48 protein-coding genes, 1 tRNA gene and 1 pseudogene (2 of these 50 running past the window's edge) are annotated in these 57,081 nt (G+C 70.2%); 31 read left to right on the top strand and 19 right to left on the bottom strand.

Going from position 1 to position 57,081, the window contains the following annotated elements; all coding sequences use genetic code 11:
- The 4 genes in view from ACFCXS_RS15120 to ACFCXS_RS15105 are tightly spaced (each overlapping or abutting the next) and all read left to right on the top strand, a layout consistent with a single transcriptional unit that may run on beyond the window.
- Window positions 1-1,469, top strand: partial view of a tyrosine-type recombinase/integrase gene (locus ACFCXS_RS15120; RefSeq protein ID WP_376643839.1) — the 3' portion only. It extends 16 nt beyond the left edge of the window; the window shows 1,469 of its 1,485 coding nt (coding positions 17-1,485); its start codon lies off the left edge, out of view; its stop codon occupies window positions 1,467-1,469.
- Complete coding sequence (locus ACFCXS_RS15115; protein WP_376643682.1) at window positions 1,466-3,277, top strand: hypothetical protein; 1,812 nt, start codon at window positions 1,466-1,468, stop codon at window positions 3,275-3,277. Before ACFCXS_RS15120 ends, ACFCXS_RS15115 begins: the two co-directional genes overlap by 4 nt.
- On the top strand, window positions 3,274-5,418 hold the full coding sequence (locus ACFCXS_RS15110) for a hypothetical protein (protein WP_376643681.1): 2,145 nt from the start codon (window positions 3,274-3,276) through the stop codon (window positions 5,416-5,418). Before ACFCXS_RS15115 ends, ACFCXS_RS15110 begins: the two co-directional genes overlap by 4 nt.
- On the top strand, window positions 5,415-5,930 hold the full coding sequence (locus ACFCXS_RS15105; protein WP_376643680.1) for a hypothetical protein: 516 nt from the start codon (window positions 5,415-5,417) through the stop codon (window positions 5,928-5,930). The genes ACFCXS_RS15110 and ACFCXS_RS15105 overlap by 4 nt, the downstream gene beginning before the upstream one ends.
- 34 nt (window positions 5,931-5,964) lie before the next feature.
- On the opposite strand, the gene ACFCXS_RS15100 is transcribed toward ACFCXS_RS15105, so the two are convergent.
- Entirely contained in the window at window positions 5,965-7,095 is a 1,131-nt protein-coding gene (locus ACFCXS_RS15100) for a DUF6183 family protein (protein ID WP_376643679.1), read from the bottom strand.
- Between the two features lie 67 nt (window positions 7,096-7,162).
- Window positions 7,163-7,585 (bottom strand): annotated as a pseudogene (locus tag ACFCXS_RS15095) (HNH endonuclease family protein); the annotation flags it as partial.
- 122 nt (window positions 7,586-7,707) lie between these two features.
- Here ACFCXS_RS15095 and ACFCXS_RS15090 point away from each other — a divergent pair.
- From ACFCXS_RS15090 to ACFCXS_RS15080, 3 genes are all read left to right on the top strand, one after another.
- A complete protein-coding gene (locus tag ACFCXS_RS15090; protein ID WP_376643678.1) occupies window positions 7,708-8,838 on the top strand; it encodes a tyrosine-type recombinase/integrase in 1,131 nt (376 codons plus the stop codon).
- 326 nt (window positions 8,839-9,164) lie between these two features.
- Window positions 9,165-11,039, top strand: a complete 1,875-nt coding sequence (locus ACFCXS_RS15085; RefSeq protein WP_376643677.1) for a tyrosine-type recombinase/integrase — start codon at window positions 9,165-9,167, stop codon at window positions 11,037-11,039.
- Complete coding sequence (locus tag ACFCXS_RS15080) at window positions 11,036-11,635, top strand: DUF6262 family protein (protein WP_376643676.1); 600 nt, start codon at window positions 11,036-11,038, stop codon at window positions 11,633-11,635. Before ACFCXS_RS15085 ends, ACFCXS_RS15080 begins: the two co-directional genes overlap by 4 nt.
- 115 nt (window positions 11,636-11,750) lie before the next feature.
- Here ACFCXS_RS15080 and ACFCXS_RS15075 read toward each other — a convergent pair whose 3' ends face one another.
- The 3 genes from ACFCXS_RS15075 to ACFCXS_RS15065 form a co-directional block, all read right to left on the bottom strand.
- A complete protein-coding gene (locus ACFCXS_RS15075) occupies window positions 11,751-12,881 on the bottom strand; it encodes a DUF6183 family protein (RefSeq protein ID WP_376643675.1) in 1,131 nt (376 codons plus the stop codon).
- Between the two features lie 64 nt (window positions 12,882-12,945).
- Window positions 12,946-13,716, bottom strand: coding sequence for an HNH endonuclease family protein (locus ACFCXS_RS15070; RefSeq protein ID WP_376643674.1), 771 nt, complete (start codon window positions 13,714-13,716; stop codon window positions 12,946-12,948).
- A gap of 10 nt (window positions 13,717-13,726) precedes the next feature.
- Complete coding sequence (locus ACFCXS_RS15065; RefSeq protein ID WP_376643673.1) at window positions 13,727-14,158, bottom strand: hypothetical protein; 432 nt, start codon at window positions 14,156-14,158, stop codon at window positions 13,727-13,729.
- 162 nt (window positions 14,159-14,320) lie between these two features.
- On the opposite strand from ACFCXS_RS15065, the gene ACFCXS_RS15060 reads away from it, so the two are divergent.
- The 3 genes from ACFCXS_RS15060 (at window position 14,321) to ACFCXS_RS15050 (ending at window position 15,874) form a co-directional block, all read left to right on the top strand.
- Complete coding sequence (locus ACFCXS_RS15060) at window positions 14,321-14,506, top strand: antitoxin (protein ID WP_053675779.1); 186 nt, start codon at window positions 14,321-14,323, stop codon at window positions 14,504-14,506.
- Window positions 14,507-14,648: 142 nt separating this feature from the next.
- A complete protein-coding gene (locus ACFCXS_RS15055) occupies window positions 14,649-15,431 on the top strand; it encodes an SDR family NAD(P)-dependent oxidoreductase (RefSeq protein ID WP_376643672.1) in 783 nt (260 codons plus the stop codon).
- 26 nt (window positions 15,432-15,457) lie between these two features.
- The gene (locus ACFCXS_RS15050; protein WP_376643838.1) at window positions 15,458-15,874 is read left to right on the top strand and encodes a MerR family transcriptional regulator; all 417 of its coding nucleotides are present in this window, start codon (window positions 15,458-15,460) and stop codon (window positions 15,872-15,874) included.
- A 50-nt stretch (window positions 15,875-15,924) separates the two neighbouring features.
- Here the strand turns inward: ACFCXS_RS15050 and mfd are convergent, their stop codons facing one another.
- The 3 genes from mfd to ACFCXS_RS15035 all read right to left on the bottom strand — a co-directional run bounded on the left by mfd (window position 15,925) and on the right by ACFCXS_RS15035 (window position 23,179).
- Window positions 15,925-19,482, bottom strand: a complete 3,558-nt coding sequence (gene mfd, locus ACFCXS_RS15045) for a transcription-repair coupling factor (protein WP_376643671.1) — start codon at window positions 19,480-19,482, stop codon at window positions 15,925-15,927.
- Between the two features lie 332 nt (window positions 19,483-19,814).
- Window positions 19,815-22,394, bottom strand: coding sequence for an ABC transporter permease (locus ACFCXS_RS15040; protein ID WP_376643670.1), 2,580 nt, complete (start codon window positions 22,392-22,394; stop codon window positions 19,815-19,817).
- Window positions 22,391-23,179, bottom strand: coding sequence for an ABC transporter ATP-binding protein (locus ACFCXS_RS15035; protein WP_376643669.1), 789 nt, complete (start codon window positions 23,177-23,179; stop codon window positions 22,391-22,393). The genes ACFCXS_RS15040 and ACFCXS_RS15035 overlap by 4 nt, the downstream gene beginning before the upstream one ends.
- A gap of 467 nt (window positions 23,180-23,646) precedes the next feature.
- On the opposite strand from ACFCXS_RS15035, the gene ACFCXS_RS15030 reads away from it, so the two are divergent.
- The 4 genes from ACFCXS_RS15030 (at window position 23,647) to ACFCXS_RS15015 (ending at window position 28,024) form a co-directional block, all read left to right on the top strand.
- Window positions 23,647-25,140, top strand: a complete 1,494-nt coding sequence (locus ACFCXS_RS15030) for an MFS transporter (protein WP_376643668.1) — start codon at window positions 23,647-23,649, stop codon at window positions 25,138-25,140.
- A 21-nt stretch (window positions 25,141-25,161) separates the two neighbouring features.
- The gene (locus tag ACFCXS_RS15025; protein WP_376643667.1) at window positions 25,162-25,692 is read left to right on the top strand and encodes a GNAT family N-acetyltransferase; all 531 of its coding nucleotides are present in this window, start codon (window positions 25,162-25,164) and stop codon (window positions 25,690-25,692) included.
- A 272-nt stretch (window positions 25,693-25,964) separates the two neighbouring features.
- Entirely contained in the window at window positions 25,965-26,414 is a 450-nt protein-coding gene (locus tag ACFCXS_RS15020) for a DUF485 domain-containing protein (RefSeq protein ID WP_376643666.1), read from the top strand.
- Complete coding sequence (locus ACFCXS_RS15015; RefSeq protein ID WP_376643665.1) at window positions 26,411-28,024, top strand: cation acetate symporter; 1,614 nt, start codon at window positions 26,411-26,413, stop codon at window positions 28,022-28,024. Before ACFCXS_RS15020 ends, ACFCXS_RS15015 begins: the two co-directional genes overlap by 4 nt.
- 261 nt (window positions 28,025-28,285) lie before the next feature.
- On the opposite strand, the gene ACFCXS_RS15010 is transcribed toward ACFCXS_RS15015, so the two are convergent.
- The 4 genes from ACFCXS_RS15010 to ACFCXS_RS14995 all read right to left on the bottom strand — a co-directional run bounded on the left by ACFCXS_RS15010 (window position 28,286) and on the right by ACFCXS_RS14995 (window position 34,102).
- Complete coding sequence (locus ACFCXS_RS15010) at window positions 28,286-29,173, bottom strand: cellulose-binding protein (RefSeq protein ID WP_376643664.1); 888 nt, start codon at window positions 29,171-29,173, stop codon at window positions 28,286-28,288.
- Window positions 29,174-29,314: 141 nt separating this feature from the next.
- Entirely contained in the window at window positions 29,315-29,776 is a 462-nt protein-coding gene (locus ACFCXS_RS15005; protein ID WP_376643663.1) for a carboxymuconolactone decarboxylase family protein, read from the bottom strand.
- 274 nt (window positions 29,777-30,050) lie between these two features.
- Complete coding sequence (locus tag ACFCXS_RS15000; protein WP_376643662.1) at window positions 30,051-33,089, bottom strand: SUKH-4 family immunity protein; 3,039 nt, start codon at window positions 33,087-33,089, stop codon at window positions 30,051-30,053.
- 8 nt (window positions 33,090-33,097) lie between these two features.
- The gene (locus ACFCXS_RS14995; protein ID WP_376643661.1) at window positions 33,098-34,102 is read right to left on the bottom strand and encodes an SMI1/KNR4 family protein; all 1,005 of its coding nucleotides are present in this window, start codon (window positions 34,100-34,102) and stop codon (window positions 33,098-33,100) included.
- A 377-nt stretch (window positions 34,103-34,479) separates the two neighbouring features.
- On the opposite strand from ACFCXS_RS14995, the gene ACFCXS_RS14990 reads away from it, so the two are divergent.
- Both ACFCXS_RS14990 and ACFCXS_RS14985 read left to right on the top strand, forming a co-directional pair.
- Window positions 34,480-35,097 carry a YwqJ-related putative deaminase gene (locus tag ACFCXS_RS14990; RefSeq protein ID WP_376643660.1) on the top strand — a complete coding sequence of 206 codons (618 nt, stop codon included), beginning with the start codon at window positions 34,480-34,482 and terminating at the stop codon, window positions 35,095-35,097.
- A 91-nt stretch (window positions 35,098-35,188) separates the two neighbouring features.
- Window positions 35,189-35,683 carry an SUKH-3 domain-containing protein gene (locus tag ACFCXS_RS14985; protein WP_376643659.1) on the top strand — a complete coding sequence of 165 codons (495 nt, stop codon included), beginning with the start codon at window positions 35,189-35,191 and terminating at the stop codon, window positions 35,681-35,683.
- A 153-nt stretch (window positions 35,684-35,836) separates the two neighbouring features.
- On the opposite strand, the gene ACFCXS_RS14980 is transcribed toward ACFCXS_RS14985, so the two are convergent.
- Entirely contained in the window at window positions 35,837-37,174 is a 1,338-nt protein-coding gene (locus tag ACFCXS_RS14980; RefSeq protein WP_376643658.1) for a sensor histidine kinase, read from the bottom strand.
- Window positions 37,175-37,342: 168 nt separating this feature from the next.
- On the opposite strand from ACFCXS_RS14980, the gene ACFCXS_RS14975 reads away from it, so the two are divergent.
- The 8 genes from ACFCXS_RS14975 to ACFCXS_RS14940 all read left to right on the top strand — a co-directional run bounded on the left by ACFCXS_RS14975 (window position 37,343) and on the right by ACFCXS_RS14940 (window position 43,870).
- A complete protein-coding gene (locus ACFCXS_RS14975; RefSeq protein ID WP_376643657.1) occupies window positions 37,343-38,215 on the top strand; it encodes a hypothetical protein in 873 nt (290 codons plus the stop codon).
- 12 nt (window positions 38,216-38,227) lie between these two features.
- Window positions 38,228-38,299 (top strand) — tRNA-Gln (locus tag ACFCXS_RS14970).
- Window positions 38,300-38,422: 123 nt separating this feature from the next.
- Window positions 38,423-39,871, top strand: coding sequence for a bifunctional UDP-N-acetylglucosamine diphosphorylase/glucosamine-1-phosphate N-acetyltransferase GlmU (gene glmU, locus ACFCXS_RS14965; protein ID WP_376643656.1), 1,449 nt, complete (start codon window positions 38,423-38,425; stop codon window positions 39,869-39,871).
- Between the two features lie 135 nt (window positions 39,872-40,006).
- Window positions 40,007-40,987, top strand: a complete 981-nt coding sequence (locus ACFCXS_RS14960) for a ribose-phosphate diphosphokinase (RefSeq protein WP_376643655.1) — start codon at window positions 40,007-40,009, stop codon at window positions 40,985-40,987.
- 190 nt (window positions 40,988-41,177) lie between these two features.
- Window positions 41,178-41,777: a 50S ribosomal protein L25/general stress protein Ctc gene (locus ACFCXS_RS14955; RefSeq protein ID WP_376643654.1), complete on the top strand. Its 600-nt coding sequence runs from the start codon at window positions 41,178-41,180 to the stop codon at window positions 41,775-41,777.
- Between the two features lie 73 nt (window positions 41,778-41,850).
- The gene (gene pth, locus ACFCXS_RS14950; protein ID WP_376643653.1) at window positions 41,851-42,453 is read left to right on the top strand and encodes an aminoacyl-tRNA hydrolase; all 603 of its coding nucleotides are present in this window, start codon (window positions 41,851-41,853) and stop codon (window positions 42,451-42,453) included.
- Between the two features lie 42 nt (window positions 42,454-42,495).
- Entirely contained in the window at window positions 42,496-42,999 is a 504-nt protein-coding gene (locus ACFCXS_RS14945; protein ID WP_376643652.1) for a hypothetical protein, read from the top strand.
- A gap of 154 nt (window positions 43,000-43,153) precedes the next feature.
- A complete protein-coding gene (locus ACFCXS_RS14940; protein WP_376643651.1) occupies window positions 43,154-43,870 on the top strand; it encodes an LPXTG cell wall anchor domain-containing protein in 717 nt (238 codons plus the stop codon).
- A gap of 67 nt (window positions 43,871-43,937) precedes the next feature.
- Here the strand turns inward: ACFCXS_RS14940 and ppc are convergent, their stop codons facing one another.
- Window positions 43,938-46,661, bottom strand: coding sequence for a phosphoenolpyruvate carboxylase (gene ppc / locus ACFCXS_RS14935; RefSeq protein WP_376643650.1), 2,724 nt, complete (start codon window positions 46,659-46,661; stop codon window positions 43,938-43,940).
- 293 nt (window positions 46,662-46,954) lie between these two features.
- Between ppc and ACFCXS_RS14930 the strand changes: the two genes are divergently transcribed.
- Window positions 46,955-47,968, top strand: a complete 1,014-nt coding sequence (locus tag ACFCXS_RS14930; RefSeq protein WP_376643649.1) for an acyl-CoA desaturase — start codon at window positions 46,955-46,957, stop codon at window positions 47,966-47,968.
- Window positions 47,965-48,642, top strand: a complete 678-nt coding sequence (locus ACFCXS_RS14925) for a TetR/AcrR family transcriptional regulator (RefSeq protein ID WP_362236931.1) — start codon at window positions 47,965-47,967, stop codon at window positions 48,640-48,642. The genes ACFCXS_RS14930 and ACFCXS_RS14925 overlap by 4 nt, the downstream gene beginning before the upstream one ends.
- A gap of 13 nt (window positions 48,643-48,655) precedes the next feature.
- Here the strand turns inward: ACFCXS_RS14925 and ACFCXS_RS14920 are convergent, their stop codons facing one another.
- Entirely contained in the window at window positions 48,656-49,474 is an 819-nt protein-coding gene (locus ACFCXS_RS14920) for a trans-aconitate 2-methyltransferase (protein WP_376643648.1), read from the bottom strand.
- 127 nt (window positions 49,475-49,601) lie between these two features.
- Between ACFCXS_RS14920 and tamR the strand changes: the two genes are divergently transcribed.
- Window positions 49,602-50,099 carry a MarR family transcriptional regulator TamR gene (tamR, locus tag ACFCXS_RS14915; protein WP_104780304.1) on the top strand — a complete coding sequence of 166 codons (498 nt, stop codon included), beginning with the start codon at window positions 49,602-49,604 and terminating at the stop codon, window positions 50,097-50,099.
- Here tamR and ACFCXS_RS14910 read toward each other — a convergent pair.
- Window positions 50,058-50,825, bottom strand: coding sequence for a LuxR C-terminal-related transcriptional regulator (locus ACFCXS_RS14910; RefSeq protein ID WP_376643647.1), 768 nt, complete (start codon window positions 50,823-50,825; stop codon window positions 50,058-50,060). The two genes, tamR and ACFCXS_RS14910, sit on opposite strands and share 42 nt — an antisense overlap.
- A 309-nt stretch (window positions 50,826-51,134) precedes the next feature.
- Here ACFCXS_RS14910 and ACFCXS_RS14905 point away from each other — a divergent pair, with 309 nt between their 5' ends.
- From ACFCXS_RS14905 to ACFCXS_RS14895, 3 genes are all read left to right on the top strand, one after another.
- Complete coding sequence (locus ACFCXS_RS14905; RefSeq protein ID WP_376643646.1) at window positions 51,135-51,590, top strand: GNAT family N-acetyltransferase; 456 nt, start codon at window positions 51,135-51,137, stop codon at window positions 51,588-51,590.
- 109 nt (window positions 51,591-51,699) lie between these two features.
- On the top strand, window positions 51,700-52,359 hold the full coding sequence (locus ACFCXS_RS14900) for a hypothetical protein (protein WP_376643645.1): 660 nt from the start codon (window positions 51,700-51,702) through the stop codon (window positions 52,357-52,359).
- Window positions 52,347-53,372 (top strand): hypothetical protein, encoded by a 1,026-nt coding sequence (locus ACFCXS_RS14895; RefSeq protein ID WP_376643644.1) that lies wholly within the window; start codon window positions 52,347-52,349, stop codon window positions 53,370-53,372. Before ACFCXS_RS14900 ends, ACFCXS_RS14895 begins: the two co-directional genes overlap by 13 nt.
- Before the next feature lie 58 nt (window positions 53,373-53,430).
- On the opposite strand, the gene galK is transcribed toward ACFCXS_RS14895, so the two are convergent.
- The 3 genes from galK to galT are packed head-to-tail and all read right to left on the bottom strand — an operon-like array spanning window position 53,431 to window position 56,611.
- Window positions 53,431-54,585, bottom strand: a complete 1,155-nt coding sequence (galK, locus tag ACFCXS_RS14890; protein WP_376643643.1) for a galactokinase — start codon at window positions 54,583-54,585, stop codon at window positions 53,431-53,433.
- Window positions 54,585-55,553: a UDP-glucose 4-epimerase GalE gene (gene galE, locus ACFCXS_RS14885; protein ID WP_376643642.1), complete on the bottom strand. Its 969-nt coding sequence runs from the start codon at window positions 55,551-55,553 to the stop codon at window positions 54,585-54,587. The genes galK and galE overlap by 1 nt, the downstream gene beginning before the upstream one ends.
- Entirely contained in the window at window positions 55,550-56,611 is a 1,062-nt protein-coding gene (gene galT / locus ACFCXS_RS14880; protein ID WP_376643641.1) for a galactose-1-phosphate uridylyltransferase, read from the bottom strand. The genes galE and galT overlap by 4 nt, the downstream gene beginning before the upstream one ends.
- 164 nt (window positions 56,612-56,775) lie before the next feature.
- Between galT and ACFCXS_RS14875 the strand changes: the two genes are divergently transcribed.
- Window positions 56,776-57,081, top strand: partial view of a sodium:solute symporter family protein gene (locus tag ACFCXS_RS14875; protein WP_376643640.1) — the start only. 1,374 nt of this gene lie beyond the right edge of the window; 306 of the gene's 1,680 nt are visible here — the first part of the coding sequence; its start codon is at window positions 56,776-56,778; its stop codon lies off the right edge, out of view.

The following is a 57,081-nucleotide window of genomic DNA, read 5'->3' as shown; positions in this document are numbered from 1 at the left end:
CGGATGCCAGTGCCGGGACGCTGGTGCTACTGCACCGGACGGCGCTCGGGGCGCCACCCATCGACCCACTTCCCTTCGACGGGGACACAGTCCTTCAGCGAGCCGGCGCCAACGAGGGCAGACCTTTCATCCTCGGACCGGACGGCGGCTACGACCACCACCTGAACCGCTTCCTGCGCGACCTGGAGCACTGGGGCGTGCGATCGGAGAACAGCCGCATCGCCTACAGCACCGACGTCATGCTCTACTGCCGCTTCCTCCACGAGTCCCGGGGCGGCAAGTCCATCTGGGACACGGACGGCGCCGACCTCCGTGCATACAAGGCCGTACGCCTGCACGGCGACGGACCGGGCAGCGTGTCCGTGGCGACCTGGAACCGTTCCGTCGCCGCGCTCGACAAGTGGGTGCAGTGGTCGCTGTACGAGGAACTGCTGTCAGCGGAGCCGTTCCGGTACGTCGACAAGACCGTGGTGTCGCCGCAGGGACCGAAGCGAGTACGTGTCAACGCGGACGCCGAGCCCGAGACGCCCCGGCAGCCGATCCGGTTCCTGTCGCACGAGGACTTCATGCTCTGGCGGGACGTCGGCCTGCGAGGACTGCTGCCGGACGGCTCCCCGGACGCCAAGTGGCGTGGGCGCAACGGCGAACGCAACGCTCTCTTCGCCGATCTCCTGGTGTGCACCGGCATGCGGTTGGGCGAGGCCGCGAGCCTGCTGACGACGGAACTGCCGCCGGTGACCGGCCGACGTCTGATCGGCGACATCACCGTCTCGGCCGCCGTGGCAAAGCGCGGCAAGGCACGCACGGTGTACGTCCGTCCCCGGGTGGCCCGCGACCTGCACCACTACGTCGGTATCGAGCGGGACGAGTTGGTGCAGCGACGAGGCGTCCAGAACGTGTACGAGGCGCTTGCGGACCGTCTGCCGGTACGTCGGGCGAACCGGCACGCGCTCGTAGTCGAGAACGGATCCAGCTGGTCCTACTCGCGTATCGGCGCGGCGGACCGGGCACGACTCGTCCAGGTCGACGGCCGAGGAGGAGTGGTCGGCCCCCTCTGTCTGTGGCTCGGTGAGAACGGGGTGCCGCTGCGGCGCAGTACCTGGCAGTCGGTCTTCCAACGGGCGAACGAGCGGTGTGCCGCATTCGGGCTCGATTTCGACGTCCACCCGCACACCCTGCGGCACACGTTCGCGGTGCACATGCTCGGCCTCCTGCTGCGGCAGACCGTCCGGGCGCTCGGCATGCGCGAGGACCGCCGATTCACCCACGCGGAGGTGAAGCGCCTGCTCATCGGCAACCCTCTGCGCAAGCTTCAGCTCCTGCTCGGCCATCGCCACGAAGCGACCGTCTACTCGTACCTCGACGTGCTTGACGAGGCCCAGGAGATCGTGCTCGCGGCACTCGGCGACTGGGACGAACAGGCCGCCGCCTTCGAGCGGATCAGCTTGAACGCGGAGGAGAATCGGTGAGCCCGCGCCGAGTCCGCTTTCCCGCCGCTGTCGAGTCCCCTGCCACGGCCGAACCCGTGCCGACGATCGGCCCCGTGATCTTCACCGTGGATCTGAACGGGAGTCCCGAGGACATCGACATGTCGGGCCTTCCGTGTCCGCGCCTCGTCCGAGCCCTGGCCAACGCCCTCGTCGACGTCATCAGCAGCCCCGGCACTCTGCGGGACCGCAATGGCGTCCGCTACGTCGTCAAACGCATCCGGGAGTTCGTCGAGTTCACGGCCGCTGCCCTCCCGGACTTCGCTGCCGACCTGCGTCTGAGCGACCTGGAGCCCGATCTCCTGGACGCCTTCGAGGCGCGTCTGATCGCTCAGTACGGAGAGACGAGCAAGGAGCCGTACCTCACCATGACGTACCTCGTCCGGCTGCTGAAGCTGGTGCACGAGGCACACCCTGACGCCTTCGGAGCCGCCTTTCACGCCCGCCTGGGATTCACGTCGACGTCGGCCCACCGGGCGTCGAAGCCACTCGACGCCTATCCGTTCCCGGTGCTCGAGGCGTTGGAGACCGCCGCCCGGGACGACGTCGCCCGCATCCGCGACCGGATCCTGGAGGGCGAGAAGCTGGCGGCATCGGGCCGAGACCCGCACCAACACGGCTGGGACAGGCTGGAGAACGTCCTCTGGCACATCGCGCACCATGGCCCGCTGACCGCCGACGACGCCTCGTACAAGATCCTGCGTCCCTGTGGCGGCAGGGAGGAGGTCAATGGTCGTCTGCACCTCACCGCACGGGACCTGGTGCCCTTCCTTCTCCTGCTCGCCTGTCAGACGGGCATGGAGCCCGAGTGCATCCGGCGGCTGCGCTCCGACTGCCTCACGAGTCCGGCACGCGGATACGTCAGCGTCGCCTACGTCAAGAAGCGCGCCCCGGGTGCCACGCACAAGACGGTCAGGGTCGCCGACGGGGGTTCGCTGCGCTTCCCCGGCGGCGTGATCCGGCTGGCCCTGCGCTTGACGAAGCGCACCCGTGCGCTGATCGGCAGTGATGCGCTGTGGTGCGACGTCGGTGGTCATGGACGAGCGCGTGCGCCCTTCGACGACGGTCCTCACGGCTGGTCGGCCGTGACCCGGCAGTGGATGTCCGAGCGTGGACTCGACCGCCTCACCGACCGCGACGGCAAGCCTGTCGCCCTCGACCTGCGGCGAGTACGCAAGACCGTCAAGTCCCGTCAGTACCTGCGGGCCGGTGGAGTACTTGAGGACTTCGCCTCCGGCCACACCCGGCCGGTCGCCGCGAAGCGCTACGCGGACATCGGCGCCCACGAGGAGACCCATGAGCAGGCGGTGGAGGCGGGCCTTGAGCAGGCGCTCGGCGCGGCACTGGCCCCACCTGTGGTGCTGTCGGACGACGGTTCCCGGCTAGACGACGGCCAAGCCGCACTGACCGCGCGGGACATCGAGTCGGCGCTCTCCGGTGAACAAGATGTATGGCTCGCCTCCTGCCGCGACTTCTTCGCCTCACCGTTCGCACGCAAGCCCGGCGCGGCCTGCCCCGTCCCGGCCTGGGGATGCCTGGAATGCCCGAACGCGGTGTTCACCAGTCGCCACTTGCCGAGCCTGCTGTCCTTCCTGGACTTCATGGAACGACAGCGCGAGGAGTATCCCGCCGCCGAGTGGACCGCGCGGTTCGGTCTTGCGTGGGACCGCGTCGTCCATGGTGTCCGCGCCCGCTTCAACACACGCCAGATCACCACGGCACAGGCCATCGCCGAGGCCGACGGCGATCGCCTGCTGCTGCCCCCGTCGTTCCTGGGGGTCATCGCATGACTGTCGTCCCCAAGCCGAGGATCGGTGATCACGACCTGTCCCCAGCCTCGGAGCACGTGCTCCCGGAGCGGCTCACGCGGGGCCTGCCGAGCCGAGGCCCGCTCCTGTCCGAGGACATCTGGGATCTGCGGTGCGTGCTGCCCCGCACCTGGCGGACGTGGCGGCTCGACTTCACGCAGATCGACGATCCGGTGACACGGCGCACCGCGCAGGAGTACGTCGCCTCCCGCCTCCACCGGGGCTCCCTCGGTCTCGGCCCGATGAAGGCCACGGCGGCAGCCGCAGAACTGCGCGTCTTCATCGCCGTGATGAAGGACCTGCGGGACGTGGGGGCCCCGCGGCTGTCCTCCGTCGGCCGCGGGCACCTCAACGCCGTTCTGTCGCGGTGGAAGCCCATGCCAGGCAAGGCCGTCCGTAACATCACGCTTCTCAAGCACCTCGCGGCGCACGGGCCGTTCCTGTCTCAGGACCGGCTGGACATCCTCCCCTGGAACGGCCGCAGTGCCTACAGCGTCGCCGGGGTACAGCGGGCCAAGGGCGAGAACGCCACTCCGCGCATCCCCGAGGAGATCCTCGCGCCGTTGCTGCGAGCCGCGGTCTTCTACGTGGAGACGGCCAGCGGCGACATCCTCGCCGCCCAGCGGGAGGTCGCCGCGCTCGAAGCAGCACGCAAGGGCCAGAATCTCGGTGCTGGTCAGGCGCGCGAACGAGTCGTGGCCTTCATCGCCGGGCGCCGCGCGGGCGGCCGAGGCATCCCCGCGCTCCCCCACGGGACCGCGCACACCGTGACCGACGCCGTCATCGTCGACGGCGTACCGCAGAGCCCCAACCACAGCCTCGTGTCTCTCCTGACCGGCTGCGGCAACGCCGCACACCTGCGACCGCTGATGGCTGAGGCCGCAAAGGACATCGGCTACGAGGAAGGCGGCCTGGACACTCCTATGTCCGAGTGGCCGGCCACCGGCAGGCCGTGGCGCCCGCGGCTGAGCCCCGTCACGTTGGCCAACGAGCTGTCCTTCCTGCGCACGGCCTGCTGGATCGTCATCGCCTACCTTTCGGGAATGCGGGACGTGGAAGTGCGTGAGCTGGCCCGCGACTGCGCCACTGCCGAGACCGGTGCCGACGGGCGGCCTCGGTACAAACTCCGCGGACGGGTTTACAAGGGAAAGGACCGCAAGCTCAGCGGGGACGAAGCCGAGTGGGTGGTCCTCCACGTCGTGCACCAGGCCGTCGACGTCCTCAGAGAGATCAACGACGATCCAGGCCACCTCTTCGGCTACGACGGCGGCGGCCGCAACGGATACGTACTCCTCACCAACGTGCCCCGGCGTATCCGCGCCTTCCGTGACCACCTCAACGCGCTCTTCAGCACGGCGGATGAGCTCTACATCCCCTTGACGACGGCGTCCCCGAACGGACACTCCCCGGACAGGAAGGACGAAGCCGGAGAAGACGCGAAAGCTTCCTCGGCGCTTCCCTGGGCCTTCGACACCAGGCAGTTCCGCCGGACCCTCGCCTGGCACATCGCCCATCAGCCGTTCGGGGTGGTAGCGGGCGCCCGCCAGTACAAGCACGCCGCGATCACCATGTTCGAGGGCTACGCGGGTACCTCCGCTTCAGGCTTCGCCGACGAGGTCGCCGCCGAGGAGGCCGTGGCCAAGCTCGACTACGTCGAGGACCTCTACCACGACTGGAACGAGGGCGGACGCTCCGCGGGCGGCGCCGCCCAGCGCATCGAGGCCGAGTTCGACCGCATCCGCAGCGAACTCGGCGACCTGCCCGGCGCCGTGGCCAGCCCCACCCGGCTCCGAACGCTGCTGCACCACCTGACGAAGACCCTGCACCCAGGCGTACTCAACGACTGCTTCTACCACGCGGAGACGGCCGTGTGCCGCAAGCGCGCCCAACCTCTGGGACGCCCCGTTCCCCTGCTCGACATGTGCCTGCGCTGCCCCAACTCACGTCGTTCCGCCGTCCATCTGCCTCGCCTGGAGCGAGCGCACGACATGGCTGAGTCCGAACTCGGCGAGGCAACCGGCCTGCCACGACTCCAGCAGCTCGCCATCACCGAGCACCTGGCCACACTCACCCACCTGATCGCCGAAATCGGCGCCACCGACAACAGGGACCCCCGACGATGACCGACCCCACCGACGAGACCCTCCGGGCCGTCCGCACCGCCTTCTTCCGTCTGGCCCGCGAGAACCCCGGCCTGACCGAAATCGACCACAAGATCATGCGTGCCTTCGAGCAGCTCATGCTCGGCCGCCCCGAGATCACAGACGGCCGGACCTCGGCGGTGAACATCTGCGCCGAGGCGGGCGTCTCGCGGGCCTCGTACTACCGCTCTCCCGTCGCGACGGTGATCAAGGAGATTCTCAGCTCTCCCGAGGCCAGACGCCCGGAGTCCGACGAGCTCAGGCAGGAGGTCGCGCGTCTGAAACAGTCAGAGCGGGAAGTCCGTCGGGAGAAGGCGAACGAGATTCGGGAACTGCGTGCCACCGTGGCGGCGTACGCGAACCAGATCCAGGTCCTGGCACTCAGGAACGCGGAGCTGGAAACAGACACCCAGCGGCTTCAAGCCCAGCTCGACAGAGGCCGGGAAGGCCTGATCAAACAACTCAGGCGCTCCGAAGAGCCGGCTTCCACCTGACGTCTCAGGGCGCACGGCGCGTTCAGGGCCGTGCTCAGTCGGTGTCCGTCGCGGCCAACATCGCCAGCTGCCGACATTCCGGCGAGACCGCGACCAGGCCGATGTCCCAGGCCACACGCTCGAACCACTTGGTGTTCGCGCTGAAGGCATACCAAGCGCACGCCCGTGCGCGTGCCTCGACCTCCTCTGCAGGACTGTCGTGCGCGGTACTGGAGAGGCTTGCCATGGACTGCCATGCGCCCAGACGGCCGTAGGCACCACGGACGCCATGGTTGTAGGCGCCGCCCGTGGACGCGGCGGCAAAGAGGACGCGCCAGACGTGCTCCAGGGGGCACACCACGACCGACAAGCCGGTCTTCTTCGTCCCCGCACCTTCTAGGCACTTCAGCCCAAGTGCCAACAGCATGCTCGGGACCGACTCGGCTACGAGAGGAGTTGCCAGATCGAAGGCTCGTGCTTCGATCCGGCCGTTCGACTCGTCGGCCCAGTTCGTCACAGCAGCACCGATGCTCTTGGTAACGGCTTCGGTCGTCGTCTCCTCGACTGTCGGCACCTGCGCCCGCCCATCACCCCGCACCTCTCGGTTCGCCGACGGGCCGTATGGCATCGAGTGGCTGCCTCCGCGCGCGTTGTAACTAGGAAGATCAGGCTGGCCTTCCACCTCCGACAGCGCCAACGGCAGCCATCGCAGAGGATGATGACTCCAGTGCGGCGACGTCGCCCACCCGGCGATCCCCGGTGCCTCCATGACGTCGACGCCTCTGAGTACCAGTTCATGGACCAGACACGCGCGCAGTTCCTCGGTGGCGTGTCCGGTGAACGCCACTGCGAGTTCCTCGGCCGGTTGGCTGGAGGCCAGCAGGGAGGCGGTATAGCGGTCCAGCTTCCGGCCGGCGGCCTCCGCCGAAGAGACCAACCGCAGTGTTTGAGCGACGTTGCCGGGACCGGGCGTGGTGGCCATGAGCCGGAGCAGGTAGTCGAAAACACTCCTGTACTGCCATGTCCGCCCGGCGTCGGACGCCTCAGCCCCGGCGAGGGCGATGGCGAGATCCGCGACGAAGGCAGCGTCCCCCCGCTCAAGACTGCGGTCAGCCGTCTTCCACACGTCGGTGACGCTCTTCAGGCCCGGCAGCTTCGTCACGATCTTCTGTATGCGGTCAGCCACGGCAACGAAGCGTATGCGTCCCGCGGCGTGATAGCGACGGGATTTTACGCAGGTCACCGCAGCCGTCTCAGCCCCCGCACTGCTGGAGCATCATTTCCTTGTCCGGGGCCGTCACCGGGAGTTCGTACTTCCCCGCCACTTGCGCGAACCGCACCGCGTATGAACACCGGATCGCCTTGTTCGGCGGCAGCCAGGACGCCGGCCCGGAGTCGCTCTTGGAGGCGTTGAGGGAGCCCGAGACCGGTAGAAGGTTCAGCACGTCGTTGGCCAGCTGCTCCCGCTTGTCCTTGCTCCAGCCGGAAGCCCCCATCTGCCAGGCGTACGACAGCGGCACCACGTGGTCTATCTGGACCTCGGTGGCCTTCGCTTTCTTCCAGGCAATGTCCTTGCCGGTGTACGGGTCGTACAGGGTCATCGAGACGACCACACAGTCCGAACCGGACCGGAAGGTGACCTTCTGACCATCACGTTTCAGTAGGTCGTTCCGGGTTATCTGCAGCTCTTTCATCGATGCGATGCACATGAGGCACAGCCGTAACCCGTTCCTGTCCCTCACCGTTATCGGTCATGCCATGAGGCACATGAGCGACAGCGGAGACAGGAAACAGACCCATGACGTTGTGCACAGAGAAGGCCGTCTCACCCACCACCGGCGAGACCACCTGGCTCCTGGTCGACGAGGAGACGTACGCGCCTCACCCCGAAGCCCGTGAGTTCTCCCTGTATCTGCGCGGAGCTGGGCGGTCACCGCAGACACAGCGCGCGTACATCCCCAGAATCGGCCGCTTCCTCAATTGGTGCGCAGAGCGGGGCACCGACTGGAGGACCGTCCGGCTCGGGGACATGAGCCTGTTCAAGTTCCACGTCGAACGGACACCGACCCAGTACGGGCGGCTTCCGTCCGGCAAGACGGTCAACGCCACGCTCACTGCGGTGTGTGAGTTCCTCCGCTTCTGCGCAGTCCAGGGACATGTGGATCACGAAGTCGCCGCGCGTCTCAGCGAGCCGCGCTTCCTCGCCCACGCCCCGGCCGGCTTCGATCCCGGCGAGGGCGGCCAGCACCTGATGGTCAAAGCCCGCGTCCTGAAGGCGCCGGAGATCGAGCGGGCACCACAGACGCTCACTGGCGTCCAGACGGAGCAGGTCATCGACGCCGCTCGCACTGCGCGTGACCGGCTGCTGCTGGCCGTCCTGGTGGAAGGCGGCCTTCGCATCGGCGAAGCCCTTGGACTGCGGCGTGAGGACATGCATCTGCTCCCCGACTCCACGCACCTGGGCTGCCGAACCGCTGGCGCGCACCTGCACGTCAGGCCCCGGCGGGACAACGTCAACGGGGCGCGGGCCAAGGCCGGGCGCCCTCGCATGGTTCCGCTCACGCCGGAAGTGGTGCACCGATACCGCGATCATCTCGCCGAGCGTGAACAGGTAGTCGGCTCCGCCGACTGTGACTACGTCTTCCTCAACCTCGTCGGCGTGCACGCGGGGCGCCCGCTCTCCTACTCCAACACCAAGCAGGTGATCGAACGCATCGGGAAGCGCTGCGGATTCACCGCCCGGCCGCACATGATGCGGCACACAGCCGCCACTCGCTGGATCCGTAACGGGGTCGCCCCGGACGTCGTACAGGCCCTGCTGGGGCACGCCTCCTCGGCGAGCACCGCCGTCTACGTGCACGCCCAGGACGAGGATCTCCGCGCGGCCGTTGAGGCCGTCGAAAGTCTCGCGTCGGAGTTGCTGCGATGACCCTTGCGCTCCTCCGCTCCCCTGCCCTTCCTGCCGTCCCCGGTGCCCCGGAGTGGCCGTCGTGGCTCGCGGCACGCTTGCCGTCGGGCTGGCGCACGGGTGAGTGGGACCCCGTTCAGGCGCTCTTCACCGCCGATCCCGGCAACCCTACGACCAGCGTGTTCGTATGCTCCGTAGGAGCCTGTTGCACCCATGTAGCAAGTAACGGATCCCGCTGCGACGCCTGCCGTAAAGCCCGCTACCTTCTGGGCAATCCCGCGGACTTCGACGCCACGCACATCCCGGACCCGTCCCGCCGTCGGCCCAACACCTCCGCGAACGGGGCCATGCCGGGCGTCTCCCAGTTCTCGCTCGCGGGTGTAAGCCCCGCGGTCCGCCAGGAGCTCTTGTACGGGCTCCAGCAGCGCGACGACGCCGGAATCAGCCTGGTCCCCCAGCGGGTACGCCGCATTGTGGCCGGCCTCCCCGCCGGACTCGGCTCGCTCCTCGACCTGGACGCCTCCTTCTCCTCCGGGCTTCCGGCTGCGGCCTCCGGAGTCCTGAACGGTGTTCTCCTGCACGTCCGACGCGCACGCGTCGAGTTCGAGGGCACCGATCCGACCTCGGGCGACGTATGGGAGTGCGCTCTCATCGGGCTGACGGCAGGGCACGGTCGCAACTACGCCGCTGTCCACGGTGACATCGACTTCCGTCCGGTACGGCAGCGTTGGCTGCGAGAACTGGTCAAGGAGTACGGCCGCACGGCACGCCCCAACGTCATGGACCTGCGGCAGACCGTCTACGCAGCGACCATCGCGTCCTCCGCGCTGGCAGGCCGCCCCCACGGGGATGAGCCGGGGCTCCTCGCCATGGCCGACATGAACGCCGTAGTGGACCTGTTCCGGATCACCAAGCGTCCCGAGGACGGTCACGACTACTCCACCAGCCACCGCAGAGCCCTGCTCCGCCACTGGCGCACGTTCCTGGACTACGCCCGTCAGGCCGGGATGATGGACCACGTGCCCGGCGGGTTCGCGCTCAATCCCCGCTTCCACAGCATCGCCGCCGTGGAAGTGACCGAGGACGATCTCGGCCGTGCGATCCCCGAACACATCATCGCCCAGCTCGACGTGCATCTCGGTCTACTGGGCACCTCGACGGGGTACGCGAGCGGCGGCTGGACGGCCGCCGACTTCGCGCGGATGTACCAGGTGGTCTACGCGGTCCTCCGGGACACCGGCCGCCGTCCGGGCGAGGTCACCAGCCTGCACCGCGACTGCCTGGAGCGGGTCGACGGCAAACCGACGCTGATCTACGACAACCACAAGCGGCGACGCCACGGCCGTCGGCTGCCCATCTCGGAGAGCACCGCCCAACTGATCGAAACCTGGCAGAAAGAGCTCAATGCGCTACCGGCCGTACCAGCCTGCGCCCAGTGGCTCTTTCCCTCGCCGGGACAGCGCAACCGTCCGCGCCGCAGACATCTGAACACTGCGCACTTCTGCAACCGGATCTTCCGGAACTGGGTCGACGAACTGATCCCAGACCTTGTGGACGACCGGCTCGACGAGGACGGCGCCCCTCTCGCCTACGACCGGACCCAGGTCGTCCCGTACGGCTTCCGCCACGCTTACGCCCAGCGCCATGCGGACGCGGGCACTCGCCCCGACGTCCTGAGGGAACTCATGGACCACCGTTCGCTGGACGTGACCATGGGCTACTACAAGGTCTCCCTCAGCCGAAAGCAGGAGGCCGTGCGGACGGTCGCGGCACTCGCCGTCGACCGGCACGGAGCAGCCCGCGGATTCGGCGATCCCCTCGCCTACGAGATGGAGAGCGTCGGGGTTCCCTACGGCGGCTGTACCGAGCCGAGCAACGTCAAGGCCGGCGGCGGGCACTGCCGCATCCGCTTCCAGTGCGCCGGATGCGACTTCTACCGCCCCGATCCCTCCTACCTCCCCGCCTTGGAACAGCAGATCGCGGACCTGCGCGCCGACAAAGAAGCCGCCCTCGCGATGGAGGCCGCCGACTGGGTCGTGCGCAATCTCGATGACCAGATCCGCGCCTACTCGAAGTCGGCCGACGAGATGCGGCGGAAACTCGACGCGCTGCCCGCCGAGGAGCGGGCGGCCGTCGAATCCGCCTCACGCGAGCTGCGCAAGGCACGTTCGGCAGCGGCCTTCATCCCTCTGCAGACGCTGACGACACGGAACTCCGAATGAAAGTCCCTGCTGCTTCCGGCGGCAACGACCGGAACGCCCGGGTCGAGCGTCTGCGCGTCAGCCGCGCCAAGGACAGCGAAGACAAGACGAGGCGCGCGCTCGACGCCGTCGACGCCCTTCTCCGCGCGGGACGACGGCTCACCGTCGCCCAGGTAGCCCGGGAAGCCTCGGTGTCCACGTGGTTCGTCTACAACCAGCCCCAGGTGCACCAGGCCGTTCAGGACGGCATCACCGCCCAGCGAACGCGGGGACGCCAGAACTCCCACGCTCCGGAGGCGCCTCAGGTGTCCCCGGCCGGGTTGCGGACGGACCTGGCACTGGCCCGCGAAGAAATCAAGGACCTCAGGAAGGAGCGCGATCGGCTCCGTAACCGGGTCAGGCTGTCTCTCGGCGCCGAATTGGAGGGCGTGAACCAGCACGAGCTGATCAAGCGGGTGCAGCAGATCGAGCAGCGGAATACCGCGCTGGAGCAAGCGCTGTCAGAGGCCAGAGATCAGATCGCCGCCCTGGAGGGCCAACTGCGTGAGGCGGAGGACGACCTCACCGCCGCGCGAGCCAGTCTCCGCCGTGCCATGCGGGCTGTGCCGTCTCCATAGCCCTCGCGATACCGCCAATTCGCGGCTGTCCGGCTTCGTGCCGTCTTCCGGACAGCCGCGAGGAAGGTCGGCGAAGTGGGCAGGACTTGACCCCGAGCACCAGTCAGGACCGCGCTCAGTCGGTGTCCGTCGCGGCCAGCATCGCCAGCCGTCGGCGTTCTGGAGAGACCGCGACGAGGCCGATGTCCCAGGCCACACGCTCGAACCACTTGGTGTCGGCACCAAAGGCATACCAAGTGCATGCCCGTGCACTCACCTCGACCTCTTCCATGAGGCAGCCCTGCGCCGTACCGGAGAGGCCGGCCACGGACTGCCAAGCGGCCAGTCGGCCGTAGGCACCGCGGGCGCCGGAGTTGTAGGCACCGCCCATGGACGCGGCGGCGAAGAGAACCCGCCATGGGTGCTCCGGCGGGCAGGCCGCAACCGACAGGGCGGCCTTCTTCGTCCCCGCGCCTTCCAGGCACTTCAGCCCGAGTGCCAACAGCACCCTCGGAACCGACTCGGCTTCCAGAGGAGCTGCCAGGTCGAAGACTCGTGCTTCGATCCGACCGTTCGACTCCTCGGCCCAGTTCGTCACAGCAACACCGGTGGCCTTGGCAACGGCTTCGGTCGTCGTCTCCTCGACCGGCGGCACAGGTGCCCGGTCATCACGCGGCACCTCACGGTTCGCCGGCGGGCCATACGGCATCGAGTGGCTGCCGCCGCGCGTGCTGTAGTTCGGCAGATCCGGCCGGCCCTCCAGCTCCGACAGCGCCAACGGCAGCCACCCCAGCGGATGAAACCTCCAGTGCGGCGACGTCGCCCACTCGGCGATCCCCGGTGACTCCGTGACGTCGACGCCTCTGAGAACCAGCTCATGGACCAGGCACGCCCGAAGTTCCTCAGTGGCGTGTCCAGTGAACGCCACTGCGAGCTCCTCGGCCGGTTGGCTGGAGGCCAGCAGGGAGGCGGTATGGCGGTCCAGCTTCCTGTCAGCGGCCTCCGCGGAAGAAACCAGCCGCAGTGCCTGGGCGACGTTGCCGGGACCGGGTGTGGTGGCCAGCAGCCGGAGCAGATAGTCGAAGACACTCCTGTACTGCCATATCCGCCCGGCGTCAGAGGCGTAGACCCCGGCGAGCGCGATAGCGAGGTCCGCGACGAAAGCAGCGTCTCCCCGCCCGAGACTGAGGTCCGCCGTCTTCCACACGTCGGTGACGCTCTTCATGCCAGGCAGCTTCGTCACGATCTTCTGTATGCGATCAGCCACGCCAATGGAGCCTATGCGTCCCACAGCCCGAAAGCGACAGCATTTCCCCAGTTCAACGCGGCCCTCAGACCCCGCACTGCTTGAGCATCATGCTCTTGTCCGGGGCCGTCACCGGGAGCCCGTACTTTTCCGCGACCTGCGCGAACCGCACCGCGTACGAGCACCGGATCGACTTGTTCGGGGGCAGCCAGGACGCCGGGCCCGAGTCCCGCTTGGCGGAGTTCGTGGAGCCCGAGACCGGCAGGAGATTCAGCACGTCGTTGGCCAACTGCTCCCGCTTCTCCTTGCTCCAACGCGAGGCACCCATCTGCCAGGCGTACGACAACGGCACCACATGGTCAATCTGCACCTCGGTGGCCTTGGCCTTCTTCCAGGCGATGTCCTTGCCGGTGTACGGGTCGTACAGATCCATCGACACGACCACGCAGTCGGAACCCGCGCGGAACTGGACGTTCCGGCCGTGGAGCTTCAGCAAGTCGTTTCGCGTGTCACAACCATTCCTCGCCAGCGGCACCCCGTCCGCCGTGTCCATCCACGCATAGCCGAACTTGTCCCGTTCGTAGCCCGTCTTCGGCCCGCGCCCCTTGACTATGAGCTCGGCGACGAGCTTGCGCGCGTTGGCCTTGTCCGCCTCCGACGTGAGCGCGCCGAGCCCCGGCTTCATTCCGTCCGGATTCGTCAGCGGGCTCGCCGCCCGCCCGGCAGTGGTGTCTGGTCCGGACCCCGCAGAGCTGCCGCCCGAGTCCAGGTCATCGCAGCCCGCAACGAGCGCGGCAGCAGCGGCGACCGTAAGGACCGCCCTCTTCCCGCGAATAGACAGCGTCCTGTGACTCATGTGCCTCGCATTACGCACAGCCGACCACACCCTGCATACGCTGCGAGAACAGGCCCACCACAGCGCGAACCATAGAGATAATCCGGGAGTCGCAGCCGTTGTGGGAGAAGGGGACGTCGCGCGGGGCCGAGTCCATCCAGGCGTAGCCGAACTTGTCCCGTTCATAGCCCGTCCTGGGGCCGCGCCCCTTCGTCACCACCTTCTCGATCAGGGCACGCGCCCGCTCCTTGTCCGCGCCGGACGTGACAGCCGCCAGCCCCGGCTTCGTGCCGTCCGGGTTGTCCAGCGGGTTCACGGCCCGGCCGTCGCCGGCGGCCGGGCCCCCGGAACCGGAGGAGCCACCGCCGTCCGCGGGCGGGGCCAGGCCCTCGCAGCCGGCCAGCGCCGAACCGGTGAACACCATCGCGACAGCCAGTGCCGCCCCGCCCCTCAGACGCCTCACCCTGCGCCCCTCCTCTTTGTGCCTGTTCCGCTCCGGCACGGGCGGCCCGTGCCGGAGCCCACCGTAGCGAGGAAGAGGTTCAGACCACATCGGGCCTCAAGGCGCATTCTTCACATCTCGCGCGTATCGTCGGTTCTGACTGACTTCCGGAGGGAGCTTTGCATGGGCATCTTCGACAAGTTCAAGAGTCAGGCGCGGCACAAGGGCAAGCAGGGCTCTGACACCGCGGAACAGCGGATCAACGAGAGGACCGGGGGCAAGTACGAGGATCAGGTCGACTCCGGCCAGCAGCGCGTAGAGGGCTCGCTGGGCATGGACCGCGACCGCGACCGGCCCGAACAGCAGTAGCCCTCTCCTCCGAGGCCGTCCGCGGAGACCCGGGGATCCGGACGCGTCTCCAGCGGGCGGCTTCCCACGTCCGGAGTGTGTGGCCGCCCTTCGATCTTGACACTTGACCTTGCCACTGACGTCAGGGTCGGACGATCCCCGCATGACATCTCCGCACCCGAACAAGCAGGACAACGCGCGGACGACGCCCCGAACCGTGCTCGTCACCGGCGCCGGAACCGGCATAGGCCGCGCCACCGCGCGGGCCTTCGCCGACGAGGGCGCACATGTCGTGGCGGTGGGCCGCCGCGAGGCGCCCCTCCTCGACACCGCCGCCCATGCGCCGGCCCTCATCAGCCCGCTCGTCGCCGACATCACGGCAGCCGACGGTCCGGAGACCGCCGTCCGTGGGGCACTCGACCGGCACGGCCGTATCGACGTGCTGGTGAACAACGCCGGAATCGTCGACGCCCGGTCCCTGCGGACCTACACGCGCGCCACCGTCGAACCGCTGCTCGCCACGAACCTCCTCGCCCCCGTCCTGCTCACCCAGGCGGCGCTCCCGGCACTGGAGGACAGCCGAGGTGTCATCGTGAACGTCACGACATCGGTGGGACAGCGCGGCTGGCCCGGCAATTCCCTGTACGCGGCCGGGAAGGCGGCACTGGAGGTGCTCACCCGCAGCTGGGCCGTCGAGCTCGCGCCCCTCGGGATTCGGGTCGCCGCCGTGGCGCCGGGCGCGATCGACACACCCATCGGCGAACACGCCGGCCACACCCCCGAACAGCAGGCCGCGATCCGCGCGTGGCAGCTCGATCACACGCCGCTCGGACGGGTCGGCCGGCCCGAGGAGGTGGCGTGGGCGATCACCCGGCTTGCCTCGCCGCAGGCCTCGTTCGTCACCGGCGTGATCCTTCCGGTGGACGGCGGCGCGGTCGTCACATGACACTGGCGCGCATGGCAGCACCTCGTATCCGGATCGGTGAGCTCGCCGAGGCGACCGGCACGTCAGCACGCGCCCTGCGTCACTACGAGCAGGCGGGCCTCATCTCCTCCGAACGGGCCCCGAACGGCTATCGCCTGTACGACGCGGCCGCGGCCGTGCGCGTCCGCAACATCCGTCAGCTGCTCGACGTGGGGCTGACGCTCGACGACGCACGGGTGTTCCTGCCGTGCCTGGACGGTGACGTCGCGGCCGGGCCCGCCTCCGAAAAGGGGCTGCGGGTAGCCGCCGACCGACTCGCGGTGCTGGAGGCCCGTATCGCCGCGCAGGTCGCCGTGCGCGACCGGCTTGCGACGGCACTGCGTCAGGCCGCCGTCGGCACACACACCTCGGCAGCGGCCCCTCCGCACCGGGCAACCGGTGCACGGGCACGGACGGTGGCCTGACCACCCCTCAGCGGAGCCGGGGCGTCAGCGGCGCCCCGGCCACCGACGCGTCACGACCCCAGCACAGACGTCAGGAACTCCCCGACCCACGCCAGCAGTTCCCGCCCGACCAGCGGCTTGCCGCCCACCTTCGCGGTCTTCGGGCGCGGCACCAGCACCTGGTGGACCGTCGGCTTGATGACCGCCCCGGGGTACAGCCGCTTGAGCCGCAGCTCCTGCGACTCGCGCAACTCCACCGGCGCGAACCGGATGTTGGTGCCCTGGAGCACGATCTCGCCGACCCCGCACGCACGGGCGAACATCCGCATACCGGCGACGAGCAGCAGGTTCTCCACCGGCTCGGGCAGCTTGCCGTAACGGTCGACGAGTTCCTCGCGGACCGCCTTGATGTCCTCCTCCGAGTTGGCGGAGGCGATGGCGCGGTACGCCTGGAGGCGGAGCCGCTCGCCGGGCGCGTAGTCGTGCGGGACGTGCGCGTCGACGGGCAGCTCGATCTTGACCTCGAGCGGCGGCTCCTCCTCGATCTCACCGGTCTCCAGCTGGCGCCGGTAGTCCGCGACGGCCTCGCCGACCATCCGCACGTACAGGTCGAAGCCGACGCCCGCGATGTGTCCGGACTGCTCGCCGCCGAGGAGGTTGCCCGCGCCGCGGATCTCCAGGTCCTTCATCGCCACGTACATGCCCGCGCCCATCTCCGTGTGCTGGGCGATGGTCGCGAGCCGCTCGTGCGCGGTCTCGGTCAGCGGCTTCTCCGGCGGGTAGAGGAAGTAGGCGTAGCCGCGCTCGCGGCCACGTCCCACCCGGCCGCGCAGCTGGTGGAGCTGGCTGAGCCCGAAGTTGTCGCCGCGCTCCACGATCAGGGTGTTGGCGTTGGAGATGTCGATGCCGGACTCCACGATCGTCGTGGACACCAGCACGTCGAACTTCTTCTCCCAGAAGTCGACGACGACCTGCTCCAGCGCCTGTTCCGACATCTGGCCGTGGGCCGTGGCGATGCGTGCCTCGGGGACGATCTCGCGCAGCCGGGCCGCCGCACGGTCGATCGACTCGACGCGGTTGTGGATGTAGAAGACCTGGCCCTCGCGCAGCAGCTCACGGCGGATCGCGGCGCCGATCTGCTTCTCCTCGTAGGGGCCGACGAAGGTCAGCACCGGGTGGCGCTCCTCCGGCGGGGTGGTGATCGTCGACATCTCGCGGATGCCGGTGACCGCCATCTCCAGGGTCCGGGGGATGGGCGTCGCGGACATCGTCAGCACGTCGACGTTCGCGCGGAGCTTCTTCAGCTGCTCCTTGTGCTCGACCCCGAAGCGCTGCTCCTCGTCGACGATGACCAGGCCCAGGTCCTTGAACTTCGTCTCGGACGAGAACAGGCGGTGGGTGCCGATGACGATGTCGACCGAGCCCTCGCGCAGCCCCTCCAGGACCGCCTTGGCCTCGGTGTCGGTCTGGAAGCGGGACAGGGCCTTCACGCTGACCGGGAACTGTGCGTAGCGCTCGCTGAACGTCCCGAAGTGCTGCTGCACGAGCAGGGTCGTGGGGACGAGGACGGCCACCTGCTTGCCGTCCTGGACGGCCTTGAAGGCGGCCCGGACCGCGATCTCGGTCTTGCCGTAGCCGACGTCGCCGCAGATCAGGCGGTCCATGGGGACCGTCTTCTCCATGTCCTCCTTGACCTCGGCGATGGTGGTGAGCTGGTCGGGCGTCTCCGCGTAGGGGAAGGCGTCCTCCAGCTCGCGCTGCCAGGGGGTGTCCGTCCCGAAGGCGTGTCCTGGGGCAGCCATGCGCGCGCTGTACAGCTTGATGAGGTCGGCGGCGATCTCCTTGACGGCCTTCTTCGCGCGGGCCTTGGTCTTCGTCCAGTCCGCGCCGCCGAGGCGGTGCAGGGTGGGGGCCTCGCCGCCGACGTACTTGGTGATCTGCTCCAGCTGGTCGGTGGGGATGTACAGGCGGTCGCCGGGCTGGCCCCGCTTGGCGGGGGCGTACTCGACGACCAGGTACTCGCGGGTCGCGCCCTGCACGACGCGCTGCACCATCTCGATGTAGCGGCCCACGCCGTGCTGTTCGTGGACGATGTAGTCGCCCGGCTCCAGCGTGAGCGGGTCGATGGTCTTACGGCGGCGCGCCGGCATCCGGGCGCCGTCGCGGCCGGACGCCTTCTGGCCCGACAGGTCCGTCTCGGTCAGGACGGCGAGGCCGAGGGCCGCGTCGACGAAGCCGTGGTCGATCGAGCCGCACGCCACGTGCACGACGGACGGGGAGATCTCGGCGAGGTCGGAGTCGAGGCGGGCCGCGATGCCCTCGCCGCCCAGCACCTCGACCGTACGTGCCGCGGGGCCGTGGCCCTCGGTGACGAACACGGTGCGCCATCCGTCGGCGAGCCACCCCTTGGTGTCGGCGAGGGCCTTGGCGGTGTCGCCGCGGTAGGTCTCCGGGGCGTGCATGCCCAGCTTGAGGGTGTCCCCAGCCGCGTCGGCGCCGTAGGTGTCGGTGAGCTCCTCGTCCGCGGCGAACGGCGACACCGACCACCACATCATGTCCAGCTCGCGGGCCCGGTCCCGGACGTCCGCGATGGACCACAGGGAGGCCGCGCCGACGTCGATGGGGGCCTCGCCGCCGCCGGCGGTGGCCGCCCAGGAGGCCTGGAGGAACTCCTGCGAGGTGGCCACGAGGTCCGACGCGCGCGTGCGCACCCGCTCCGGGTCGCACACCACGGCCATGGCGCCCTTGGGCAGCACGTCGAGCAGCAGCTCCATGTCGTCGACGAGGACGGGCGCGAGGGACTCCATGCCCTCGACTGCGATGCCCTCGGCGATCTTGCCGAGGAGCTCACCGAGCTCGGGGTGCTGTTCGGCCAGGGCACGCGCCCGTTCGCGGACGTCCTCGGTGAGCAGCAGCTCGCGGCACGGCGGCGCCCACAGGCCGTGCTCGGCGACTTCGAGGGAGCGCTGGTCGGCGACCTTGAAGTAGCGGATCTCCTCGACGTCGTCGCCCCAGAACTCGACGCGCAGGGGGTGTTCCTCGGTGGGCGGGAACACGTCGAGGATGCCGCCGCGCACGGCGAACTCGCCGCGCTTCTCGACGAGCTCCACGCGCGCGTAGGCGGCGGCCGCGAGTGCTTCGACGATCTCACCGAGGTCCGCGCTCTGTCCGGTTCTCAGGGAGACAGGCTCCAGGTCGCCGAGGCCCTTGACCTGCGGCTGGAGCACGGACCGCACGGGTGCGACGACGACCGAGACGGGGCCGGTCTCGGGGTCGTCGGGGCGGGGGTGGGCCAGTCGGCGCAGCACGGCCAGGCGGCGGCCGACGGTGTCGCTGCGGGGGCTGAGCCGCTCGTGCGGGAGCGTCTCCCAGGACGGGTACTCCACGACTCCCTCGGCCGGGAGGAGGGAGCGCAGGGCCGCTGCCAGGTCCTCCGCCTCACGGCCCGTGGCCGTGACCGCCAGCACCGGGCGGGCCGTCTCACGGGCCAGGGCGGCGACCGCGAAGGGCCGGGCCGCAGGGGGGCCGACCAGGTCGACGTGCATGCGGTTGCCGTCTGCGGCGGCCCTGATCGCTTCCGCGAGGGCGGCGTCCTTGACTACGGCGTCGAGCAGACCGTGCAGGCTCATTCGGGGCTTTCCGTCCAGGGGGGTGGGCAACACCACGGGCCCGACGCGCGCCGCGGGCCGGGGGGTCTCCAGCGTACGTCGCTGCGCGGCCGGGCGTCGGGGCCTGTGGATGACGCACCCGGATGTGAGGTGCTCGGCGTTGTCGCAAGGCCCCTGGGGGGCTCCGCCCCCTGGACCCCCGGGCCCCATGTCCACCCGCCGCCCGGAACGGGCGAGCAGGAAGCCGGGCTCGCGGGTCGTCGAAACGCCCGGCGCCGGGGAGCCCTGGACTGGACTCCCCGGCGCCGGGTCCCCCGCAACCCCCGTGTGCGGTGGTTCTCGGTGACGACCCGCTACTCCGTCGCGATGGCGTTCAGGACGTTCATCCGGCCTGCCCGGAACGCCGGGACGAGTGCCGCGAACAGGCCCACGAACGCCGAGCCGATGAAGACGCCGATGATCGTCGGCCAGGGGATGTCCAGGACCATCAGGCCCTCGAGGGCGAGCAGCTGCTGTGCCGTCGCGCCCCAGCCCATGCCCAGTCCGAGGCCCAGCAGGGCACCGAAGAGGGCGATGACGACCGACTCCATACGGATCATGCGGCGCAGCTGGCGGCGGGAGAGGCCGATCGCCCGCATCAGGCCGATCTCGCGGGTGCGCTCCACCACCGACAGGGCCAGGGTGTTCACGACGCCCAGGACGGCGACGATGATCGCCAGGGCCAGCAGGCCGTAGATCATGTTGAGCAGCTGGCCGATCTGGTCCTTCAGGGCGTCCTTGTAGTCGGTCTGGTCGCGCACGGTGTACTGCGGGTAGTCGTGCAGCGCCGACTTCAGGGACGTGTAGGCGGCGTCCTGCCGTCCGTCCTCGGCGCTGACGAAGAGCAGCTGGTCCAGGGGCATCTTGTCGGCCGGGACGTACTTCGCCATCGTCGAGATGGACGTGTACATCGCGCCCGCGTCGATCACGACGTCGCTGCTGGTGATCGCCCGGACCGTCAGGTCGGCGCTACGGCCGTCGGTGAAGGCCACCTTGATCTTGGAGCCGAGGCCGATGCGGTGGTGCTTGGCGAACTTCTCGTGCACGGACATCGAGTCGGGCTTGTAGGCGTCGGGGAGCTTGCCGGCGACGGTCTCGGTGCGCAGGTCCGTCGCGTAGGACGGGTCGGCCGCGGTGATCGCCGTGTCCTTGAGCGTCTTGCCGTCGGGGGTGGTGAAGTCGGCCTCGGTCCACTTGTACTCGGTGACCCGCTCCACGTCCGTCGCCGACTTCGCGGCCTTGACCGCCTGCGGGGTGATCAGCTGGCCGCTGTCGGACTGGATGATGAAGTCGGTGCCGACGGTCTTGTCGAGCTGGTCGGTGGCGGACGCCACCATGGAGGAGCCGACCACCGACAGGCAGGCCACCAGGGCGAGCCCGATCATCAGCGCGGCGCCGGTCGCGCCGGTACGGCGCGGGTTGCGCAGGGCGTTGCGCTCGGCCATGCGGCCGACGGGGCCGAACATGCGCAGCAGGACGGCGCCCAGGACGCGGACCACGGCGCCGGCGAGCAGCGGGCCGATGACGACGAAGCCGATCAGCGACAGCACGATGCCGAGGCCGAGCCACATGGAGCCGTCCTTGGCCTTGTCGGCCGCCGACGCGAGGTAGAGGGCGAAGCCGCCGGTGCCGGTGAGGACCGTGCCGATCGCGGCCCGGATCCAGCCGGCCTTGGCGTCCGCGGGGGCTCCCGCGTCGCGCAGGGCGGCCATCGGGGAGATCTTGCCGGCGCGCCGGGCGGGCAGGTAGGCGGCCAGCACGGTGACGATCACGCCGAGGACGAGGCCGACCACGGGGGTCGTCCAGGCGACGGTGAGGTCGTCGGTGGACAGTTCCATGCCCATCTGGCCCATGAGCTTCATCAGGCCGACGGCGAGGCCGACGCCCGCGCCGACGCCGAGCACCGATCCGGCGACGCCGAGCAGCAGCGCCTCGGCCAGCACGGAGCGGTTGACCTGCTTGCGGGAGGAGCCGACGGCCCGCATCAGGCCGATCTCCCGGGTGCGCTGGGCGACCAGCATGGAGAAGGTGTTGATGATCAGGAAGATGCCGACGAGGAAGGCGATCCCGGCGAAGCCGAGCATCGCGTACTTCATGACGTTCATGAAGCCCTCGACGTCCTTCTGGTTGGCGTCGGCGGTCTCCTTGGCCGTCTTCACCTGGAAGCCGCCGCCGAGTTCGGCCGTGACGTTCTTCTTCAGCTGCGCGTCGCTGACGCCGGCGGCCGCGGTGACGTTGACGTTGGTGTACACGTCGCTCTCGCCGACCAGGGTCCGCTGGGCGGTCTTCGTGTCGACGTAGAAGATCGCGGCGCCGGGGTTGGTGACGGTGAAGTCGGCGATGCCGGAGATCTTCGCGGTGTGGGTGCCGACGGCGCTGATCACACCGATCTCGTCACCGAGCTTCAGGTCGTGCTTGTCGGCGGTGTCGGCGTCGACCATGATCTGCCCGGCCCCCTTGGGCGCCGCGCCGGAGGTGATCTTCATGGTGCGGGCGTCGTTGCCGTTCCAGCTGCCCACGATGGTCGGGGCGCCGCTGGAGGGCGACAGGTTGTCCTTGTCGCCGTCGACGACGGTCACCGAGGTGGAGAACACCGTTCCCTCGGCGGACTTCACGCCCTGCGCCTTGCGGACCTCACCCAGCACGGAGGCCGGCATGACCGGCGGCTTGCCGTTGTCGGCGGTGGTCTCGCCGGTGTCGGAGGCGCCCTTGGCGCTCACCGTCACGTCGGAGGAGGTGGCCGCGAAGAGCTTGTCGAACGTCGTCGACATGGTGTCCGTGAAGACGAGCGTGCCGCAGACGAAGGCGACCGACAGCAGGACGGCGATCGCGGAGAGCGCCATCCTCCCCTTGTGCGCGAGGAAGTTGCGCATCGAGGTCTTCATGACGGTCATGACGTGCGCCCCCGGGCGTCGAAGTCCTTCATGCGGTCGAGCACGGCGTCCGCGGTCGGCTTGTACATCTCGTCGACGATGCGGCCGTCGGCGAGGTACAGCACGCGGTCCGCGTAACTGGCCGCCACGGGGTCGTGGGTGACCATCACGATGGTCTGGCCCAGCTCGTCGACGGACCGTCGCAGGAAGCCCAGGACCTCGGCGCCGGCGCGGGAGTCGAGGTTTCCGGTCGGCTCGTCCCCGAAGATGATCTCGGGCCGGGCGGCGAGTGCCCGGGCCACGGCGACGCGCTGCTGCTGGCCGCCGGACAGCTGGGTGGGCCGGTGCCTGAGGCGGTCGGCGAGCCCCACGGTCTCCACGACGCGCGTCAGCCACTCCTTGTCCGGCTTGCGGCCCGCGATGTCCATGGGCAGGGTGATGTTCTCGATCGCGTTCAGTGTCGGCAGCAGGTTGAACGCCTGGAAGATGAACCCGATCCGGTCCCGGCGCAGCCGTGTGAGCTTCTTGTCCTTCAGCCCGGTGATCTCGGTCTCGTCGAGATAGATCTGGCCGCCCGTCACGGTGTCGAGCCCGGCGAGGCAGTGCATGAGGGTGGACTTGCCGGACCCCGAGGGGCCCATGATCGCGGTGAACTGGCCGCGTGCGATGTCCACGTCGACGTGGTCGAGGGCGACGACCCGGGTCTCTCCGGATCCGTACGCCTTCACGACCTGCCGTGCCCGCGCGGCAACGGCCGTACGCCCTCCAGTACCCCCGTGCCTGGGAATGGTCACAGCCGAAGTCACGGTATGTCTCCTATATCGGTCAGCAGATGGTGAAGGCGGTCGCCCGGTCGGCAGCCGCTGTGCGCGGTGCCTGATCAGGAACCGTCCGACGCGTTTCAGTCTCGTGGCGGGGAGGGTTACCGCGCCCTGGTGTTCAGCGCAGTCTTTTGCTGTGGAAAACCCCACCCCCGCCGGTGTTCCGGACCGCCCCCCGGCGGCGTAAAGCCAGGTTAAGGAAGGCCCCCCGGCCCTCTCGTCCTCCGTCGGTACGAACCCTCCCCAGGTCGTAGTACGGAGGTACCCCTAGGGGCACTCCACCGGAGGGTGGAGGCCTTCTCAGGGTTCGCTCCACCCGTCGGCCCACCCAGGCTCCACCCTCCCGCTGCGTCCGGGTCAAGTGGGAAGCTGTCCGCGACAGATAGCTGCAAGGGGCAGACACACGAGGGGCCCGTGGCGCGGGCGTGGCCGGGGCGAGGGGGAGGCACCGGGTGGGCAGCACCAGTTCCGCGGCGCGTGAGGCCGCACGTCCCGCCGCGACCGGCCGGCGCGGGCCCGTCGTCGCGGCGTTGATGCTCTCGATGGCGCTGGCGGCGCTCGACGCGACCATCGTCTCGACCGCCGTCCCGCAGATCGTCGGGGACCTCGGAGGCTTCTCCGTCTTCTCCTGGCTGTTCTCCGGCTATCTGCTGGCCGTGACCGTCACCCTGCCCGTGTACGGCAAGCTCTCCGACACCTTCGGCCGCAAACCGGTCCTCATCGCCGGGTCGGTGGTCTTCCTGCTCGGGTCCCTGCTGTGCGCGCTGGCGTGGAACATGGGGGCGCTCATCGCCTTCCGCCTCGTGCAGGGCCTGGGCGGCGGCGCGCTGCAGGGCACGGTGCAGACGCTCGCCGCCGACCTGTACCCGCTGAAGGAGCGCCCCAGGATCCAGTCGAAGCTCTCCACGGTGTGGGCGGTGTCCGCGGTCGCCGGCCCGGGCCTGGGCGGGGTGCTCGCCGCGTACGCGGACTGGCGGTGGATCTTCCTGGTCAATCTGCCGATCGGCGCCGTCGCGTTGTGGCTGATCGTCCGTCACCTCCACGAGCCGGAGCGGGAGGCCACCGCGCACGCGCGCGTGGACTGGGCGGGGGCGCTCGCGGTGTTCGCCTGCGGCGGCGTTCTGCTCACGGCACTGGTGCAGGGCGGGGTGGCGTGGCCGTGGCTGTCGGCGCCCTCCCTGGCGCTGTTCGGCGCGGGACTCGCCCTGGTCGGGGTCGTGGTGCTGGTGGAGCGCCGGGCCGCGGACCCGATCATCCCGGGCTGGGTGTGGCGGCGCCGCACGATCGCCGCGGTCAATCTGGCCCTGGGCGCGCTGGGGCTGCTGATGGTCGCGCCGTCGGTCTTCCTGCCCACCTACGCCCAGTCGGTGCTGGGCCTCGCACCCGTGGCCGCCGGATTCGTGCTGTCCGTCTGGACGTTGAGCTGGCCGGTGTCGGCGGCCCTGAGCCAGCACGTGTACCGCAGGATCGGTTTCCGCAACACGGCGATGCTGGGCATCGGCACGGCCGCGCTGATCCTGTTCGCGTTCCCCTTCCTGCCCTATCCCGGGCAGGCGTGGCAGCCGACGCTGCTGATGCTGCTGCTGGGCTCCGCGCTGGGCCTGTTCCAGCTGCCGCTGATCGTCGGCGTGCAGTCGACGGTGGGCTGGGCGGAGCGCGGTACGACGACCGCGTCCGTGCTGTTCTGCCGCCAGACCGGCCAGACGATCGGCGCCGCGGTGTTCGGGGCGGTCGCCAACGGGGTGCTGGCCGCGCGGCTCGGCGGCGCGGGCGACCTGGACTCGGTGACGCGGGCGCTCGATTCGGGCAGCGCGCCGGAGGCGACCCGGCGGGCGATCGCCGAGGCGGTGCACGCGGTCTACCTGGGGGCGGCGTGCGCGGCGGCCCTGGCGTTCCTGGTGCTGCTGTTCCTCGCGCCCAGGAAATTCCCGGTGCTGACGGACTGACCCTCCGTATCGTCGGCGCCCATGGTGACCTTGGAGCCCCTGCGGGCGGATCACGCGGACGCCCTGCTGGCCTTCGAACGGGAGAACCGGGCGTACTTCGCCCGCACGGTGCCGGACCGCGGGGACGCCTTCTTCACGCCGGCCGGGTTCGCCGCCCGCCTCCGGGCGCTCCTGGAGGAGCAGCACGCGCGCGTGTGCCGCTTCCATGTCGTCCTCGGGGAGGACGGTGAGCTGATCGGCCGGGTGAACCTGATGGACCTGGTGGACGGCAGCGCCGAACTGGGCTACCGCGTCGGCGAACAGGCCGCGGGCCGGGGCGTGGCGACGGCGGCCGTCGCGCAGGTGTGCCGGCTGGCGGCGACCGACTACGGCCTGACGTCCCTCACCGCACGCACGACCCTCGACAACCCGGCTTCCATGAGGGTGCTGGCCCGCAGCGGTTTCGTCCGGGTGGAGAACGCGACGGTGGGTGGACGGCCGGGGGTCCGCTACGAGCGCAGGCTCCTCGACGCCGCCCCCGAGGGTCCTCAGGGCCCCCCGCAGCGTCCTTAGGGCCGGACGGCGACGGCAGAAGTTCCGCCCGGCGCGCTCTCGACCCCACCGGTGGTCGCGGCGCTGGTCCACCTCGGGCGAGGCACCGGGAACCGCGAGAAAGCCGAGTCGGCGCGGGTAACACCCGAGGTCCTGACGGTAAGCGCATACCGACCGATCAGTTTGCCGAAATCCTCGCGCTGGACCCTTACTCCGAAGTAACGTGCGTGGCTCCCGCCCCCCACCTCCCTGCGGCCCGCCGCACCGGATCCCACCTCGCAAGGAGAACCGGGATGTCCTACGACCCGTCCCCCTCCCACCGGTACCGACCACCCGATCCGCCCCCGCCCTACGACCCGTACACGTACGACACCTACCCCTGGGCCCCGCAGGAGGCGCCCGAACCGGCCGGACGGCGACCCCAGCGCCACGCCGCGCTCGGACACCACAGCGACCTGCGGGTCCTGCGCAGCGCCTATCGCCGGCAGCGGCGCGTGGCCACGCTCACGGCGCTCGGCTACTTCACCCTCTTCCTGATCCTGTCGGCGTTCGCCCCGTCGTTCATGACGAGCACCGTCACCGACGGCCTGCCCACCGGACTGCTGCTCGCGATCGTCCAGGTCCCCGTGACCTGGCTGGCGATCGCCCTGTACGAGCAGACGGCCCGGCGCCGCGTCGACCCGATCGCGGACCGGATACGCAAGCTGGCCGAGCTGGACGCGAGGCGGGAGGGGGCCCGATGAACACCGATTTCAGCGGTAACGCCCAGACGATGTCCCTGGTCGGCTTCTCCGCCGTCGCCACGGTCACGCTGCTGCTGTGCGTGATGACCGGCCCGGACCGGGACGACCTGGACGAGTTCTACACCGGCTACAGCTCCCTGTCGCCCATGCGCAACGGCCTGGCGATCGCGGGCGACTACATCTCCGCGGCGACCGTCCTCGGCACCGGCGGCGTCATCGCGCTGTTCGGCTACGACGGGGTCGTGCTGGCGCTGAGCACGGCCCTGTCGCTGATGCTGCTGATGTTCCTGCTGGCCGAACCGCTGCGCAACGCGGGCCGGTTCACCATGGGCGACGCGCTCACCCGGCGCACCCCCGGACGCGGCGTCCGCATCGCGGCCTGCGCGGTGACCCTGGCGGCGCTGCTGCCGCTGATGCTCGTGCAGCTGGCGGGTACCGGGCAGCTGATGGCGTTCATCCTCGGCTTCTCCGGCGAGTCACTGCAGACGGGCTGCATCATCGGCGTGGGCGCGCTGATGATCAGCTACGCGGCGATCGGCGGCATGAAGGGCACCGCCCTCATCCAGATCCTGAAGATCGTGATGCTGCTCGGTTCCGGCCTGGTGGTCGCGGTGCTGATCCTGAACCGGTTCGACTGGGACCCGGGCGCTTTGTTCGGCGCGGCCGCACAGAACAGCGGCGTGGGCTCGGGGTTCCTCTCCTCGGGCCTGCAGTTCGCCGGCGGCCCCAGCCCCGACCTGGACATGATCACCGCACAGCTGACGGTCGTCCTCGGCGGCGGTGTGCTGCCGCATGTCACCATGCGCATGTACACGGCCTCCAGCGCCCGGCAGGTACGGCGCTCGATGTCCTGGGCGGTGTCGGGTGTGGCCCTGTTCGTCCTCGTCATCACGGTCGTCGGCTTCGGCGCGACCGCGCTGGTCGGACGGGAGATGATCGCGCAGGTCGACCCGCGCGGCAACACGGCGTATCTGCTGGGATCCCAGGCGGCGTTCGGAGCGGACGTGTCGGCGGCGGAGACGTTCCTGTTCACGACCGTCACAACGGCGGTCTTCCTCACGCTGCTCGCCTCCGTCGCCGGCATGATCCTGGCCTGCGCCAACTCCCTCGCGCACGACGTGTTCGCGGCCCGGGTGCAGGAGATGTCACCGCGCCGCGAGATGACCGTGGCCCGGTTGTCGGCCCTGGCCGTGGGTCTCCCCGCGATCGTGCTGGCCACCCAGGTCCAGCACCGCAGCCTCCAGCCGCTGGTGACCCTGTCCTTCTGCCTGGGCGCCTCGGCCATCGCACCCGCGCTGGTCTACAGCCTGTTCTGGCGCCGCTACACCCGAACGGGCCTGCTCAGCACCCTCATCGGCGGCTCCCTGGCCGTCCTGCTGCTGATGCCGGGCACCAACCTGGTCTCCGGCTCACCCGTCTCGGCCTTCCCCGAGGCCGATTTCAACTGGTTCCCGTTCACCACCACAGGGCTGGTCTCCATACCCCTGGGCTTCGCCTTCGGCTGGCTCGGCACGATGGTCTCCGGCCACCGGCAGGCGGAGGAACAGCGCCACCAGTACGAGGCGGTGGAGGGCTGGATCCTGGCAGGCGCGGCCCGCAGGGACCACTGACACGGTCGGCACGGCAGCCGACGCGGCGCACGTACGGTGCCGCCGCTCGGACGGTGCCGGGCGGCGGACACGGCCGGTCCGACCGCCCGGCCCCGGCCGCCCTGCCACCCTGCCACCCGGCCACCCGGCCACCCGGCCGCCCTGCCACCCGGCCGCCCTGCCGCCCTGCCACCCGGCCGCCCTGCCACCCGGCCAACCGGCCCCGACGCCCCGGCTCGAACGGCGCTGCCTCGACGGCGCGTCACACGACGACGCGGGGCATCACTCCGCCGCCACCTGTCCCGCCCAGTCCGTCAGGCTGGCGTGGATGTGGTCGATGTGAGCCAGGACGTCGTCGCGCTGCCCGGCGTGTTCGTCGAGGAGCCGGTCCGTTTCCTCCTCGACGGTCTCCATGTGCTCGTGAGCCCGCGCGAGCTGCTCCGCCGCACGGGCCCGGGCTTCGTCCTCCAGGTCCTGGGCGGACGCCTCCGCGTCGGCGTAGACCTGCTCCACCTCGCACAACGCGTCGTGAGCGGCCCTCATCTCCTGCTCGTACTCGGTGTCGAGGGCGGTCGCCCTGGCGGCCTCCGCCCGTTCGGTCTGTGCCCACCGCTCGGCGTGTTCCTTGTCCTGCTCGGCCAGCATCCCGGAGGTGCGCTGCTGCATCTCCCGCAACGCGGCCAGCGCCTCGCCCCGCTCCTCCTGCGCCTCACGCCGGGCCGCGCCGAGGATCTCGTCGGCCTCCGCGTGCGCGGCGAGCAGCCGCTGCCGGACGCGTTCGTCGGCATCGGCGCGTACCTCATCGGCGTCGGTCTGGGCGGACTCGCGCACCTCGGCCGCGGACGCCCGCGCCCCGTCCAGGAGGTGCGCCGCCTCGACGCATGCCCCTTCCCGCACGGACGCGGCCTCCTGTCCGGCGAGCTCGAAGAGCTGCCGGGCCCGCTCGCCGAGCGTGTCGTAGTGCTGTGGGGCCAGTTGGCCCACGGCCTCACGCAGCCGCCCCAGCTCCTCGCCCATCTCCCGGGCGAGCACCGTCAGCCGGGCCGCCCTCTCCCAGGCCGCGTCCCGGTCCGCGGACAGGGCCCCGGCGTACTGATCGACCTGCTCGGGACGGTAACCGCGCCCCCGCACGGCCCTGAAGCCGTGCGGTGACCCCGTCGTGCCGCTCATCCGGACCCCTCTCCACCACACCGATGTGACGTCACACTAGAAATCGGATGATTTCGCGCACATCTTGGTGGATCAGACGGAAGCGTTCATAACGCGACACTCCGCACAGAGGTCACGGAACCCGACCGGGCCGTACGCCGCTCAGCCCCAGCTGGTGCCCGCGGGCTCCTGGACGGTCGTGTTGATGCGGTTGAACATGTTGGTGACCGCGACGGTGAGGATCAGCGCGGAGAGCTCCTTCTCGTCGAAGTGGTCGGCCACCTCGTCCCACAGCACGTCCGGGACCGACTCCCCCGACAGGTCCGAAAGCCTCGTCATCGCCTCGGTCAGCTTCAGCGCGGCCCGCTCGGCGTCCGAGAAGAAGGGCGCGTGCCGCCACGCGGCGACGGCCGCGATGCGCTCCTCGCCGACCCCGTTCTTACGGAGATTGGCAACGTGACCGTGCACGCAGGCCCCGCAGCCGTTGATCTGACTGGCGCGCAGCCCGACGATCTCCGCCGTCTCCTGCGCCAGACCGCCCTCGCCGATCGCCTGGAAGAGGGTGCCGATGCCCTTCATCGCACCGGAAAGGACATACGCCGGGTTCGTCATCCGTGCCTGCATGATCTCTGCCTCCTGAGTCGGCGGTGCATCGCTGTCACTGCACTGACGGAACAGCGGCGGGAGGTGTGACAGCCCGGCGCGAGAATCCCACCGCGAGACCCCGGGGGGCACGAGAAGCCGGGCCCGGCAGGCACGAGAGAGCGAGACCCCGGGGGCAGGAAAGAGCGCCCCCCGGGCAGGCACGAGAGAGCGAGACACCGCGGGCACGAGAGAGCCGGGCCCGGTCGTGTGAGCGACCGGACCCGGCTCCGTACGGCACGTCAGCGGCGACGCGTCACAGCAGTCCGTCCCACATCTCCTCCAGCAGGACCGACCACCAGCTCTCCGGCGACCCCAGCGCCGCCGGGTCGAGCGCGGCCAGCTGCGCCTGGAAGTCGACGGTCCAGCGGCCCGCCTGCTCCTGGTTCAGCCCGAACCGCAGCCGCCACATCCGCCCCAGCAGGGCGAGGCAGCGCGCGAACTCCGGCAGCCCGGTGTTCACGAACTGCGGCGGCACCGGCGCCCCGCCCGGCCCCGCCTCCACCGGCACGGCCACGATGTTCGCCGTGCCGTACTGCACGCAGATCGCCTTGCCGAAGTCGCTGCCCATCACCAGATAGGAACCCGCGTCCGAGGCCGGCTGCACACCGCGCTCGGCCGCCAGCTCCGCCAGCGTCGGAACGGGCCGCCCCGGCTGGGCCTGCGCCCAGAAGAACGGACCCATGTCCATCGGCAGCCCGGCCGCCACCAGCGTGTGCGCCACGACCGGCGGCACACCCTGCCGCGACACGGCGGCCTGCTCGAACCGGAACACCCCCGGACCGAACGCGGCCCCGAGCTCCTGTCCGATGGCCTCCGGCGGAATCGGCGGAGCCGCCTGCACCGGCGGCAGCGGAGCACGCACCGGAGCCGGACGCGCCGGGCCGTCCGCCACCTGGTGCAACTCGCCCTGGTGGGCCAGCAGCTGCTGCATGCCCTGCTGCCGGCTCGCGTGGTCCGTCCCGTACGGCGCGATGCTCGTGATCCGCGCCTGCGGCCACTGCTCCCGGATCATCCGCGCGCAGTACGCACCCGGCAGCTCGCACGACTCCAGCTCGGTGTGCAGCTCCAGCACCTGGTCCGGGGGCACGTTCATGGCCCGCAGCTCGTGGAAGATCTGCCACTCCGGATGCGGCGTGCCCGGCGCCGAACGCCGGATCAGCTGCTGCTCGGAGCCGTCCTGCGCGCGGTAGCGCAGCACGGCCTGGTAGCCGGGGCCGACGGTCGGCTGCCCCGTGGGCTGCTGCGGATAGCCGTACGCCGGCGGCTGCCCGGGCCCGGGCGGGCCGGGCGGCGGCATCGCGCCCGGAGGCATGGCACCGGGGGGGATGCCGGGCGGCACCGCACCCGGCATCCCCGGCGGCACCGGGGGCGCACCGGGCGCACCAGGGGCGGCCGGTGGTACGCCGGGGGCCTGCGGCGGCGGAGGCACGCCGGGCCCGCCCGGCGGGGGCGCGGCCAGCATGGTCTCCGCGTGGTGCACGGGCCCCGGTCCGCCGGGCGGTGTGACGCCCGGGGCGCCCGGGTGCCGCGGAACGCCAGGCGCACCGGGCGGGTTGGGAGCACCCGGAGGCTGGGGCGCGCCAGGAGCGCCGGGCGCCCCGGGCGGCCCCGGCGGCTGCGGCGCGCCCGGGCCCATCCGGCCGGGGTCGGCGAGCATCGTGGCGGCATGGTGGACACCGCCGGGCGGCGTACCGCCCGGGGCGCCCGGAGGCTGCGGCGCACCCGGAGGCCCGGGCGGGTTCGGCGTGCCGGGAGCGCCAGGAGCACCCGGGCCCGCGTGCGGAACGCCGGGCGCACCCGGGGCGCCAGGGGCCGCGGGCGGCGGCATCGGCACGCCCCCACCCGAAGAGTCCCCGGGCCCGCCCGGACCGTCGGGCCCGAGCGCCGACACCATCTGCGTCGGGACGTACCCGCCCGCGGGAGTGCCCGACGCCCCGGGCCCGGACGGCGGCGGCGTACTGCCCTGCCGAGCACCGGGCGTCCCCGGGGCGCCCGGAGGGGGCGGGGTGGACGGACCCGCACCGCGGCGCCCGGGCGGCGGAGCCGCCTTGCTGGTCGCGGCGTCAGCGATGTCACCGGCGTTCGCAGCGGCAGGCGGCGGCGTGCTTCCCTGAGGCGGCACGCTGCCCGGCTGCTGCGGATACCCGTACGGCTGCGCGCCAGGCGCCGGCGTACTGCCCTGCGGCGGCGCACCCCCCGGCTGCTGCGGATACCCGTACGGCTGCGCACCGGGCGCCGGCGGAGGCGTACCGCCCTGCGGCACACCGCCGGGCGGCGTCCCCGGCACTCCCGGAGCACCTCCCGGCGCTGCCGGGTAGCCGTACCCCGGGCCACCGGGCGCGGGCGCCGCCCCCGGCCCCTGGGCGTTCGGGTCGTCGACCGCGGGCGACAACGCCGTCGGCGGAAGCCGGCTGCCACCCGACATCAGAGTCGTCTTGGCCTCGGGCATCGTCGAGGGCGGCGGAACGTCGCGGTCGGCCTCGCCCAGCGGCGGCGCGAAGACCGTCGCCGGCAACGGCACGGAACGGTCGTCACCCGCGTCCGCGGTGGTGTCCGTACCGGCCCAGGGCGTCGCCCCCTCCGGCACACCCGGCACATCCGACGCACCGGGAGCCCCCGAAGCAGCCGCGTCAGCCCCGGGGTCCTCGCCCCCGGCCACCGGCCACGACGCACCACTCCCCGGCGCGACGGGCGCACCCTGCGCAGGAGTGACACCACCCCCGGCGAGCCCCCCGCCGGCCGCCGCCCCGGAACCAGAACCGCTGCCAGAACCGGAACCAGAACCGCTGCCAGAACCGGCAGCAGAGCCGGACCCAGGACCAGGACCCGCAGCAGAGCCGGAACCCGGCTCCCCGGCAACAGAAGCCGCCTGAGCCTCAGCCCCTGCGCCCGCCCCCGCACCCCGCCGATCCGGAATACCCAACTTGTCCGCCGCGTCCTGCAACCACTCCGGCGGAGTCAGCAGGAACGACGTCTGGTTCAGATCCACCCTCGCCGCAGGCGCGGCCGGGGCCGGCTCGTCCACCGCGTCCGGACGGCCGTACTCCTCCTCGTACCGGCGGATCACCTCACCCACCGGCAACCCGGGCCACAGCGTCGCCTCGCCACTGTCCCGCGCGAGCACCAGCCGCTGCGCACCGCCGTCCGAACGCGGCCCGTCCGCCCGGTCCTCGGCCCACACCACGAACCCGAGGTCGAACTCCCGCACCCGCACCTCACGATGCTGGTACGACGGCACATCCCCGTTGATCCACTCCTCGGCGCGCTCCTGCGCCTGCGCGAAGGTCACCATCGCCGACCTCACTCCCCCACGGCCGAGGACGACACCGCGCCCACCGGCACCACACGCGCGAACCCGCCGTCCACCATCAGGTTCGCCACCGTCTCCAACTCCGGCGGATCGCCCGCCAGCCGCGACAGGAAGACATCGAAGTCGTCCCCGCAATGCAGCAGCAACCGCTCCACGCGCTCCGCCGGCGGCACCGAGGGATCCACGTCCCGCGCGTCGTCGTACGCGCAGAACCACACCGAACCGATCCGCTCGCCCTTCACCTTCACGGCCAGCAGCCCGCCCTGGACGAACGCGATCCCCAGATAGTCCTTGGTCAGATGGTCACGCAGACACTTGTTGACGTAGACGAGGTCATTGACCGCCGCCTCGTCGCGCACCGTGAAGAACGGCTGGTCCACCAGCAGCCCCAGCTCCGCGTCCAACGCGGCACCCACCGGCGCACAGCCACCCGCCGCCTTCAGGAACGACCGGTACGCACCCGGCAGCCGGTAGCCGAGGTCCTCCTCCACGCCCTGCACCTGCGACTCCGTCACCGCCACACCCGACTTCGGCAGACCGAAGTGCGCCGGACGCGTCTCCTGCAACGGCCGCGTGCCCCGCTTGGCATGGTCGACGCCCGACGTCGCCACACCCCCGTGATGCCGCAGCAGCGCCTTCACCTCGACCGGAACCAGCTCCAGCCGCCGCGTGCCCACCACGTGGTGCCACGTCCAGCCGTGCGGCGTCGCCACCGCCGGCACCGTGTCCCACAACTCGTGCCCCGACGCCGACAACGCCGTGTTCGCCGACACGTAGTCCGTCAGCCGCAACTCGTCGACACCGAAACCCTCCGGAGGCTCCGCGATCTCCGCCGCCGCCCGCGCGTAAGCCGAGAAGTCGGGGTAACCGTGCTCGTCGACCCGTACCCCTCTCGGGTGACGGGCCGCCCGGACCGGATCCGGGAAATGCACGACCTGCCCGGCGTAGGCCGCGTTCGGCGGCGCGGCTTGCTGCCCGAGCCGACCTGTCGTCATGGCGGTTGCCCCCTGCGGCACTCTGTACGACCCGTATTGACCACCTTCGGCGCACTACGACCCGTATCGACTGTCACGTCTGCTGTCTCGACTTCTCTGCACTTCACCGCACGCACCGACCTCACGGATCACCCTCCGGTTCACTGCATCGAACCCCGAACGGATCACCGCATCGCCCACGGTGCCGACAGCCTATGCGGTACGACGACACCGGTCACCGGCACCGGCCGGCACCCCCTCCGCTTCCGTGACCAGCCGTCACCCCACCGTGACGGCACAACCCGCTACGGGCGTGTCGCCGCGCCCCAGCTTCCGCACCGGCCACGGCATTTGGCAGTCTGTGACCCCCGGGGGGATGCACGGAGGGGAAGACGATCATGAACGCGACGCAGACGGGACCACACACCGGCCGGTCCGCCGACCCACGAAACGGCGACCCCCGAGGCGGCAGCCACGACACCGGCCCCCTGGCCGGCGACCCGAGAAACGGCGCCCCCCGCGACGGCGACCCCAGAGGCGGCGACCCCCGCATCGGCTGGAGCACCACCGAAAGCGCCCACGCCCCCGCCCTCCGGCACCGCCGCGACGGCATCCTCCCCACCGTCGCCGCCGCACTCTCCGTCCGCGGCGCCACCCTCACCGGCACCGCCGCACGCGCCGACACACCCCCCGCCCTGCACCCCCTCGTCCAGGACTTCCTCGACAGCCTCCCCAGCGCCCAACGCGACCGCTACACCGGCCGCTGCGCCGAAACCATCCTCATCTCCCGCCACATCGCCGCCGCCGACGCCGCCCGCAGCAAACGCGCCGCACGCAAACCCATGACCAACGGCGAGGCACGCAAAGCCCTCAAGCAGGCCAAACTCACCGCCCGCCGCATCCGCGAAGACGGCGACCCCCTCCACGGCAGCTTCGCCACCCCGTGCCGCGCCTGCACCGCGCTCAGCGCCCACTTCGGCGTCCGCATAGTCGACCCGGCGTCCCAGAACAACTGACGCCCCCACCCCCCACACCGCACCGTCACCGAACCGGCGCGCGCCCACACACACCCGCGCCACCCCATGACCTCGACGAGACGAAGGGCAGATGCACACCGACCGCACCTCCACCACCCGCTTCGCCGTGCCCGTCGACGCCGCCCTGCGCGCCGCCGGCTGGCAACCCGGACGCTGGGACATCAAGCAAGCCGAGATCTGGGCCGACGCCCTGCGCGACCACACCTCCCCCGCGGGCCACCGCCACACCGTCTTCCCCGCAGCCGTCGAGGCCTGGGCAGAATTCGGCGGACTCCACATCACACCCACCGGCCCCGGCCGCCAGGTCGCCCCCGCCGCCCTCCACCTCGACCCGCTCCACGGCCTCCACATGGCCCGCACCCTCGGCGACCTCGGCCGCGCCCTCGGCACCGACGTCTGCCCCCTCGGCGCCGAAACCGACAGCCAGGCCCTCCTCGCCATCGACACCGACGGCCGCGTCTACACCCTCGACCACACCGGCGACTGGTACCTCGGCGCCGACATCGACCACGCCCTCGCCACCCTCATCGCCGGCACCGCACCCCCACGCCTCACCACAGGCTGAGAACAAGCCGAAGCGCGCCACGCACCGCGGGCACGCCACACACCACGGCGGGCCCCGAACCGCGCCACGCCACAACCGCGGCACGCCACACACCACAGCAGGCCACGCACCACAGCAGGCCACGCGCCACAGCGGGCCACGCGCCGCAGCGGGCTACGACGCCGGAATCACCGCCGACACCCGAAAACCCCCCGCATCCGTCGGCCCCGACACGAACACCCCGCCCAGCGCCGAAACCCGCTCCCTCATCCCCACCAGCCCGTTCCCCCCGGACGGCAACCCGGCCGACGACGCCGCCTCCTCAGCCGGCTCGTTCTCCACCTGCATCGCGATCTCCGACACCCGATGCGCCACCCGCACATACGTCTTCGCCCCGGCCGCATGCTTGTGGACGTTCGTCAACGCCTCCTGCACCACCCGATACGCCGTCTGCTCCACCAACGGCGCATACGACCGCACATCCCCCTCCACCGACAACGCCACCACCATCCCCGCCGCAGCCGACTGCCCCACCAGCTCCTCGATCTCCGCAAGACACGGACCCTCGTCGTCCGCCACCCGCGAAGCAGCCGCAGCCGCAGCAGCCGCCACCCCCACCGCCGCCAACGGCACCGACGCCGCCACCGACGTGGACGCGGACGTGGACACCGACGGCTCACGCGACGGCCCGTCCCCACCACTGCGCAGCACCCCGAGCATCTCCCGCAGCTCCGTCAGCGCCTGCCGCCCCATGTCCCCCACCAACGCGGCATTCCGCACGGCCTTCTCCGGATCCTTCCGGGCCACCGCCTGCAACGCCGCCGCATGCACCACCATCAGGCTCACCCGATGCGCGACCACATCGTGCATCTCCCGCGCGATCCGCGTCCGCTCCTCGTTCCGGGCCCACTCGGCCCGCTCCTCCGCCCGCTCCGCCAGCAACTGAAGCTCCCGCTCCAGACTGTCCGCCCGCTCCCGCAGGCTCTCCATCAACCGCCGCCGCGCCCCCACATACAGCCCCAGCAGCACCGGAGGCGCCGTGAAGCCCAGCGACATCGTGATCGCCGCGAACGGCACGAACCAGTCACCGATGTCCAGGTCCCCCCGCGACATGTCCTGCCGCGTCTTCACGAACGTCACGATCAACGTCCCCACCAGCGACATTCCCGCCAGCGAACCGATGATCCGCCGGGGCAGCTCCGCCGCGGCCAGCGTGTACAGGCCGACGATGCCCATCACGAAGCCCATCTCGGCCGGCGTGATCGCGATCGACACCAGCACCACGGCGATCGGCCACCGCCGCCGCACGAGCAGCACGGAACCGGCCAACAGCCCGAAGACGACCCCCACCGCCACCGGGATCCCCGCGTCCCTCGCGAACGGGATCCCCTCCAGCGCGCACTCCAGCGCGGACACCACGGCCAGACTCACATCGAACACGGCACTACGCCGCCTGGCCCACCACCACGGCCCTCCCCGGGCCGTCACATGGTCTTCCCCCGTCGCGGTCATGCCTCCCAGCCTACGGGCGGCCCCCGCCGGATTTCCGTCCCATTTCCCGGACTGGCCCACACCACACTCCGTGACCGTTCGGCCGCGATACCACCCGATATCCCTCGAACTGCTGAACCGCACACCGTTCGACCCCGGAGGGCCGCATTCCGCCCGGACGGTATGCGTATGACACATGCACCCGGCAAATACGCCGACTTCGAGGAACTACGGGAGAGGGCGGTGGCGCTGCGCCGCGCGGGCCTCAGCCGCCGCCAGATCCGGGACCGGCTGCACGTCGACAACAACGACATCCTCAACCGCCTGCTGGAGGGCGAACCGCCACCGGCCTGGACGAAGCGCCCGAACGCGAAGGACGACCTGAGGGAGAGGGCGAGGGAACTACGGCTCCAGGGCCGGACGTACGACCAGATCCAGGTGGAGCTGGGGTGCTCGAAGAGTTCGATCTCGCTGTGGGTACGGGATCTGCCGAAGCCGGAACGGAAGCGGACACCCGAGGAGGCCTCGGCCATCGCGAGGCGGGGCTGGGAAGCCACCCTGCACCTCCGTGACGAGGAACGGTGGCACACCAAGGCGGCGGCGAAACAGGCCGTCGGCGCACTGTCACCGCGCGAGTTGTTCCTCGTGGGTGTCGGGCTCTACTGGGCGGAAGGCAGCAAGGACAAGCCTTACGACCGCCGCGAGAACGTCTGCTTCGTCAACAGCGACCCCGGCATGATCGAGGTCTTCCTGGCGTGGCTCGACCTGCTCGGAGTGGAACGTGAGCGCCTCAGGTTCACCGTGATGATCCATGAGTCGGCCGACGTGGCGGGCGCCGAGAAGTACTGGGCCGACCTCGTGGGCGCCGAGCGCTCCGCGTTCAACAAGACGACGCTGAAGAGGCACAACCCCAAGACCGTCCGCAAGAACACCGGCGAGGCGTACCGAGGTTGCCTCGTGATCAAGGTACGACAGAGCTCCGACCTGTACCGTCGCATCGAAGGCTCTTGGTACGGCATAGTGTTGGGAGCCACCCAGCCGATTGGCGAGATGTCCGATTAGCCGGGTTTATAGTCCCCTGTGGTGTAATTGGCAACACGGGTCACTTTGGATGATTTGTTCCAGGTTCGAGTCCTGGCAGGGGAGCACACACTCAGTTCGGGTCCTGGCTGACGCGACGCCGGTCAGGCCCCACACCCCCCACCCCCACAAAACCCCCCGGTATCCTGCGGATGTCACCCCACCCCATCCACAGCCGAAGGGCATCCCGTGAGCGCCAACCGCCCGGCAGCCGTCGTCGTTCTCGCAGCGGGTGAGGGCACCCGTATGAAGTCGGCCACACCCAAGGTCCTGCACGAGCTCTGCGGTCGCAGTCTCGTGGGTCACGTCCTCGCCTCCGCCGGCGAGCTGCAGCCCGAGCATCTGGTCGTCGTGGTCGGCCACGCCCGTGAGAAGGTCACCGCGCATCTCGGTGAGATCGCCCCGGACGTCCGTACCGCCGTGCAGGCGGAGCAGAACGGCACCGGGCATGCCGTGCGGATGGGCCTGGAGGAACTGGGCGGGTCCGTCGACGGGACGGTCGTCGTCGTGTGCGGGGACACGCCCCTGCTGACGGGCGCGACCCTGCGGTCCCTGGCAGAGACGCACTCCGCCGACGGCAACGCGGTCACCGTGCTGACCGCCGAGGTGCCGGACGCGACGGGGTACGGGCGGATCGTCCGGGACGAGGCCACCGGGGCCGTCACGGCCATCGTCGAGCACAAGGACGCCTCCGATGCGCAGCGGTCGATCCGTGAGATCAACTCGGGTGTGTTCGCGTTCGACGGGCCTCTGCTGGCGGACGCGCTGAAGAAGGTGCGGACGGACAACAGCCAGGGCGAGGAGTACCTGACGGATGTGCTCGGGATCCTGCGTGAGGCGGGGCACCGGGTGGGGGCGTCGGTGGCCGGTGACCACCGTGAGATCGCCGGGATCAACAACCGTGTGCAGCTCTCGGAGGCCCGCCGCATTCTCAATGACCGGCTTCTCACGGAGGCCATGCTCGCCGGCGTGAGCGTCATCGACCCGGCGACGACGTGGATCGACGTCACGGTCACCTTCGAGCAGGACGCCGTGGTCCACCCCGGCACGCAGCTGCACGGCTCGACGCATCTTGCTGAGGGCGCGGAGGTCGGGCCGAACTGCCGGCTGACCGACACGCGTGTGGGTGCGGGTGCGCGGGTCGACAACACCGTGGCGGCGGGTGCCGAGGTCGGCGCGGAGGCGACGGTGGGGCCGTTCGCGTATCTGCGTCCGGGGACGCGGCTGGGTGTGAAGGGCAAGATCGGGACGTACGTGGAGACGAAGAACGCGTCGATCGGGGACGGGACGAAGGTGCCGCACCTGTCGTACGTGGGGGACGCGACGATCGGTGAGCAGACGAACATCGGTGCCGCGAGCGTGTTCGTGAACTACGACGGGCAGGAGAAGCACCACACGACCATCGGTTCGCATTGCCGGACGGGCTCGGACAACATGTTTGTGGCGCCTGTCACGGTGGGGGACGGTGCGTACACCGCTGCGGGGTCCGTGATCACGAAGGATGTGCCGGCGGGTTCGCTGGCTGTGGCCCGTGGTCAGCAGCGGAATATCGAGGGTTGGGTGGCTCGGAAGCGTCCTGGGAGCGCGGCGGCGAAGGCGGCCGAGGCGGCTTCCCGGGAGTCGGCCGGTGAGGGCTGACCGGAAACCGATGCCTGAAACACGGCGTACGGTGATAAGTGCACACCCGCACCCCCACCAGCTGAGACGGCCTCCGGCAAGCCGGCTGCGAGGTTTCTCGACACCTAGCTGCGACACCTCTGAGGAGACAGTGCTGTGACCGGGATCAAGACGACCGGCGAGAAGAAGTTGATGTTCTTCTCCGGCCGCGCCCACCCCGAGCTTGCGGAGGAGGTCGCCCAACAGCTGGGTGTCGGGGTTGTCCCGACGAAGGCCTTCGACTTCGCCAACGGTGAGATCTATGTGCGTTATCAGGAGTCGGCGCGTGGCGCGGACTGCTTCCTGATCCAGAGCCACACGGCTCCGATCAACAAGTGGATCATGGAGCAGTTGATCATGATCGACGCGCTGAAGCGTGCGTCGGCCCGCTCCATCACGGTCATCGTGCCGTTCTACGGTTACGCGCGGCAGGACAAGAAGCACCGTGGACGTGAACCGATTTCGGCGCGTCTGATCGCGGACATGATGAAGACCGCGGGTGCGGACCGGATCCTGACGGTGGATCTGCACACGGACCAGATCCAGGGCTTCTTCGACGGTCCGGTGGACCACCTGTTCGCGTTGCCGCTGCTGGCGGACTACGTGGGCCGGAAGGTGGACCGGGAGAAGCTGACGGTCGTGTCGCCGGACGCGGGCCGGGTGCGGGTGGCGGACCGTTGGTGCGACCGGCTGGGTGCGCCGCTGGCGATCGTGCACAAGCGGCGTGACAAGGACGTCGCGAACCAGGTCACCGTCCACGAGGTCGTGGGTGAGGTGAAGGGTCGCGTGTGTGTGCTGGTGGACGACATGATCGACACCGGTGGGACGATCTGTGCCGCGGCGGACGCGCTGTTCGCGCACGGTGCGGAGGACGTGATCGTGACGGCGACGCACGGTGTGCTGTCGGGCCCCGCGAGCGACCGCCTGAAGAACTCCCGGGTGAGTGAGTTCGTGTTCACGAACACGCTGCCGACGCCCGGTGAGCTGAGTGGGGACCTGGACAAGATCTCGGTGCTGTCGATCGCGCCGACGATCGCGAGCGCGGTGCGTGAGGTGTTCGAGGACGGTTCGGTGACGAGCCTGTTCGACGAGCAGTAGGCCCCGCGTGGTGCCGGCGTAGATCCTTTTGGTGCGGCCTCCCGGTCCGAGTAGACTGCTGCAGTTGCTCGGCGAGGGAGGCCGTTCCCGTTGTTTTCGGGGTGCGGTGGTCCGTTATCGACGCGCTCTTCGTAGCAGGCCGTTCGTGGCCGGGTGACCACGTCCGTATCTACTTCTACGAGGAGTGACCATGTCCGAGGTGAAGATCTCCGCCGCGACGCGCACCGAGTTCGGCAAGGGTGCCGCGCGCCGTATCCGTCGTGAAGACAAGGTTCCGGGTGTCCTGTACGGGCACGGTTCGGACCCGCTGCACCTGACCCTTCCGGGTCACGACCTGCTGATGGCGCTGCGTACGCCGAACGTGCTGATCGCGCTGGACATCGACGGCAAGACGAACGAGCTGGCGATCCCGAAGGCCGTGCAGCGTGACCCGCTGAAGGGTTTCCTGGAGCACGTGGACCTGCTGCTGGTGAAGCGCGGCGAGAAGGTCACGGTCGAGATCCCGGTGCACACCGAGGGCGAGCTGGCCCCGGGTGGTTACCTGCTGGAGCACGTGCTGAACGCGCTGCCGGTCGAGGCCGAGGCGACGCACATCCCGGAGTCGGTGACGGTTTCCGTCGAGGGTCTCGAGGCCGGTGCCTCGATCCACGCGAAGGACATCAAGCTGCCCAAGGGCACGACGCTGGCCGTCGAGGAGGACGCTGTCGTCCTGCAGGTCCTGGCCGCGCAGGCCGAGGAGGCCCCGGAGGGCGAGGAGGCCGCGGAGGAGGAGACGGCCGCCGAGGCCTGATCCCTCTCGTCGTCGTTTCGTCGGCCGCTGTTCCCGTGCGGGGCAGCGGCCGACGCGTATGTATGAAGGAGAGATGGACGTGACGACCGATGCGGCCGCTCCGTGGCTGATCGTGGGGCTGGGCAATCCGGGGCCGGAGTATGCGGGGAACCGGCACAACGTGGGTTTCATGGTGGCCGATCTGCTGGCGGACCGGGTCGGGGGGAGGTTCAAGCGGGCCGGCAAGGCTCAGGCGCAGGTGATCGAGGGCCGGATCGGGCCGCCGGGGCCGTTGAACCGCCGGGTGGTGCTGGCGAAGCCGATGTCGTACATGAACCTGTCGGGTGGGCCGGTGAACGCGCTGCGGGATTTCTACAAGGTGCCGGTGGATCATGTGGTGGCGGTGCATGACGAGTTGGACATCGACTACGGGGTGCTGCGGCTGAAGCTGGGTGGCGGTGACAACGGGCACAACGGGCTGAAGTCGATGACGAAGGCGTTCGGTGCGGAGTATCACCGGGTGCGGTTCGGGATCGGGCGGCCGCCGGGGCGGATGCAGGTGGCGGATTTCGTGCTGAAGGATTTCTCGTCGGCGGAGCGCAAGGAGCTGGACTACTTCGTGGACCGGGCGGCGGACGCGGTGGAGGCTCTGGTGATCGAGGGGCTGGAGCGGGCGCAAAGCACGTACAACTCCTGACTTGTCACCCGTCGAGGTTGACGGGCCGTTCAGGCATGGCCAATGATCCCGGCCATGCCTGCCACTGTCCCCTCTTCGTCCCGGTCTTCGGCCGTCGTGCTGCGGTTCGGGCGGTTCGCGGCGATGGGTACGGTCGCGGTGCTGATTCTGATCGCGGGGGTGTGGGCGTCGTGGGGTACGGCGCAGCACGTGATGCTGACGAAGGGCCGGGAGCAGGGCACGGTCGAGGTGACGCGGTGTGGGCCGGACACGTGCTGGGGCCGGTTCACGCCGTTGTCGCAGGGTGCGCAGCCGCGGGCGCGGGTGGTGCTGGAGAAGTCGGTCGCGGTGGAGCGGGGCCGGACCTACACGGTGGTCGTGAAGCCGGGTGGGGTTGACGCGGTGCGTTCGGGTCCGGCGGGGGTTCTGTACGCGTGGGTGCCGTTCGGTGGGGCGTTGTTGCTGGCGTCGGTCGTGGTGGCGGGTGGTCTGTTGCGGACGCGGCTCGCGTGGGTGCTGGGGTTGTCCGGGGTGGCGTTGTTGACGGCGGCGTTCGTGGTTGTTTGAGGGGTCGGGTCGTTCTCTTCTTGGTGGAGGGGCCTTCTCCTGCTGGTGGGGCGTGTGTTGTGGGTTCGTGATTGACGTGCGGGCGGGCTGGGCTGGAAGCTGAGCCGCCCCCTCCACATCTTCTCGGTCACTTCTCGAAGATGGACTACCCGTTATGCGAACCCTCTCGCGCTTCGGCGCTGTCTGCGCTGCCGCTTCCGCGGTGCTTCTGCTCGCTCCGGCCGCCCATGCCGCTCCCCCTGGCGACAACGGCACGGTGAAGATCCACGATGCCTCGACGGGTGAGGAGCTGCCCCGTAACGAGCCGCATGTGTGCGCCTTCTACCTGGACGCCTTCGGTTTCGACGGTGGTCAGAAGGTGGACTGGCACATCGACGCGATCCCTCCGAGTGAGAACAAGGGGGAGACGGTGGAGTCCGGTGCGCTGACGCTGGATGCCGAGGGTCGGGGCCGGACGGAGGATCTGTCGCTGGCCGACGGGCATTACAAGTTGTTCTGGAAGTTCGAGGGTGAGAAGGGGTCCGCCAAGCACAAGGTGTTCTGGTCGGACTGCGGGGACGAGCAGGGGCCGGGTGGTTCGACGCCGTCGGCTTCGGCGTCCGCGTCCCCTTCGTCGGGGGTGTCGGGGACGCCGTCGGGTGAGCCGGGTGCGTCGGTGTCGCCGAGCGCTTCGGCCGGCGGTGGTGTGCCCGCGTCCCCGTCGCCGTCCTCGTCGCCTTCGTCGTCGGCGTCGCCGCAGGGTGGTGGCGACGGTGATCTCGCCGAGACGGGCAACGGGGCGCCGGTGGGTGTGCTGTCCGGTGTGGCGGCGGCGCTGGTGGCGGGTGGTGGCTTCCTGGTGCTGCGGCGCCGGAGGGCCGGCCGCGGCTGATGTGGAAGGCACTGTGCCCCCCGAGCCCGTACGGGCTTGGGGGGCACAGTGGTGTCCAGGGGGTGGTTCAGCCGGTGTTGCGCAGGCCGGCTGCCACGCCGTTGACGGTGAGGAGGAGGGCGCGGGCGAGGAGCGGGTCGGGCTGCTCGGCGGCTTCGCGCTGCCGCTTGAGCAGGGCGACCTGGAGGTAGGAGATGGGGTCGAGGTAGGCGTCGCGGATGGCGAAGGTCTGCTTCAGGACGGGTGCGGCGTCGAGGAGTTCCTCTTCGCCGGTGACGCGCAGGACTTCACGGACGGTGAGTTCGTGCTCGGTCTTGATGGTGTCGAAGACGTGCTTGAGCTCGTCGGGCACGAGGGTGTCGACGTAGTGCTGGGCGATCCGCAGGTCGGTCTTGGCGAGGGTCATCTCGACGTTGGAGATGAAGTTGCGGAAGAAGTGCCATTCCTGGTGCATCTCGTCGAGGACGGTGTCGAGGCCCGCTTCGCGCAGGGCCTTGAGGCCGGAGCCGACGCCGAACCAGCCGGGGACGATCTGCCGGGACTGGGTCCAGCCGAACACCCAGGGGATGGCGCGCAGGCCGTCGAGGGAGACGCCGGAGCCGGGGCGGCGGGAGGGCCGGGAGCCCAGGTGCAGGTCGGCGAGCTGGTCCACCGGCGTCGACGCGAGGAAGTACGTCGGCAGGTCGGGGTCCTCGACGAGGCGGCGGTAGGCGGCGTGGGCGGCGTCGGAGACGACGTCCATCGCGGCGTCCCAGCGGGCGAGGGCCTCGGTGGACTGGCGGGGTGCGGTGTGCAGGGCGGAGGCCTGGAGGGTGGCGGCGACGGTGAGTTCGAGGTTCTCCCGGGCCAGGGACGGGATGAGGTACTTGTCGGAGATGACCTCGCCCTGTTCGGTGACCTTGATCTCGCCTTCGAGGGTGCCCCAGGGCTGGGCGAGGATGGCGTCGTGGGTGGGGCCGCCGCCGCGGCCGACGGTGCCGCCGCGGCCGTGGAAGAGGCGCAGGCGTACGCCGTAGCGGTGGGCGACGTCGCGCAGGCGGCGCTGGGCGCGGTGGATCTCCCACTGGCTGGTGGTGATGCCGCCGAACTTGGAGGAGTCGGAGTAGCCGAGCATGACCTCCTGGACGTCGCCGCGCAGCGCGACGAGGCGCCGGTAGGACGGGTCGGAGAGCATGTCCTCGAGGATGGTGTCGGCGGCCTTGAGCTCGTCGGTGGTTTCGAGGAGCGGCACGATGCCGATCTTGGCCCAGCCGGCGTGCAGGTCGATGAGGCCTGCTTCGCGGGCGAGGACGGCGGCGGCGAAGACGTCGTCGGCGCCCTGGCACATGGAGATGATGTAGGACTCGATGACTTCGGGTCCGAAGACTTCGAGGGCGCGCTTGACGGTGCCGAAGACGCCGAGGGTCTTCTCGCCGGGGGCGTCGACGGGTGCCGGGGTGGGGGCGAGGGGCCTGCGGGAGCGGAGCTCCTTGGCGAGGAGCTTGGCGCGGTAGTCGCGGGGCATGTCGGCGTAGCGCCAGGATTCCTCGCCGAGCCGGTCGAAGAGCTGGCCGAGGGCGTGGTGGTGGGCGTCGGCGTGTTCGCGGACGTCCATGGTGGCGAGCTGGAGGCCGAAGGCGGCGAGGGTGCGGATGGTGCGGGCGAGGCGGCCGTCGGCGAAGAGTCCGCCGCGGTGCTCGCGCAGGGAGCGCTGGATGATCCGCAGGTCGTCGAGGAGTTCGCTGGTGCCGAGGTAGTCGCGGCCGGCCACGTGGCCGGTGCCCTCGGCGAGGCGCTTCTTGGTGTTCTCCAGCTTCTGCCGGACGCAGGTGGCCTTGAGCCGGTAGGGCTCTTCGGCGTTGAGGCGCTTGTAGCGGGGGCTGATCTCGGGGAGGTTCTCCAGGTCGGTCTGGAGGGAGGTCAGGAGTTCCTCGGTGGCGCCGGCGTAGCGGATGGAGTTGGACAGGAAGCCGCGGAGTTCGTCGATGGTCTCCAGGGCGTCGTTGATGCCGTGTTCGTGCTGGAGGATCAGGACGTCCCAGGTCACCTGGGGGGTGACGTTGGGGTTGCCGTCGCGGTCGCCGCCGATCCAGGTGCCGAAGGTGAGGGGGCGGGTGTCGTCGGGGAGCTTGACCCCGGCGCGCTCCAGCTCGGCGGTGAGGTCCTCCAGGACGTCGCCGACGGCGCCCACGTGCAGCTCGTCGAGGTAGTAGATGGCGTTGCGGGCCTCGTCGGCGGGCTCGGGGCGCACCACGCGCAGTTCGTCGGTCTGCCAGACGAGGTCGATGTTCTCGGCGAGGCGGGTGTCCAGGCGGCGCCGGTCGGACTCGATGACCGGGGTCTCCAGGAGCGCGGCGATGCGGCGGAGCTTGTTGAGGACCGAGCGGCGTGCGGCCTCGGTGGGGTGGGCGGTGAAGACGGGGCGGACGTTGAGGTTCGCGACCGTCTGGCGCAGGTGCTCGGGGTCGGCGTCCTTGAGCCGGTCGGCCGTACGGGCGAGGAGTCCGCCTTCGGCGGCGCGGCGGGCGCGCAGCTCGCGGCCGCGGTGGACCTGCTCGGTGACGTTGGCCAGGTGGAAGTAGGTGGAGAAGGCGCGGACCAGCTTGGCCGCGGTGTCGAGTTCGGTGCCGCGCAGCAGCTCGGCGGCGGCCTCGCCGTCCTCGCGGGTGAGGCGGCGGACCTTTTCGACGAGTTCCAGCAGCTCGGGGCCCTCTTGGCGGACGAGGGTCTCGCCGAGGAGGTCGCCCAGCCGGCGGATGTCGGCTCGCAGCTCGCTGCTCGTCGTCGTGGTCTGGTCGTCGGCACTGCTCACAGGTGCGGCTCCTTGCAGTGTTGAAGCTCGTCTGGGAGGGGAACCCGGACGGCGTCTCGCGCGGCGGGCGCCGCTTACGGATCGGACATCCGGGAAGAAATCAGAGCGGACCGCGCTGTCCGACCGACTCCAGGATAGGTGTCGGCCGGGACGCGCAGGGTCGCGGGCTCTTGCCGCCGAGCGACGCACTGCCATACTTACGATGCCGTAGGTTACGGAACCGTAGGAAGCACGTCACGGTTCACGTGCCCCGGCCACTCCTTCTCCATCCACATACCCCCCAGGGGACGCGTATGACCAGTAGTTCCGACGTGATCGAGGACGCCCCGAAGGCGCCCGGTCAGGACACCGACGCCGCCATGGCCACGCTGGGCGGCGAGCAGAAGCGGTCCATCGAGCAGATCGCCCTCCTCCTCTTCATCACCGTCCCGTTCCTCGCGTTGCTGGCGGCGGTGCCGCTGGCGTGGGGCTGGGGGGTGAGCTGGCTGGACCTCGGTCTGCTGGTCTTCTTCTACTACCTCGGGTGCCACGGCATCACGATCGGCTTCCACCGTCACTTCACCCATGGTTCCTTCAAGGCGAAGCGGCCGTTGAAGATCGCGCTGGCGATCGCGGGTTCCATGGCGGTGGAGGGGCCGCTGGTGCGCTGGGTGGCCGACCACCGCAAGCACCACAAGTTCTCCGACGCGGAGGGCGACCCGCATTCGCCGTGGCGGTTCGGTGAGACGCTCCCGGCCCTGATGAAGGGCCTGTGGTGGGCGCACATCGGCTGGATGTTCGACGAGGAGCAGACGTCGCAGGAGAAGTACGCACCGGACCTGATCAAGGACAAGACGCTCCGCGCCATCTCCCGCCAGTTCGTCTGGTGGACGGTGCTGTCGCTGGCGTTGCCGCCGCTGATCGGCGGTCTGGTGACGATGTCCTGGTGGGGCGCGTTCACGGCGTTCTTCTGGGGTTCGCTGGTCCGGGTGGCCCTGCTGCACCACGTGACCTGGTCGATCAACTCGATCTGCCACGCGGTCGGCAAGCGCCCGTTCAAGTCGCGTGACCGCTCGGGCAACGTGTGGTGGCTGGCGGTCCTGTCCTGCGGTGAGTCCTGGCACAACCTGCACCATGCCGACCCGACGTCGGCGCGGCACGGTGTGATGCGCGGGCAGCTGGATTCGTCCGCCCGCCTGATCCGCTGGTTCGAGATGGCGGGCTGGGCGTACGACGTGCGGTGGCCGTCACGCTCCCGTATCGATTCGCGCCGTAACACCGGGGAAGGCGGCTCCCCACGCGGGAAGGAGCCCGTCGAGGCGGCATGATGGTCGCTGTGGCGACCGACTCGAGCAGCACCCCCAGCAACGACAAGCCGCGGCGAGCGCGTCGCACCCGGATGACCGGTGCCGAGCGCCGTCAGCAACTGCTGGAGATCGGTCGCACGCTCTTTGCGGCGAAGGGCTTCGAGGGCACGTCGGTGGAGGAGATCGCGGCGAAGGCCGGGGTGTCCAAGCCGGTGGTGTACGAGCACTTCGGCGGCAAGGAGGGGCTGTACGCGGTCGTCGTGGACCGTGAGATGCGGTGCCTGCTGGACATGGTGACCAGTTCGCTCACGGCCGGTCACCCGCGCGAACTGTGCGAACAGGCGGCGTTCGCCCTGCTGGACTACATCGAGGAGTACACGGACGGGTTCCGCATCCTGGTCCGTGACTCCCCCATCCCCCAGTCGACGGGTTCCTTCGCCTCGCTGATCTCGGACATCGCCACCCAGGTGGAGGACATCCTGGGCCGCGAGTTCAAGAGCCGCGGCTTCGACCCGAAGCTGGCCCCGCTGTACGCCCAGGCCCTGGTCGGCATGGTCGCCCTGACCGGCCAGTGGTGGCTGGACGTGCGCCGGCCGAAGAAGGCCGAGGTGGCCGCGCACCTGGTGAATCTGGCGTGGCACGGCCTGGACGGCATGGAGGCCAAGCCGCACCTGATAGGCCGCCGGAAGGCCTAGGGCTCGGTGATCGTCAGGTGTTCTTCCGGGCGACGGCGAACACCCGGCGGAAGGGGAACGGCGTGCCGTGCGGACCGGCCGGGTAGGCCTCGCGCAGCGCCGCCCGGTACTCGGCGACGAAGGCCTCCCGCGCCTCGGGTTCGCCGGCGAGCGCGGTCAGCACGGGCCGCAGTCCGGTCCCCTTCACCCAGTCGAGCACCGGGTCCTCGCCCTGGAGCGGGTGGAGGTACGTCGTCTCCCACACGTCGGCCGCGCAGCCGAGGGAGGTCAGCCGCTCAAGGTAGGCCTCGGGGGTGTGGACGGCGTCGGCGTGGCGCAGGGTGTCGGCGAGCCGGGCACGCCAGCGCGGTGATGCGGCGAGTTCGCGCATGAGCCGGTGGCTGGGGGCGTCGAAGTTGCCCGGCACCTGGAAGGCGAGGGTGCCGCCGGGTTTGAGCCCGGCGACCCAGTCGGCGAACCGTTCGGCGTGGCCGGGCACCCACTGCAGCGTGGCGTTGCTGATGATCAGGTCGTGGGGTTCGCCGGGCGTCCAGGTCCGTACGTCGGCGGGCCCGAAGTCGAGACGGCCGCCCCCGGGTGTGGGCCCTTCGTGCTCGACGTGGGCCTTGTCGAGCATCTCGGGCGAGTTGTCGTAGCCGGTGATCCGGGCGGTGGGCCAGCGGGCCGCGAGCAGGGTGGTGACGTTGCCGGGGCCGCAGCCGAGGTCGGCGATGCGGGCGGGCTCACCGGGCAGGTCGGGCACGCGGGCCAGGAGGTCGGTGAAGGGGCGGGCGCGGTGACCGGCGTGACGGAGGTACTGGGCCGGGTCCCAGGTCGGGGCGGCTGCGGGCATGGGTCCTCCTGGTGTCCTGGTGCTGACGGCACTGGCTGCACACCCAGCGTGATCCCCCGTATATCTCGATGTCAAGAAACTAGACGTCAAGAGACTCTACGTCGACACAACCACTACACTGATCGTCATGGAGGACGAGGTCGATCGGCTGGTCGCAGCGTGGCGCCGGGAGCGCCCGGACCTCGACGTGGAACCGCTCGAGGTGCTCAGCCGTGTGAGCAGGCTGGCCCGGCATCTGGACCGGGCACGGCGGCTGGCGTTCTCGGAGCACAACCTGGAGCCGTGGGAGTTCGACGTCCTGACGGCCCTGCGCCGGGCGGGCACCCCGTACCAGCTCTCACCGGGACAGCTCCTCACCCAGACGCTGGTCACCTCGGGCACGATGACGAACCGCATCGACCGCCTGGCGAAGAAGGGCCTGGTGGAGCGGCTCCCCGACCCCAGTGACCGCCGCGGCGTCCTGGTCCGGCTGACGGACGAGGGCCGGGACCGCGCGGACCAGGCCCTGGCGGGGCTGCTGGACCAGGAGCGCGCGATCCTCGCGGAGCTCTCCCGGGCCCAGCGCGGCGAGCTGGCGGCACTGCTACGCCAGCTGACCGCCCCGTTCGACAACATCCCCGGCTAGGTCCGCGGGCCCGACTCCGGCCCGCCGCGCCAGGGCGACGGCGGCGAGGGTGGAATGCACGCCGAGCTTGCCCAGAACGTTCTGCATGTGGGTCCGCACGGTGTGCGGTGACAGGAACAGGCGCTCGGCGACGGCCTTGCGCCCCAGCCCCGCGACCATGCACCGCAGCACTTCCCGCTCACGCGGAGTGAGCGACTCGACGAGGCGCTCGCTCTCGGTGCGGTGCTTGCGGGCGGCGGTGAGCTCCCGCAGGACGCCGGTCAGCAGCGCGGGCGGCAGATGCGTCTCGTCGCGCAGCACCCCGCGGATGACGGTGAGCAGCCGGGACAGGGAACAGTCCTTGGCGACCCAGCCGGAGGCACCGGCCTGCAGGGCGAGCGCCGCCCGCCGCGGGTCGTCCTTCTCGGCGAGTACGACGATCCGTACGTTCGGCTGCGCGGAGCGCACTCCCGTGACGAGGGAGATCCCGTCGACGAGCCCGTCCTCGTTGCCCTCCTGCACGGGTACGGCCGGGCGGGCGCCCGGTACCTTGCCGCCCAGGTCGGCGTCCACGAGCAGCACGTCGAACCGCCGCCCCTCGGCGACCGCCCGCTCCAGGCTGCGCAGCGCGGCCGGGCCGCTGCCGGCCGCGGAGACGTCGACATCGGGCTCGGCGGCCAGAGCCGCCGCGAGTGACTCGGCGAAGATGCGATGGTCGTCGACGACCAGGACTCGGATGCGAACCACGTATACCCCCTTCCCCAGTGCTCCCGAAGAGCAGGGGATACCCCAACCTCGGAGGATGACACCGCGCGGGTACGACGCCGGGGTGTACGGGTCTGCCGCGTCCGACCGTCCGTCGGTGCCGCGGCAGCCTGTCCGGGTCGCCGCAGCCGCACGGCCGCCGCCGTGCAGTACCGCCACCCCCACCCCGGGCGTCGTACCCGGCTGTCTCGCCCCCTGATCGGCACCGGCCCCCACCGGTGCTGTTCATCAGGGTACGGACGGGGGCCCGGAGCGGAAGGTTATTTGCAGAACTGACCGCCCGACGCGTTTATGGTGTGCCGCATGTTCCGTCTTGAGACAGAAGTCGACAAGGCCCGACGTGATCTGCTCCGCACACGCCTGCGGGACACGAACACCGCCGCCTCTCCGATCCTGCGCGCGCTGCGCGGGACACCCGGCGAGCGGGACGTCCCGTTGCACGTGTGGGCTGTGAACGACACCGACGATCTCGCCGGCGGACTGGTCGGCTACACCTGGGCGACGTGGCTGCACGTGACCTACCTGTGGGTCGACGAACGCCACCGCGGCCGGGGCCTGGGCGCACGGCTCCTCGCCCGGGCGGAACACATCGCGACGACGTCCCGCGACTGCAGCGCGGCCCGCCTGGAGACGTGGGACTTCCAGGCACCGCGGTTCTATGTGAAGCAGGGCTACGAAGTGGTGTGCGCGGTGCCGGACTATCCGCCGGGGGTGACGGAGTACATGCTGACGAAGAGGCTGGGCTGAGGCGGCGCGGCGGGTTGCGGGAGCGAAACCCTCGCGCGTGCCCCGCCGTTCGCGACCGATAGCGTTGGTTCGCTTGAGCTATCCCCCCACATGATCAACGGGAGACACAGTGAACCGCCCCGCTCGGCTCGTGACAGCCGCGCTCACCGCATCCGCGGCCCTGCTGCTGACCGCCTGTGGCTCGGGGGGAGGTGACGGTTCGTCGTCCGGCGACAAGATCGCCGGTGCGGATTCGGGTGACAAGGCGTCGGCTTCTCCTTCCGCTTCCGCGCCGGAGGACGGGATCGACCGGCCGGAGATCAAGCTGCCTTCGGACATGAAGCTGGCGTTCGAGGGCCGGCAGACCGGCGACTCCGTGAAGGACGCGATCCTGGCGGACAACGAACGGGCCGTCAGCACTGTTTGGCAGGCCGTGGCCTCCGGCGATCTGAAGAAGTCGGGCATGGGCTTCTACTACACGGACACCGCGCTGAGGGGCGTTTACAACTACGCGAAGGACAACAACGCCAGGCAGACCAGCTGGGCCGGCACCCTGCGCTACTTCGATCGCCAGGTGACGGTGTTCGACAAGACCTCGGGGGCCCTGACGTACTGCGTGGACGAGAGCAAGGCGAACGTCAAGGACCTGAAGACGAAGAAGGTGAAGGTGGTCGCCACCTCGCCTGACAGCTACGTGTACTACAACGCCAGCGTGAAGAAGGACGGGCAAGGCGTCTGGCAGATCTGGAGCCTGCACGAGGACCGCGGTTCCCAGAGGTGCCAGCCGTGACGCAGCGCGTGGCGCTCGGGGCTCTCACCGCCGCGATGCTCCTGCTCGGAGTGGACACAGCTTTCGCCGGAGGTATCGGAAGCAACGGAGACCAGGCCGAAGAAACATCCGGTGACTCCTCAGGACCCGTGCTCGAGTCGCGCGTCAGCTTCGACGTGAAGGGCAGCGCCCCCTCGAAGGACAGCGGTCCGGTCACGTCCGCCGCCGTTGACTGGAAACCTCCGGCCTGCTGGTACGAGCCCTACTGGAAGGCCAAGGACTTCAGGACCTACACCGAGGCCAACTGGTCGATCTACGACTCGGTCGGTGGTGCGCCCGCGGGCGTCGCGGACGACAAGGCGCGCTACAAGGGCGGCCACCCCTACAAGAACTTCAACGTCGACAAGAACGACGAGGGCATGTGGTGGGTCGCCGTCAAGAATCCGAAGATGGAGGACGACCCCGCCGCCGGAAACTGCAAGCGCGAGCCCTTCTGGGTGGACAACGGAAAGAATCCCGGCGTTCCCCAGGCCATCGACACCGAGACCCTCGCCGGGCTCGCGCATCAGCGGACCGTCGTGCCGCCGACGAAGATCTCCCTCGCGCCGAACGCCAGGTCGACGGTGAACGCGCCCACCTGGGTCTGGCTGGACAAGGGCGCCTTCAAGCCCGTGTCCGTCACGGCGAGTCTGCCCGGCACAGGACTGTGGGCGACCACCACGGCCAAGCCGGTGAGCCTGCACCTCGAGCCGGGAACGGCGGACGCGGAAACCCTCCCGGCGTCCGGTGAGTGCCTGATCAACGACGACGGCTCCATCGGCGAACCGTACGCCCGCGGCAAGGCGGAGCTCACGCCTCCGTGCGGGGTGCGTTACCTGCGCTCGTCGGGAGACGGCACCTACGGCCTCGAGGCGACCCTCACCTGGGAGATCACCTGGGAGGGTGCGGGCGGCACGGGCGGCGACCTGCCCAACGGCACATTCGCCACCACCACCGAGGTACCGGTCCAGGAGATCCAGTCCGTCAACCGCTGAGAAGGACGCGGAAAGCGGCGCCCCCGTGGCAACGAGGGCGCCGCTTTCGTCCGGTCGGTCAGGGGAGGCGGCGGGCGCCCGGGGACGGGACCGCTTCGAAGACGCGGGGGGTCGTGAAGCCCGCCGACGCGAAGGCCTCTGTCACCGTCTTGGTGATGGCCTCCACGTCCTGCTCCTCCGCGAGGACGATCGCCGAGCCGCCGAAACCGCCGCCCGTCATGCGCGCGCCCAGGGCGCCGGAGGCCAGGGCCGTGTCGACGACCAGGTCCAGTTCCGGGCAGGAGATGCGGAAGTCGTCGCGGAGGGAGGCATGGCCCTCGACCAGGACCGGGCCGATCGCGCGGGTCTCGCCGGATTCGAGGAGGGAGACGACCCGTTCGACGCGTGCGTTCTCCGTGACGATGTGGCGGACCAGACGGCGGACCTCCTCCTCGTCGCCCAGGCGGGCCAGGGCCGCGTCCAGTTCGGCGTACGGGATGTCCCGGAGCGCGTCGACGCCCAGCAGGGCCGCGCCCTTCTCGCAGCCGGCGCGGCGCTTGCCGTACTCGCCCTCGCTGTGGGAGTGCTTGACCTGGGTGTCCACGACCAGCAGGCGCATGCCCTCGGCCGCCAGGTCGAAGGGGATCTGCTTCTGGGAGAGGTCGCGCGTGTCGAGGAACAGGGCGTGGCCGGTCTCGCAGCAGGCCGACGCCGTCTGGTCCATGATGCCGACGGGCGCACCGACGTAGACGTTCTCCGCGCGCTGGCACAGGCGGGCCAGTTGCCAGCCCTTCATGCCCAGTTCGTACAGGTCGTTGAGGGCCAGCGCGACCACGACCTCCAGCGCCGCCGACGACGACAGGCCCGCGCCGGAGGGGACCGTCGAGGCGAGGTGGATGTCGGCGCCGGTGACCGGGTGACCGGCCTCGCGCAGCGCCCACACCACACCCGACGGGTACGCCGTCCAGTTCCGGTCCGCCTCCGGCGCCAGCTCGTCGACGCGCAGCTCGACGACTGCGCCCTCGACGTCCGCCGAGTGCAGGCGCAGCAGGCCGTCCGTGCGCCGGGAGACGGCCGCCACGGCGGTGTGCGGCAGCGCGAAGGGCATCACGAAGCCGTCGTTGTAGTCGGTGTGCTCACCGATGAGGTTGACGCGGCCCGGGGCCGCCCAGACACCCTCGGGGGCGGCTCCGTAGAGCTCCTCGAAACCGTCCCGCACCTGCTGTGCGCCCACTACTGCTCCCTTGCGATGTTCTGCGCGAAGTCCCACGCGTCCGCGACGATTCCCGCGAGGTCCGCGCGGGACGGGTTCCAGCCCAGTTTCTCGCGGGCGGTGGCGGCCGAGGCCACCAGGACCGCCGGGTCGCCGCCCCGGCGCGGGGCCACGACCTCGGGGATCGGGTGGCCCGTGACCCGGCGGACGGTTTCGATGACCTCGCGGACCGAGAAGCCGTTGCCGTTGCCGAGGTTGCAGATCAGGTGCTCGCCGGGGGCTGCGGCCTTCAGGGCCAGCAGGTGGGCCTCGGCCAGGTCCGCGACGTGGATGTAGTCGCGGACGCAGGTGCCGTCCGGCGTCGCGTAGTCGTCGCCGAACACCGAGATCGCCTCGCGCCTGCCCTGCGCCACCTGCAGGACCAGCGGGATCAGGTGCGACTCGGGGTCGTGGCGCTCGCCGTGCTCGCCGTAGGCGCCCGCCACGTTGAAGTAGCGCAGGGAGACCGCGCCCAGGCCGTGCGCCGCCGCCTCACCGGTGATCATGTGGTCGACCGCGAGCTTCGAGGCGCCGTACGGGTTCGTGGGGGACGTGGGCGCCGACTCGACGATCGGGACCTGCTCCGGCTCGCCGTACGTCGCCGCCGTCGAGGAGAAGACCAGCTTGCGGACGCCCGCCTCGCGCATCGCGGCCAGCAGCGCCATGGTGCCGCCGACGTTGTTGTCCCAGTACTTCTCCGGCTTCACGACCGACTCGCCGACCTGCGAGAACGCGGCGAAGTGCAACACACCGTCGAAGGAGGAGTCCAGCCATTTGGCGGCATCGCGGATGTCGCCCTCGACGAAGGACGCGCCCGCGGGGACGCCCTCGCGGAAGCCCGTGGAGAGGTTGTCGAGGACGACGACCTCGTGACCGGCTTCCAGCAGGTGCTGGGCGACCACGCTGCCGACGTATCCCGCACCGCCTGTCACCAGGTACTTCCCGCTCATGAACTCGCTACCTCTCGCAGTCGCTCGGCCGCGCGCTCCGGCGGCACGTCGTTGATGAACACGTTCATGCCGGACTCGGAACCCGCGAGGAACTTCAGCTTGCCGGAAGTGCGGCGGATGGTGAAAAGCTCGAGGTGCAGCGCGAAGTCCTCGCGCGCGACCCCGTCGAACTCCTCCAGCGCGCCGAACGGGGCCTGGTGCCAGGCCGCGATGTACGGCGTCGGGGGCTCGCTCTCACCGAAGATCCGGTCGAAGCGCCTCAAGAGTTCCAGGTAGACCTTGGGGAACTCTGTGCGCGCGCCCTCGTCCAGGCCGAGCAGGTCGGGCACCCGGCGCTTGGGGTACAGGTGGACCTCGTACGGCCAGTGCGCCGCGTACGGGACGAAGGCGACCCAGTGTTCACCCTCCAGGACGACCCGCTCGCCGGCGAGTTCACGCTCCAGGACGGCGTCGAAGAGGTTCTCCCCGCCGGTCATCTCCTTGTGGGTGGCGACCGAGCGGAGCATCAGGGCGGTGCGGGGGGTGGTGAAGGGGTAGGCGTAGATCTGGCCGTGCGGATGGCCGAGGGTCACGCCGATCTCGGCGCCCCGGTTCTCGAAGCAGAACACCTGCTCGACGGACGGAAGGTGGGACAGCTCCGAGGTGCGGTCGGTCCAGGCCTCCAGCACCAGGCCCGCCTGCTCCTCGGTGAGGTCGGCGAAGGACGCGTTGTGGTCGGAGGTGAAGCAGACGACCTCGCAGCGGCCCGAGTCGCCGGCCAGCGAGGGGAAGCGGTTCTCGAAGACGACGACGTCGTACGAGGAGTCCGGGATCTCGCTCAGGCGGTCCCCCTCGGAGGGGCACAGCGGGCACTCGTCGGCCGGCGGATGGTAGGTACGGCCCTGACGGTGCGAGGCGATGGCGACGGAGTCGCCGAGGAGGGGGTCGCGGCGGATCTCGGACGTGGTGACGGTGCGGTCCAGCGGCCGGCGGTCGGTCGCGTCCCGCACGCTGTCGTCACGCAGGTCGTAGTAGATGAGCTCGCGACCGTCGGCCAGCCGGGTCGAGGTCTTCTTCACGCTGGACTCCTTGTCCATCAAACAGAACCCAACATATAAAAACACTACCCTCCCCAATCGTCAACATCACAATCCAACAAAGTGCATCAGAAGACGGGTTCAATCGCGGGGCGCGGAGAAGAAGATCCCGCGAGGTATCGGTTCGCGCAACGAAGCGAGGGCTCATGCACACCCCCACATATCTGTCGGCCGAGCTGCGACTCCCCACGAACTGGCTCGACTACACGATCCTCGGGATCTACTTCCTCGTCGTCCTCGGCATCGGCTTCGCCGCCCGGCGCTCGGTGAAGACCAGTCTCGACTTCTTCCTCTCCGGCCGCTCCCTGCCCGCCTGGGTCACCGGTCTGGCGTTCGTCGCCGCCAACCTGGGCGCCACCGAGATCCTGGGCATGGCCGCCAACAGCGCCCAGTACGGCGTCTACACCACCCACTGGTACTGGATCGGCGCCATCCCCGCCATGGTCTTCCTC

This window comes from Streptomyces sp. NPDC056373 (assembly GCF_042262425.1).
Taxonomy (GTDB): Bacteria; Actinomycetota; Actinomycetes; order Streptomycetales; family Streptomycetaceae; genus Streptomyces.
Note: the sequence above shows the minus strand (reverse complement) of the source record. Positions and strands in the feature narration are given on the sequence as shown.

Coding starts and splice junctions, on each gene's coding strand:
- ACFCXS_RS14955 (WP_376643654.1), top strand. CDS start 41,178: ATGTCCGAGGTGAAGATCTCCGCCGCGACGCGCACCGAGTTCGGCAAG.
- ACFCXS_RS15000 (WP_376643662.1), bottom strand. CDS start 33,089: ATGGTGACCTTCGCGCAGGCGCAGGAGCGCGCCGAGGAGTGGATCAAC.
- galE (WP_376643642.1), bottom strand. CDS start 55,553: ATGAGCGGGAAGTACCTGGTGACAGGCGGTGCGGGATACGTCGGCAGC.
- ACFCXS_RS15015 (WP_376643665.1), top strand. CDS start 26,411: ATGAACACCGATTTCAGCGGTAACGCCCAGACGATGTCCCTGGTCGGC.
- ACFCXS_RS15055 (WP_376643672.1), top strand. CDS start 14,649: ATGACATCTCCGCACCCGAACAAGCAGGACAACGCGCGGACGACGCCC.
- ACFCXS_RS14985 (WP_376643659.1), top strand. CDS start 35,189: ATGCACACCGACCGCACCTCCACCACCCGCTTCGCCGTGCCCGTCGAC.
- ACFCXS_RS15005 (WP_376643663.1), bottom strand. CDS start 29,776: ATGCAGGCACGGATGACGAACCCGGCGTATGTCCTTTCCGGTGCGATG.
- ACFCXS_RS15085 (WP_376643677.1), top strand. CDS start 9,165: ATGCCGGGCGTCTCCCAGTTCTCGCTCGCGGGTGTAAGCCCCGCGGTC.
- ACFCXS_RS14995 (WP_376643661.1), bottom strand. CDS start 34,102: ATGACGACAGGTCGGCTCGGGCAGCAAGCCGCGCCGCCGAACGCGGCC.
- pth (WP_376643653.1), top strand. CDS start 41,851: ATGGACGTGACGACCGATGCGGCCGCTCCGTGGCTGATCGTGGGGCTG.
- ACFCXS_RS15025 (WP_376643667.1), top strand. CDS start 25,162: ATGGTGACCTTGGAGCCCCTGCGGGCGGATCACGCGGACGCCCTGCTG.
- ACFCXS_RS14990 (WP_376643660.1), top strand. CDS start 34,480: ATGAACGCGACGCAGACGGGACCACACACCGGCCGGTCCGCCGACCCA.
- tamR (WP_104780304.1), top strand. CDS start 49,602: ATGGAGGACGAGGTCGATCGGCTGGTCGCAGCGTGGCGCCGGGAGCGC.
- ACFCXS_RS14925 (WP_362236931.1), top strand. CDS start 47,965: ATGATGGTCGCTGTGGCGACCGACTCGAGCAGCACCCCCAGCAACGAC.
- ACFCXS_RS15010 (WP_376643664.1), bottom strand. CDS start 29,173: ATGAGCGGCACGACGGGGTCACCGCACGGCTTCAGGGCCGTGCGGGGG.
- ACFCXS_RS15105 (WP_376643680.1), top strand. CDS start 5,415: ATGACCGACCCCACCGACGAGACCCTCCGGGCCGTCCGCACCGCCTTC.
- ACFCXS_RS15060 (WP_053675779.1), top strand. CDS start 14,321: ATGGGCATCTTCGACAAGTTCAAGAGTCAGGCGCGGCACAAGGGCAAG.
- ACFCXS_RS14945 (WP_376643652.1), top strand. CDS start 42,496: ATGATCCCGGCCATGCCTGCCACTGTCCCCTCTTCGTCCCGGTCTTCG.
- ACFCXS_RS14920 (WP_376643648.1), bottom strand. CDS start 49,474: ATGCCCGCAGCCGCCCCGACCTGGGACCCGGCCCAGTACCTCCGTCAC.
- ACFCXS_RS15040 (WP_376643670.1), bottom strand. CDS start 22,394: ATGACCGTCATGAAGACCTCGATGCGCAACTTCCTCGCGCACAAGGGG.
- ACFCXS_RS15080 (WP_376643676.1), top strand. CDS start 11,036: ATGAAAGTCCCTGCTGCTTCCGGCGGCAACGACCGGAACGCCCGGGTC.
- ACFCXS_RS14975 (WP_376643657.1), top strand. CDS start 37,343: ATGACACATGCACCCGGCAAATACGCCGACTTCGAGGAACTACGGGAG.
- ACFCXS_RS14930 (WP_376643649.1), top strand. CDS start 46,955: ATGACCAGTAGTTCCGACGTGATCGAGGACGCCCCGAAGGCGCCCGGT.
- ACFCXS_RS15090 (WP_376643678.1), top strand. CDS start 7,708: ATGACGTTGTGCACAGAGAAGGCCGTCTCACCCACCACCGGCGAGACC.
- ACFCXS_RS15110 (WP_376643681.1), top strand. CDS start 3,274: ATGACTGTCGTCCCCAAGCCGAGGATCGGTGATCACGACCTGTCCCCA.
- ACFCXS_RS14980 (WP_376643658.1), bottom strand. CDS start 37,174: ATGACCGCGACGGGGGAAGACCATGTGACGGCCCGGGGAGGGCCGTGG.
- ACFCXS_RS14905 (WP_376643646.1), top strand. CDS start 51,135: ATGGTGTGCCGCATGTTCCGTCTTGAGACAGAAGTCGACAAGGCCCGA.
- ACFCXS_RS15020 (WP_376643666.1), top strand. CDS start 25,965: ATGTCCTACGACCCGTCCCCCTCCCACCGGTACCGACCACCCGATCCG.
- ACFCXS_RS14940 (WP_376643651.1), top strand. CDS start 43,154: ATGCGAACCCTCTCGCGCTTCGGCGCTGTCTGCGCTGCCGCTTCCGCG.
- ACFCXS_RS15070 (WP_376643674.1), bottom strand. CDS start 13,716: ATGAGTCACAGGACGCTGTCTATTCGCGGGAAGAGGGCGGTCCTTACG.
- mfd (WP_376643671.1), bottom strand. CDS start 19,482: ATGAGCCTGCACGGTCTGCTCGACGCCGTAGTCAAGGACGCCGCCCTC.